Origin of the sequence: Candidatus Accumulibacter aalborgensis, from assembly GCF_900089955.1 — a bacterium.
Lineage (GTDB): Bacteria > Pseudomonadota > Gammaproteobacteria > Burkholderiales > Rhodocyclaceae > Accumulibacter > Accumulibacter aalborgensis.
Window position 1 is genome coordinate 1 of record NZ_FLQX01000101.1, and the last position, 57,671, is coordinate 57,671.

A 57,671-nucleotide genomic window follows, 5' to 3' on the forward strand; every position below is an offset into this window, starting at 1 on the left:
TATCGCGAGAATCGCCGCATCGCCCGCCTGTTGCGCGAGGCCAGGCTCAAGTCCTCGCAGGCGAGTAAAGCATCGCGGGGTCAGTTCTAAAAAGCATCGCGGGGTCAGTTCTAACATTCGAACAGTCAAGAAAGCATCGCGGGGTCAGTTCTAACATTCGAACAGTCAAGCAATTTCGCAGGCAGCTCGCACGCAATATCTTGATCGAGACCCTGAGCACGAGCAACGGCCTGGCGCGGTTTGCTGTGTACTTCAGCGGTTTGGTCAGAGCACACACACAAGCGACGCACGCAGCTTCGGGGTCAGGTCTTTCATTTTGCCCGCTCCGTAGCATCTCAACCCGCCATTTTCCAGCGCCTGACGGCTGGGTCAAGTCTTGAAATCACGCATTCGAAGAGACCAACCGCCGGGGACCTCCGTTGCGCTCGATTGATCAGCCCAGTAATCGGTTCAAGAGTTCGTCACGACTGACGCCTTGGTGAGCCGCAATCGCCGCACACTTGCGGGGTCAGGTCTTTCCTTTTGCCCGCTCCGTAGCATCTCAACCCGCCATTTTCCTGCGCCTGACGGCGGGGACAAGTCTTGAAATCACGCATTCGAAGAGACCAGAGGCCGGCGACTTCCGTTAGGCTCGATTGATCAACGCAGCAATCGGTTCAACAGTTCGTCACGACTGACGCCTTGGTGAGCCGCCATCGCCGCAAGTATGGTCGCCAGTGTGCCGATGCGCAACGGGCCGTGAGTGGGGATCGTGATGTGATGTTCGCCAGGTTCCAGCGTTGTCAGTCGAAGGTGGCTGCTGTCGCGTCACGGCATAGCCAAGCTTTGCCAACTGTCGGATCAGGACCGGCCCGGACAGGTCGCGCGGCAGCTTCATGCCGCCAGCGATTCTTCCCGCGTGATGTGCAGGCGGATCACGCTTGGCCTCTTGTCGTCGTCAAAATGGCAACGCACGGCATCGCGCACTTGCGTGTGCAAGCCGGGCAGGTCGTCAGCTTCGGTAAGTATATCCGCCCCAACCGCGCGGGCCATGAAGCCGCCTTCGGGGGCTTCTTCGACGATGAAGTGAATTTCGGTCATGGCTAATAGCCCCTTGATAATTGATGACTGTACGCCCGTCTGCGAGCAGATGGGGGCGGGTTCTTCCTCTTGCCGGTCGGGCAAGATCTCAACCAGCGATTTCCAGCCGTCTTTCAATCCGGTCGATTCGCGCCTTGATCTGGTCGATGCTCGATTGTTGCCGGATGATTTCTTCGTAGTTATGAGCGCCATCGCGTCGGCCGGCGGTGCAGGCTTCGAGGCTGGTGAGCCGGGCGCCGATCTCGCGCAACTCGCCTTCGATGCGGTCCTGTCCGCCCCGCAACGCGCGCAAGTGTTCGAGAACCAGATTGTCAACGTTGTCGCTCATGGTCAAACCTCCTTGACCCAAGTCTATCGCCAAGCGGCCGAATTTCCAATCTGAACCAGCCGCTAAAATCACGCACCACACAGCGCTCGCCCGCAACGCACTTGATGCCAGTGGGAGCAGGAGCGCGGCACGCGCTCCTGCTCCCACTGATCACCCACAACTCCCCACCGCCCCGCAAGCCGTACAGAAATCACAGCCATCCTTCCTGATCATCGTCAGGTTCCCGCACTCGCCACACAGTTTGCCGGCGGTCGGCTTCGGCGAAGTGCTGCTGCCCGGTGTCTGCAGAATTCCCATCTGCTGCAGCGGCAGGCCGCTCTCGTCGAGGATGCCGAGCATCGCATAGCGGTGAATGATCAACTGCGCGAGGTAGGCGACGGTCGACGGGTAGTTGGTCTGCCGGCGCGTGCCGGGGATGAAGGCCATGAAGTCGCCGAGCGGTTCCGGGTAGTCGAGAAGCTTCCTCAGCTTGACGCCGATCCACGCCGGGTCAAGGACGCGCATGTCGAGTGACAGGAGCTTGGTCAGTCCGTCAAGCGCGCGCGGGTAATTGCCGGAGAGCCACACCGAGTACGGCCGCGTGACCCCGTCGGGTAGCGTGATTTCCTTCAGCCCGAGGACGAAGTCTTCGCCGGTCGCCGGGTTCAGGACGTCGACGGTCCACGAGAGCGTGCCGTCGGTGCCGGTCTTCGGCTCCTTGAGGCTGAACATCGCGTCGAGAACCGGCGTCGGGCCTGCGTGTTTGAAAGCGCCGAGACGTTCGACGTGGAACTGGATCAGCCGGGCCATCGCCGAGACGACCGAGGGCATGCGCTGGCGCTCGCCGTGCGGCGGGAAAGGCATCTCGAAGCCTTCGTCGCCGGGCGTTTTGGCCAGCGATTCGAGCTTCAGCGCCAGCCAGCCGTGGTCGTTGGCGCGCATGTCCATCGACAGTGTCTTGGCCACCGCGCCGAGGCCGCGCGGCTGCTCGGGGCCGTTGACCCACACTTCGAACGGCCAACTGCGGTCGTCCTGGTCGACGTGGCCGACGAAGAGCGCAAACTTGCCGTGCGTGCTCTCGATCATGTAGGTCCACGCCATGTTGCCTTCCGGCAGGTTGGGGCGGTTCGGCCAGCGCAGGCTGGCGAGCACCGGCGCTGGCAGCGTCTTGATCGTCAGCCGGCGGTTGGCGTCGCCCAGCTCGAAGTCCTGCGGCTGCTTGCGGTCTTCGGCCTGCTTCTGCGCGATGGACTGTGACCCGACCGACAGCACCGATCCAAGAATGGTGTTCGGGCGGTAGGTGGCGAGGCCCTTGAGGCCGGCCTTCCAGGCACTCAGGTAGAGGTCCTGGAAGTCTTCGTAGGGGTAGTCGGCGGGAACGTTGACCGTCTTCGAGATCGAGGTGTCGATGTACGGCGCGACGGCGGCGACCATGTCCTTGTGCGCCTTGGCCGAGATTTCGAGCGCGGTGACGAAGTAGTCGGGCAGCCGTTCGACGTCGCCGCCGCGGTGCTTGTAGAGGCGCCAGGCGTAGTCCTCGACGGCGTATTCCTTCAGCGTGCCGTCGGCCATGCGTTTCTTGCGGTTGTAGGTCCATGAGAACGGCGGCTCGATGCCGTTCGAGGCGTTGTCGGCGAAGGCCAGCGAAATCGTCCCGGTTGGCGCGATCGACAGCAGGTGCGAGTTGCGCAGGCCGTGCTTGCGGATTTCGCTCTTGATGTCGGCCGGCAGGCGTGAAGCGAAGTTGCCGCCCGAGAGGTAGAGTTCGGCGTTGAACAACGGGAAGGCGCCGCGCTCCTTGGCCAGTTCGACCGAGGCGAGGTAAGCGGTGTCGCGCATGAATTCGGAGAGGCGCGCGCCCATCGCGGTCGCTTCCGGGCGGTCGTAGCGCAGGCAGAGCATGCACAGCGTGTCGCCGAGGCCGGTGAAACCGAGGCCGACGCGGCGCTTGTTGGCGGCTTCCGCGCGCTGTCGATCGAGCGGCCAGGCGGTGACGTCGAGGACGTTGTCGAGCATGCGGGTGGAGACCTTGATCACTTCGCCAAAGGCGTCGAAGTCGAACTCGGCACGCGCGCTGAAGGCGTCCCTGACGAACAGCGTCAGGTTGATCGACCCCAGGCAGCAGCAGCCGTACGGCGGCAGCGGTTGTTCGGCGCAGGGATTGGTGGCCTCGATGACTTCACAGTAGTAGAGGTTGTTGTCCTTGTTCATCCGGTCGAGGAAGAGGATTCCCGGCTCGGCGTGGTCGTAGGTGGACTTCATCACCTGGTCCCACAGGTCGCGGGCACGCACGCGGCGATAGACCCAGATGCCGTCTTCACGCTGGAAAGCGCTGCTGCGTTTCATGTCGGCGTTGGGTTCGGCGCGGTGCGTCAGTTCGACTTCGGCGTCGGCTTCGACGGCTTTCATGAAGGCGTCGGTGACGGCGATCGAGACGTTGAAGTTGGAGAGGTCGCCGTGGTCCTTGGCGTGGATGAAGACCTCGATGTCCGGGTGGTCGCAGCGCAGCACGCCCATCTGCGCGCCACGGCGGGCGCCGGCCGATTCGACGGTCTCGCACGAGCGGTCGAAGACGCGCATGTACGACACCGGGCCGGAAGCGCGCGACTGCGTTCCCTTGACGATCGCACCGATCGGCCGGATCGACGAGAAGTCGTAACCGACGCCGCCGCCACGACGCATCGTTTCGGCAGCCTCGGCGAGTGCGCTGTAGATGCCGGGCTTGCCATCGACGATTTCAACCACCGAATCGCCGATCGGCTGCACGAAGCAGTTGATCAAGGTCGCCGCGAGCGTCGTTCCGGCGGCCGAGTTGATGCGGCCGGCGGGGACGAAGCCGTTTTCCTGCGCCCACAGGAAGCGGGCTTCCCAGTGGCCGCGCTGCTTCTCGTCCTCGTGGGCGGCGAGCGCGCGGGCGACGCGGCGGCGCACGTCGTGCACCGAGGTTTCGTTGCCCTTGGCGTACTTTTCGACCAGCACCTCGCCCGCGATTTCCTGTTCAGCCAGCGGAGCGACCGCGGGGGCTTCGGCGACTGCCGACAGGGGTAACTGATGTACGAGCTGATTCATGGGCTGTCCCTCGGATGATTGATTTGATGGCAAAAAGGCCGCTGCAGCCGGGCGCGGGAGGCGTCCGTAGCGCCTTCCTGCCGACCGCGGTGAGTGGCCATGAACGCCTGTCCGGGGCGCGGCAGCGACGCTGACTTCATGGCCTGACAGACGCAAAGCTACTACATGTAGTGGGTCAAGGCAATAACTTGACTAAATGTAGTTTTTCAAGTGCTATCGGTCGAGTGACCGGAAAGACCGTCAAATCACTGCCTTGCGTCAGTTGCGCGGGATCAGGATGGCGAGAAAATTTTTGGCCGACAGGCATGCGGCGTCCCTACAGGTCATCAGGAATTCTCGTGGGGGGTGGCATGGCGGTGGTGTAAGATGTTCCCCTCCAATCTCGGGGGGGGGGCAAGATGCCATGAATGACATCGTCGATGACATTGTCGCCGGATTCTACAAGGCTGCCAGCGGCCAACTGGGTTGGGGCGAGGCGCTCAAGTCCTTCCAGCAACTCACCGACGCCTGGCTCGTGCAGGTTCAGGGGATCGATTATTCTCAGGTGGCCGTGACCTTCAGCTACGAGGCGGGTCCCTGCCCAGCCGAAGCGGTCTTCGACTACCTGCGCCATTGGCATAAGTACGACCCGCGGGCCAGGCTGGTCATGGCACTGGGCGAAGGGGAATGGGCCAACTGTCATGAGCATTTCGACGATGCCTTCGTTGCGCGCAGCGCTTTCTACCAGGATTTTCTGATTCCCTACGGCGGTCGCTATGTCAGCGGCACGCAACTCTTCTGCCAGGGCAACGAAGTGGTGATGCTCGGCGTACACCGAGGTCGGCATTCACTGCCGCTGAGCGGCGACGAGATCACCTGCTGTCGACGCCTCGCCAGGCATCTGGCCGAGGCCATGCGTCTATACCGTGCTCAGCGAGAAAAGAAGGCACCGCGGGTGAATCTGGGCGCCGAGCTGGTGAGCCGCGTGCGAGCGCCGATCGTACTCATCGATGAGCACCGCTATCTGCACCACGCCAACCCCGCCGCGCGCGCGATTCTGGCCACCGGCGACACGCTCGTCGAACGCGACGGCCTGCTCGGTTGCCGATCGTCCGGCGACGAGCTGAAGCTCACCATGGCATTGCGCGGACTCGCCCTGGCTAGCGATTCGTATATCACCGCCAGGCCGGACACGGACAACGCCTTCCTCCACATCGGTCGACCATTGGGCAGACCGATAGGCCTGTTCCTCTATGCCATCCGCCCCCAGGCCACCATGGGCAGCTTCGGGGGGCAGCCACTGGCCATGGGAATCATTCACGACCCTTCCTCTGCCCGACCCGAGCTGGACCCCTTCGTGGTGGCCGTCAGTTTCGACCTCACCCCTGCCGAGGCGCGCGTGGCCGTCGCTCTGGCGCGGGGCGCTTCGGTCGCCGACATCGCCGCCGAGCACGCGGTTTCCGCGCATACCGTACGCAGCCAGGTCAAGGCCGTGCTGGCTAAGACAGGCACCGGCCGGCAGGCCGAACTGGTCAGTCTGCTCGCCGCATTGCCGATGACCGCGCTTGGCTTGCAGTGATCGGCAACGCCCACGTGCCCGGACTTCGACCCTAGCGCCTCTCCAGGAAGAAGTCACCCCCTGGCTCATATCCCGACGAGAGCAAGGCAGAATACTGAGGCGTCTGGGGAAATTTCTCGGCATGGATGCGGGCCCTGACGGCAGTGAAGAGATCGTTGCCTTCGACCAGTTTGTCATGCTGAACCGACGCGTTGAGTTGCTCGATCAGGCTCCACGCAAAGATGGAGTGGTCCCCTTTGCCTGCGTCATCCACTTCCTCGAAATTGCCGGAGGACATCACCGTGACGGCCCGTTTCGCCAGCAACTGGGCGCGACGCGTCTCGACATCGCCCTTCTCGATCTTCCGCTCAACCGCCAGCCGGCCGGAGAAACAGCTATCCGAGACCAGCATGACCTGCTTGGCGGGAAGCAGTTGCATGAATTTGCCGATATCCGCGTTCGAAACCCAGGTCCGTGGATCACGCGCATTGGCGTCCACGGGGAGCCAGTAGCCCATCATGTCGCCCGACTGTCGTTCGCGCAGCTCGATCCCGTGCCCAGCATAGTAAAGGAATATGCTTTCATCACGGGCGTGCGCTTCCGCCGCCTTCTTGAGCGTCAGGATCAGGTCCCTGCGGGTCGCATCACGGACGATGTTGACCTCATAGCCATAGTCGTCCTGCAGGATCTTGCCGATCGCCTCGGTATCCGAATACGGCGTGCTCAGGGGATCGACGCCCTTTTTCGGGTCATAGGCCTGATTGGCAAAAAGGTAGGCGACCTTGCGCTGAATCTCGGCCGCCGGGTTCGCTCCGAACTGCGGTGTTCCCACCGCCGGGATGCACAGCGTCTCCGGGGCGTCTCCTGGTTTGCACTGCGCCAGGTCGGCGAGCGACGGGTTGGTCTCGAGCATGCTGATCGCGCTGGAAAAACGCTCCTGCCGGTCGGCATAACGCGCGCCGACATAGTTCACAAACGCCGCCCCATTGCCCGCCAAGCTCGAAACATTGACCGATTCCGGGCTCACGAAGCGGGCGTTGTTGGTTTTGTCCGCGACGAAAGTCGCGGCCACCTGGGCCGCTTCGGCTGAACTTGCGTCCCTCAATGCGGTGTCAGACTGGCTACGAACCGTGTAGGCGAGCGCCGCACCGGGGAACACATCCACCACCGCGTTGGACCGACCAATGACGTATTCGTAATTCGTCGCCGACAGGGTGCCGGCGTCGGTCATCAGCAGCGGTTGAGCGGCGCCCGCACGTAGCGACCCGCTATCCAGGCTGAAGGTCGGCGTACCGTTGACGACCTGTTCCGCTGTCTCGGCGTTCTTGAAACCCGTGAAGGAGTACTGGAAGGGATCCTTCTGGTCTTCGACTCGGCACTGCGTTTCGGCCAGATTGACCGTCAGCCTGGCCTTGTCGATGGTGCTGGTCGTGTTGGGGCGGTAGATGTCCTTATTGTTGAAACCTTGGTAGTTGTGACCGCCGTTGCCGTCGTCCACGGTCACGCGGCCAACGATCACCACCTCTTTGCCCATACCGGCATTCTTGTCCCCGTAGGCAAAGTTGCCTTCGACACGCAACTGGTCGGGGGAATACAGTTGGCCTTCCACCACGACTGCCTTCGCCCCCGGCGCCTCCACCGTGCCGTCGTAGGTCTTGACGACGTTGTCCGTGCTGATCTGCAATGGGGCCGGCGTGATGGTCACTGGCACTATTCCCTTGACATCGCCTGAGGTTCCCGTGTCCACGAGGTAACCGGTCGGAGCAGCGTGGACATCGCCACCGGAAGCGGAATAACTAATGTCATAGGGAATCACATTTCCATCTTTCATTAGAACATTTCGCAACTTTCCTTCAGTAAGCAACTTTCCCTCAAAAACGATCGCCGGCTTGTTCTTCTCTGCAATTTCCAGCACTTCATCCACGGTGGTTTCCTTGTATGCAGGCTGGCCCTTGAGCCATTGCTTCGTTAATTGATCTTCTATAGCAGTTCGGCTTGAGGAGAGTTGGCCTTCGCCTTTCAAGATGTTTTCCACAGGATGCCAAATACCGTCGTACGGTTGGGAAGCGCCACCGACCGTCGGAACATAGGCGACCCGCACAGTGGGCGTATCCTTGAACAGGTAACGATTACCTGTCTCGGTAACAACCGTAGGTGGAGGGCTGTAACTTCTGTTCCAGAGCGGCTGCTGGTCACTGATCAAGTTGCCGAAAGTGTTCTTCGCCGGGTCGGCGCTGGCGCTGTATACCAGCCAGCGGCCGGGGGTCGTCGTCACGCTCGCGCCCTTATTGACGAAGTAGCCACCACTGGCAGCAGCCAGCACCAGCGCATCGCCGCTGCCGCTGGCAGTCAATTTGGCGTTGTTCAGCAGGACGATGTTGCCACCCGAAGGCCCTTCGTTCACCGCCGTGATCCGGCCCGCCGTAATGGTGCCCAGGGTGATGTCACCGCTCGAGGCAGCATTGCCGGTACGCCCCTCGCCGCTGGCGATGGTCATGCTGACTGTGCCGGTTCCAGCGTCGATCGTGCCGTTCATGGTAACCACGGCCGGTCCGGGGCCACGATTGGCCGGAAAGACGCCATTATTGGCGTTGGTCTCATTGGCGTTGGCCTCGTTGGCCACGACTTTCAGATTGCCATTGTCGGTGGTAATGGAAGCGTTCACGAGCACGCTGCGGCCGGCCTGCAAGGTCAGGTCGCCGCCATTGCCGGATGGGTTATTGACCGTGACAGGGGCCTTGACCGTAAGGTCGTTGTTGGCCTGCAGGGTGAGTTGGGCGCCGGTCGCCAGAAGATTACGCACAGCGGTGGCCGAGATGGTATTCGTCTCGGATGGATTGTCTCTGAAACGCTGACTGGTCACTGATGGAGGGATTTCACCCGTGCCCGGATAAAGACGGAACAGCGATACTACATTCCCACCGTAGGCATCGCTGCGTGGATTGCTCCAACCAACAACGAAGAGTGGGCTATCCCCTTCACCCACGGCAACTCCGGTGATCTGGGAATAATCGGCAACGCCCTTCGGAATCAGATGCGGTACGTCTACCCAGTTTCCAAGGCCAAAATGGATTCCTCCCTTCAATGGAAGGCCTGAGGAGTCCATCTCGTCGAGAGATGCGAAGGAATCGAGGTTAATGCTGTTGCGATAACGGCTGCTGAATAAAAGGAATTTCCCGTCGGCAGAGATACCCACAGGTCCGCACAAATTATCAATATGGCAGCCTGTGACACTGGAGCGTGGGCCGTCGTAGGGCGGAGAAATTCGGGCGATCTCTTCACCCTGATTAAGGTACTCAAAATTGTAGAAGAGATTGCCGCTAGAATCGGCTGCGACATACGGGCCGATTCTGTCGTTGCCGATTGGCAACGCAGTAATAATTCTCTTTAGTGAGAGGGGGACTGCGCTATTGGGTTGTTCGTCAAATTGATAGATTTGACCTCTTCCTTCTGAACTGCTGACAAAAAGCCGGTGAGATTGCTCCTCGCCGGAAAGGGCGACGCCCAAGCCAAAGTTCCCAGCCGAGGCATTGCTGCCATTTGCGTAAAGTTGTTGGACTGGTTTGAAGTCTTTGCACACGACTCCAACCAATGCAATACAAGGATCACTCACGCTCTTGTACACGTAAGCCGTGCCCCGCACACCGTTCTTGCCAGCGGAACTAGGCGCACCTACTGCCACGTACTGTCCGGGTCTGTCGATGGCCACAGACTCACCAAAGCGTGAACCGCTCTCAATGACTCCGTCCGTGGTTGGAAAAAGACGTTTCAGCAGAGCAGCCCCCCCGGCGACACTCGGGTTATCCGGATCGATGTGGTAAATATATGCCGTATCCTCCTTCGGACTGCCGATCACCAGTGTTCCGGTCGGTTGGCTCAACGCGACACTGGGCTGGGCATCTGCCGTTCCGCCCCAGGCGAGGCCGTTGATATTGCGCACGACGGTTTGAGCGGGATTGTCTCCTTCGACGCGGAACGCCAGATCGTACTGGGTAGCCGTAGTCGTTGGCTGTGTGGCAATGTCGTCGATAATCAGATCCTTGGGATCGAGCAGAACCTGCCCCCCCGACCCGGCATTCAGCCTGGCCGTGGTGGTAAGCTCACCGGCCGACGAGACTTCGATTCGCCCCCCTTTTCCGACGGTGCCGCTCGCCTCCGCCTGACCGAGCATCGTCGTTCGCTGATCCGACCAGACCACGACCTCGCCGCCCGTTCCCGAATTCGCTTTGGCGGACAGCCGAGTGGTGTCGTTGATCGCGACGACCTGGGCATTGCGTACTTCATCGACTGCAGCACCCTTGCCGCCCTGCCATTCTCCGCCCACCCGCAGCTGTCCGCCGGCGGTTTCGCCGTTGGCTTGCACATTGGCCGACAGCAACTGCACGAAATCAGCCGTGACGCTGATAGCGCCGCCCGCGCCGGCGCTCCCGTCGGACTGGATACTGGCGGACGAAACCAGTTGTTGCCCGCCATCGATGGTCACCGTGCCACCCGAAACGCCGGAAGCATTGATCTGCGTCGACTGGGTCTGCCAGAGATCCTTTGCTGCCGCGACCAGCACCTGGCCACCGGAGCCGCTGGAGCCGACCGCCGAGAGAAGGCCGCCGGTGGTGATGTCGTTGCCGGTGACGCGAATGTCGCCCCCCTTGCTGCCGTCCGCCGAAATCCGGCCAGCCGTGTAGATCGAGTCACCGGCAATCTCGATGCGCCCACCTGGCCCGGCGCCATCGGCCCGGACTTCGCCGATGTTGCGGACGAGGTCCCCCCGCAGGACAATCCGCCCGCCCTCGGCAGTCAGGCTGCTGGCGCTGACGATGCCCTCGTTGTTCACCGTCGCACCGAGCAACTGGTTGGCCGCAGCGGTGCTGATGATCACCTGGCCACCGCCGACGTCAACGAGGTTCTTGTTGTCGATCAGCGCGGCCATGGTGGCCGGATCGACAGTCAGGCTGGTCAGCCGGCTACCCGAAAATTCAAGCGTCACCTTGTCCCCGGCGGCCATCGCCACGGTACCCATCCTGGCAATCAGCGCGCCCTCGTTGCGAACTTCGGGTGCCAGCAGCGCCAGATAGCCTCCGTCGGCCGCTGTCAGCGTGCCAAGATTCTCGACCTTGCCCTTGGCGCCGTTGCGCTCGAACAGATAGCGACCGGCGAGGAAATTCTCGTCGGTGATGTTGAGTGTCGAGGCGGTCAGACCGCCGACATTGACCGAGGCGCTGCGACCAAACAGGACGCCATTGGGGTTCACCAGAAAGACCTGCCCGTTGGCATTGAGCCGGCCGTAAATCTGGGTGGCATCCTGCCCGACGATGCGGTTGAGGGCGGTGGCGCTGGCCCCGGGCTGAACGAAATTGACCGTTCCCTGGCTGCCGATGTTGAAGCTTTGCCAGTTGGCGATCAGCTTCTGTGATTGCTGCCGAATGTCCATGGTATTGCCGGAGGCGCTGATGGCCCCTTTTCCCGCCGTGATCTGCCCGCCTTGGGGCAGTTCCGTGGGTCCGACGGGTCGCAGGTCGACCGCCGCCGTCGTCAGGCTGCCAAAGGCAGACAACACCGCCAGCGCTGTCTGGCTGAGCGGGAAGCCTTGCCGGCTTGATGGGGTCGTGTGACGGTGGTCTGAGAAAGTAGGCATGGCGAACTCCGTGGCGGACAAGGGATTGAAGACGCTGACCGGAAAATGACCGGCTAATCAGAAGAAATACGAGAGGTTGGCCCAGAAGCGCGGGTCGCGCTTGAGTCCGTCGGAATCGGTCCCGTTCACGTTGCGCAAGGGGTTCTCGCCGATCCGCCAGGCCACCGCCGCGGCAAGGTTGAAACGGCCCGGTTGCGTGTAATAAAGGCCAAAACCGGCGCCGTACAGACTGACATCGTTATGCGTGGAAGGAACGCCGGAAGGCACTTCGTGCAGTCTGTGGATGTGTCCCCCATCGACGAAAGCCGAGCCCACCACCCCTCCGAACATGCGGTAGCGCAGCTCGATATTGGCCAGGATGCCTTGATCACCGGCAGCCTCGCTGACGGGGTAGGCGCGCACGCCGAAGGGTCCTCCGAGGGTCATCTGCTGCGAGGTATCCAGGTTCGTGAAGGCGTACTGGCCGCTGCCCGACAACGACCAGGTCAGGTTTTCGGTGAGCCGCCGCTGATAGCTGGCGGCGGCGCTGATCTTGGTGAAATTGCCCTCGACCCCGGACGGATCGACCTGGACGAAACCCACCGAGTTTCCACAGCCGGGAAAGCTGAAAGTCTGTCCGGGACCAAAGCGGACGGAACCGCTGGTCAACTGCCCGCTACCGGTCAGGAAAGAATCCGAGACACCGTCGAGCCGGTCGAAAGCCAGGCCGATCTGCATGAGGTCGACGTCCTTGTCAGTCAGTGGAACACAATCGCTGGTCGCCGTTGCCTTTAGTTTCAGGTGCTCGTAGCGTGCCGAAGCGTACAGATTCTGGTTTCCCGAGCGCACGATCGGATAGCTCAGGCCGGCAAAATAGGTGGTCGACGTTCCTTTTACATTGAGCGAAGCGAACTGTTCACCCAATCGGTAGTCAAGTTCGGACGCTCCGAGCTGCAGACTCAGGCCATCGTAGCCGATGGGCGTCGCATAAATGAGGCTGCCATAGGTGTTGACGCGTGAGTCGACGAACATTCCCATCGCATTGAGCGTCGCCGAGCCGCCTCGGCCGTCGACGTTGTTTAGCCTGATGAGCGCACTCAATTGGTTCTGGCCCACAGAGCGGGTGCCAAAGTTGTCGGCATTGATGCTGCCCGCTACGAAAGGCAATGGCCGAACGTAGATGTTCTCATCAGTCAACCCGGGATCGGCGCCCGGCTGCAACGCAGAGCGAACGTCTATGCCGCCGAAGTCATTGAGCAGGAGCATGCTCCGCTCCAGTTCGGGAATCCGGATAGGCTCTCCCTCTTGTTGCCGAGCCAGGAGGGTGTTGCGGACCCTTTCGGGTGGAAAGCGTACGTCGTCGCCAAGTTGAATGTTGATCACACCAAGCCTTCCCTCCAGGACAACCAGCCGAACGACACCGTCCGTGATGTCCTGCTCGGGAATAAGGGTTCGCGCGACGTAGCCCTGGCGAGCGTAGCTGGCGGTAACGACCTGAACCTGGCGAATGAGTTCGGGCAGGGTCAAGGATCGCCCGATCATGGGCCTGAGCAACTCCTGGAGTTCCTCTTGCGGCAATAGCGTGACGCCATCCAAGCGAAAACCCTGCACGAGAATTGAAGCCTCCAGGTGCTCGGGGCCCAGTTTGTCTGGCGGTGGCTGGGTGGTCACCGGGGGTGGAGCTTTGGTGCTCTCGCGTTGCTGCTCACGCTGCTCGCGCTGTTCCGTCTCCTGGATATTCCTCAACACCGCCCCAGGGTCCGGGGCAATGACCCTGGGCAATTGTTGTGCTGACGCAGGCGGAACGACCGACAATGCCAAGCCAGCCAGCACAACAGTCCGAGCCGTCCGGGAAGTCCGGATTTCTTTCTTGATTTTCATGGGGATCCCTAGCTTGATCGCTGACAATCAAGTGTCGATCACCTTGAAAACCGGCGCATCACCCAAATGGGTGATGCCAGTCCGGGAGAGTGCTTGTGGATGCCGGCGGCAGCCGGCTTCATCAGGCGGTGCGCTTCAACCGGACTTCTGCTTCTCGCGATTGGCGTGGGCGATCAGGGCCGCGATCACGCATGAGGCGATGCGCGTTTCGGCGGTATCGGCGCGGCTGGTGAGGACGATTGGTACCCTGGCGCCGAGGACGATACCGGCGCTGAGCGCGTTGGCCAGATACTCGAGCTGCTTGGCGATCATGTTGCCGGACTCGAGGTCGGGAACGACGAGGATGTCGGCACGACCGGCCACCGCCGAGGTGATGCCCTTGGTCTTGGCAGCGACCAGCGACACGGCGTTGTCGAAGGCGAGCGGGCCGTCGAGCAGGCCACCCTTGATCTGGCCGCGATCGGCCATCTTGCACAGGGCGGCGGCGTCGAGCGTGGACTGAATCTTCGGGTTGACGGTTTCGACCGCCGAGAGAATGGCCACCTTGGGTTCGGGGGTGCCGATGATGTGCGCCAGGTCGATCGCGTTCTGGATGATGTCGACCTTCTCTTCGAGCGTCGGCAGGATGTTGATCGCCGCATCGGTGATCATGATCGGTCGCGGGTAGGTCGGCACGTCCATCAGGAAGACGTGGCTGATTCGGCGCTCGGTGCGCAGACCGGCGGCGCGCGAGATGACCTCGGCCATCAGTTCGTCGGTGTGCAGGCTACCTTTCATCAGGGCCTCGACGTCGCCGCTGCGGACCAGCGTGACGGCCATCGCCGCCGCATCGTGACTGTGTTTCACGTTGACGATGCGGTGTGAGCCGAGGTCGAAACCGTTTTCCTCGGCGACGGCCCGGATCTTCGCCTCCGGGCCGATCAGGAATGGGTCGATCAGATTGGCCTCGGCAGCCAGCAGAGCGCCCCTGAGCGACTCGCGGTCGCAGGGGTGAACGACGGCCATGTCGATCGGCGCCAGGCCGGCGGCACGTGCGACCAGAACCTGCAGGCGCGCGTACTTGTCGGAAATGGTGATTTCCGGCATCGCTGTGCGCTTGGTCTTGATCTTCTCGGTCGGCGCCAGGACTTCGGCGCTGCCCGATACGACGAGCAGGTTCTCCTGATTGACGCAGGCGCAGTCGAGGACGATGTGGTGGTTGTGGTCGAACTTCTGCCGGACCGTCACCGTCACGGTGATCGTGTCGCCTATCGTCACCGGCCGCGCAAAATGCAGCGTCGAGTCGATCAACACGGTTCCCGGCCCTGGGAATTGCGTGCCGAGGATGGTTGACATCAGCGAGGCGGTCCACATGCCGTGGGCGATGAAATCGCGGAATAGCCCGCTGTGCCTGAATTCGGCGTTGGCCAGGGCGGGATTCATGTCGCCGGACATCAGCGCGAAGAGCTTGACGTCCTCCGGGCGTAGCGTGCGGACCAGTGACGAGGTGTCGCCGACGTTGATTTCATCGAAGCGTCGACTTTCGAGAAAATCAGGAGAGGTCTCAAAGTGCATGATGGTACTCCCTGGGGTACTCAGTACTCAGAAGGTGGTAGCCGGAATGGTAACCCCATTGATCATTATGCTGCAATGCACCACGAAATGGTAGGGGAGCGGGTGGAGGAGCCGGGATGGGAGCGGAACGTCGGAGGAACGCCGCCGGGCGTTTCCACGGCATGGCTTTCCCACTTCCCGTTGACCTGGATCAGCACGCGCCCCGATCGTCGGACTAAGCTGCGGTACAGCGTATCGGAAACTGCCTTGAGCAGCGGGAGGTCATGGTGACGAACGAGTGCATTGAAACACGACGGCTTGAGGCCTTGCTGCTGCCGATCGTCGACGGTCATCGTCGTGACCCCGGCCTTCTGCTCCAGATCCTGCGCGCGGTGCAGGATGCCTTGGGCTATCTGCCGGCCGCCGCGCTGACGGTCATCGCGCGGGCGCTCAATCTGCCGCGCGCGCGCGTCGAAGGCGTTGCAGGCTTTTACTCTTTTCTTCATCTGGCCCCCGTTGGGCGCTACCGCGTGCTGTTCTCGGACAACATCACCGACCGCATGCTGGGCAGCGTCGAGCTGATGGATCGCCTGTGCAACAGGTTGTGGATCGAACGTGGCAAGGTCTCCGAAGACGGGCTGGTCAGCGTCGATACGACGTCCTGCACCGGCATGTGCGATCAGGGGCCGGCGCTGCTGGTCAATGGCCAGGCGCTGACCCGCATGTCGGCCGAACGGATCGACCGTATCAGCGAATTGATCAGGGCGGAGACCCCGCTGGCCGACTGGCCGAGCGAGTATTTTGTCGTCGAAGACAACATCAGGCGCCGCGACGCGGTGCTGACTGCCCAATCGCCAGCGGGAGAAGCACTGCAGGCGGCCATTGCACGCGGTGCCGATGCGATGCTGGCGGAAATGAAGATCTCCAACTTGCGCGGCCGCGGCGGCGCGGGGTTTACCACGTACATCAAATGGGAGTCGGCACGCCGGGCGACCTGCCGCCATGAACCCCCGGCGCGTTACGTGGTCTGCAACGCCGACGAGGGCGAACCGGGGACCTTCAAGGATCGCATCCTGCTCTCGAGCTATGCCGACCTGCTGTTCGATGGCATGAGCGTCGCCGGCGTAACGATCGGGGCGAGCAAGGGTCTGGTCTACCTGCGTGGCGAGTACGCCTATCTGCTGCCGGCACTGCACGAGAACCTGGAGCGCCGCCGCCGTAGTGGCCTGCTCGGACCGGCGCTGTGCGGCCACGCCGATCTCGCTTTTGACATCGACATCCATCTCGGCGCTGGCGCTTACGTCTGTGGCGAGGAAACGGCCCTGCTCGAGTCGCTAGAAGGCAAGCGCGGCGTGCCGCGGATTCGCCCGCCTTTCCCGGTCAGCGAAGGTTATCTTGGCCAACCGACGGTGGTGAACAACGTCGAGACGCTGTGCAAGGCGGCGCTGATCGCGGTCAACGGCGGCGCCTGGTTCGCTGCTCTGGGGACCAAGCAATCGACGGGGACCAAGCTCTTGTCGATCTCGGGCGACGTCGAGACTCCCGGGATTTACGAGTACCCCCTCGGAGTTTCGGTGGCACAGGTGCTCAACGACTGCGGCGCCGGCAACGCGCAGGCGGTGCAGATCAGCGGCCCCTCGGGAACCTGCCTGGCGATGCACGAGTTCTCTCGCCGCATCGCTTTTGAAGACGTGTCGACGGCGGGTGCGTTCATGGTTTTCGGAGCGCACCGCGACATGTTCGAGGTGGCGCGCAACTTCGCGCATTTCTTCGCGCACGAAAGCTGCGGTTTCTGTACGCCGTGCCGCGTCGGCACGGCGTTGGTTGCCAACTGCATGGACAAGATCTCCAACGGCCTGGGTTCGCAATACGACATCCGCGAGATTTTCAAGATCCACCGTCTGTTGCACGCGGCCAGCCATTGCGGGCTGGGACAGTCGGCCTGCAATCCGCTCTTCGACACGCTGAACAAGTTTCGCCCGGCGTATGAGCGACGCCTACGGTCGCTCGACTTCGAGCCGGCCTTCGACCTCGACCAGGCGCTGGCCAGCGCGCGCCAGATGACCGGGCGCGACGACCCCGCGGCGCACTTCGGTCTGGCCGCCAGAGTTCCGGGAGTTGAATCATGAATGGAGTCACGAATGGAGTCATCAAGCAGCAAAGCCTCCTGCTCGATGGCATGCCGGTGCCTTTCGACGACGGACAAACGATCATGGACGCCGCGATGGCCGCCGAGATCTTCATTCCGCACCTCTGCCACCACCCCGAGTTCAAGCCGCAGGGGAGTTGCAAGCTGTGCACGGTGAAGGCCAATGGCCGCTACGTTTCGTCGTGCACGATGCCGGCCAAGGACGGCATGGAGGTCGAGAACAACTCTCCCGACTTGAACGACAAGCGCCGGACGATGCTGCAGATGCTGTTCGTCGAGGGCAATCACTTCTGTCCCTCGTGCGAAAAGAGCGGCAACTGCATGCTCCAGGCGCTGGCCTACGAACTCGAGATGCTGTCGCCGCACTTCGAACAGTTCTATCCCGACCGGCCGGTCGATGCTTCGCACCCCGACGTCCTGCTCGACTTCAACCGCTGCATTCTGTGCGAACTGTGCGTACGCGCCAGTCGCGATGTCGACGGCAAGAACGTCTTCGCGCTGTCCGGGCGAGGCATCAGCAAGCATCTGATCGTCAACGCCGAGTCCGGCCGCCTGGCCGATACCGACTTTTCGCTCGCTGACCACGCGGCCCACGTCTGCCCGGTCGGCGTCATCCTCGAAAAGCGCCAGGGTTTCGCGGTGCCGATCGGTCGCCGTCGCTACGATGTCGACCCGATCGGCATGCAGGTCGAACGGCTGGCGGCGCGCAGCGCGACCGACGAGGAGAGTTGAGATGAATGCCGTTGTCCCGAGCAGGAAACTGCCGAAAGTGCGTCTGGCCACCACCTCGCTGGCTGGCTGCTTCGGCTGCCACATGTCGTTTCTCGATATCGACGAGCGCCTGTTCGCCCTCATCGAGCGCGTCGAATTCGACCGCTCGCCGCTGACCGACATCAAGCATTGCGGCCCGTGCGACATCGGCCTGATCGAAGGCGGCATCTGCAATGCCGAGAACATCCACGTCCTGCACGAGTTCCGCCGCAACTGCAAGGTCCTGATCGCCATCGGCGCCTGCGCGGTCAATGGCGGTCTGCCGGCGCAGCGCAACCACCTCGACCTCGGCCTGTGCCTGCAGGAGGTTTACCTGACCGGTCTGGGTGTCGTCGGCGGCCAGATCCCCAACGATCCCGAACTGCCGCTGCCGCTCGACAAGGTGTACCCGATCCATGAACTCGTTCGCATCGACTACTTCATCCCCGGTTGCCCGCCGTCGGGCGACGCGATCTGGAAGTTTCTGACCGACCTGCTCGACGGGCGGACGCCGCGCCTCGGGCACCCCTTGCTTCATTTCGATTGAGAGAGACCATGGCCAGCGAGACTTTCGAACTCGAGACCGCATCCGCCGACGCCGCGACGCTGCGCCGGGTCGCCATCGACCCGGTATCACGCGTCGAGGGCCACGGCAAGGTGACGCTGCTGCTCGACGAGAACGATCAGGTGCAGCAGGTGCGCCTGCACATCGTCGAATTCCGCGGCTTCGAGCGCTTCATCCAGGGGCGCCCGTACTGGGAGGTGCCGGTGATGGTGCAGCGCCTGTGCGGCATCTGCCCGGTGTCGCACCACCTGGCAGCCGCCAAGGCGCTCGATCACGTGGTCGGCGCCGACCGCCTGACGCCGAGCGCCGAAAAGCTGCGCCGCCTGATGCACTACGGCCAGATCCTGCAGTCACATGCGCTGCACTTCTTTCATCTCTCGTCGCCCGATCTGCTCTTCGGTTTCGACAGCGAGGCCGGCCGGCGCAACATCGTCGGCGTTGCCGCCGCGCATCCCGAGATCGCCAGACAAGGCGTGCTGCTGCGCAAGTTTGGTCAGGAAGTGATCCGCCTGACCGCCGGCAAACGCGTCCATGGCACCGGCGCGATTCCCGGCGGTGTCAATCGCGCGCTCTCGCGCGAAGAGCGCGACGGGTTGCTGGCCGATATCTATCAGATCGTCGGCTGGAGTCGGTCGGCGGTGCGACTCGTCAAACGCCTGTACACCGCCGATCCCGCGCTCTACGAAGTTTTCGGCACCTTCCGCTCGAACATCCTGTCGCTGGTCGGCGCCAACGGCGCGCTCGACTTCTACGACGGCCGCCTGCGCGCGCGCGACGCCGACGGCAGGATCATCGTCGATGGCGCCCACGTCAAGGACTACCACCAATTGATCCGCGAGGAAGTCAAGCCGTGGAGCTACATGAAATTCCCCTTCCTGTCCGCGCTCGGGCCCCAAAATGGCTGGTACAAGGTCGGCCCGCTGGCGCGCGTGCAGAACTGCGACTCGATCCCGACGCCGCTCGCCGAAGCCGAGCGGCGCGAGTTCATCGACCACGGTGAGGGCAAGCTGATCCACGCACCGCTGGCCTACCACTGGGCGCGGATGATCGAGATGCTGCACGCCGCCGAGACGATCAAGGATCTGCTGCACGACGACGATCTTTCCGGTAGCGAACTGACCACCAGCGGCGCCCGCAACCGCGAGGGCGTCGGCGTCATCGAAGCACCGCGCGGGACCTTGATCCACCACTATCGCGTCGGCGACGACGACCTGGTGACGATGTGCAACCTGATCGTGTCGACGACGCACAACAATCAACCGATGAACGAAGCGATCCGCCGCGTCGCCCAGCGCTACCTGAACCGACGCCAACTGACCGAGGGCCTCTTGAACCACATCGAAGTCGCCATCCGCTGCTTCGACCCCTGCCTGTCGTGCGCCACGCATGCGCTCGGCAAGATGCCGCTGCAACTCGAATTGCTCGATGCCGCCGGGCGCGTCATCGAGCAGATCAGTTCAGACCAGTTGAACTCCCGCAGTTGAACTTCCGGACTCCGAGATGCGCCCAGTCGTGGTTGTAGCTTGGGTTAGCCCGCAGGGCGTAACCCAACATCCTGCGGCCGAAGTGTCGGGTTATGCCAGTCCTGAGCAACGCCGAAGAGCGACGCCAACCCGACCTGCGAATCCGAGAAATTGAAAGCGCCGGAAACGTCCCTCGCGCCGGTCGTGGTTCTCGCCTGCGGCAACCCCAGCCGCGGAGACGACGCACTCGGACCGATCCTCCTCGATCGCCTGCAGGCCTGGCTCGAGTCCGCTGACTTCGCCGGTCTGGCCGACGACTTCGAGTTGATCGGCGACTTCCAGTTGCAGGTCGAGCATGCGCTGGACCTCGTCGGACGGCGCCTGGCGCTCTTCATCGACGCCGGACAGCAGACGCCGGCGCCATTTGTCTTTCGTCGGGCGCAGGTCATCGACTCCGCCAGCCCCAGCACACATTCGCTGCCTCCCGAATCGGTGCTCGCCGTCCTCGCGCGCATCAGTCAGGAAGCGCCGCCGCCAGCTTTCGTGCTCTGTGTGCGCGGTGAGCGCTTCGAGTTGGGTGAGGGTCTGAGCCCCGCCGCGACGAGCCACGCCGAGGCCGCGTTTGAACTACTGCAGGAGTTGTGTCGTGCCGCTGATGTGGGCGCCTGGCAGGCTCGCGTGATCGCGGGGGAGTAGGGTATTGGCCAGTCGGGGCGTGCTGCGAGTAGCCAGCAACAACCCCATCGTCATGACTTGAGCACGGTCTGTTGGCGTATAGGCATGACCTTGACACGTTAGCGCTGAGGGTGAAGACGAGAATACCAACTGCAGCGATGGTAGCCGCCTGTTGCATTGCTTTACAACGCCCATCACTGTTGTTAGCATTTACAACATGCCAGCCATGCTGATCCTCGATGACCGCTACCCTCAAGGGGGACCATGCTTTTGTCGCTGTGCGTGTATTCCGGGTGCCGGCCGAGGTGCCCGGCAGCATGCACGACCTGAAGTACAGTCTGGCTTACGTGGTGGATGGGGTGTGTGTGCTCCGCTTTGATAACGAGGCTGGCAAGGGCGACCACTTCCACCGCGGCGAAGCGGAGGCACCTACCTCTTCACCTCGCTGGAACAGCTTTTGGTGGACTTCTGGACCGCCGTCGATGATTGGAGAAAATGAGATGACAAACACCGTAACCATCGGCGTCGCGTCGCGCGAAGAGATCAACGCTCGCTTCATACGCGCAATGACCACCGGCAAGCGCATGGCGCCCTTCATCGGCTTTGTCGATGAGCGCGCGCTATGGCGCACGCTGACGCCGCTACGCTGGGACATCCTCAAGGTGATGACGGGTGCGGGGCCGCTCGCACTGCGGGAAATTGCGCGTCGCGTGGCGCGCGACGTGCGCGGCGTGCATGCCGACGTGCATTCGTTGCTGGCCATTGGGCTGATCGAGCGCGACCAGGCGGGGTTTCGTTTTCCTTACGATGCAGTGCATGTGGATTTCATTCTGACGGCGGCGTGATTTTCGAGAACGCTGACGCTTCAGGCAAAAGATGGAAAACCTGCTCTCTGTCCCCTCTCGGCCAATACCTGCCGATCGATGTTGGCATTCCATTGGCCTGGTGGCACGATGCAATCATGCATAGACTTCTTCTACAGTGTCGTTATCCTCGCTTCTCTTGCTTGGAGCCCTGGGGGGGCAGTTCCGCAAATGTGGCCGGCTTTCCTACAAAGAGCCTTCTATGGAAGCACGTTGCGTTCAAGCGCACAGCATAGCTGTGCTCGACGAAAGCATAGGATATGCTATACAAGTAGCAGTTTTGGACGAAACAGCGCGTGGGTCACCCTTTAGCAAGATGTCTGAAATACTGCCCCTTGCCCAATACAATGCCCGTTCTATCAAGTGAGGCACCCCATGAAGCCGGCAGCATTCGAGGAAGCTCCTGCGTCAAATAGACCCCTTAGGCTACTTGTCCGAAACTTCGCGCACATGAAGCAGGTGGACCTCACTTTCGGCGACCTAACCGTGCTGGTCGGACCACAGGGAGCAGGTAAGAGCCTAGCGCTGCAGTGGCTCAAGGTGGCGATGGACGGCCGACAACTCGTCGATGCTCTGAAGGCTGCCGGACATCCCACTGATCGGCCTGACGTGCTTATCGACTTGATCTTCGGCAGCGGCATGGCTCCAGCCTGGAGAGATGGTGAGACTCAAGTTAGGCTCGATAAGAAAGAAATCTCCCCCAAGAACCTTGCCAGGATCGGAAACGGAAGCGAACGCCTCTTCTTCGTCCCGGCGCACCGTTCAATGCTGATCAGCGATGGCTGGGCCTCACCATTCCAGAAGCTCACATCAGACACTCCCGCTGTGGCACGCATGTTCAGCCAGAACCTCTTTGATCGATTCAGCGGCAAGGATGCGGGCACGCTTTTTCCCGTCGAAAAGAGGCTGAAGCGAGAGATCCGTAAGAAGATCGATGAGGCAGTATTTCACGGCGGCACGATCGGCATCGAAGAGGACAGCCAGCACGCGCAGCGCCTTCGCTTGGTGCACGGCGCGATGCACTTGCCCTTCATGACATGGACCGCTGGGCAGCGCGAATTCACGCCTCTTATGCTCGGTCTCTACCACTTACTCCCGTCAGTGCAACTGCGCAAGCGGATGGGAACAGAATGGGTTGTTATTGAAGAGCCCGAGATGGGTCTTCACCCTCAAGCGGTGACCGCTGTGATGCTCCTCGTTCTTGATCTCTTATGGCGCGGGTACCGGGTAGTGCTCTCGACGCACTCACCACATGTATTGACGATGCTATGGATGATGCGCCAATTGAAGGAGCAAAACGCGCGCTGGCAACTAGTCTGCGACGCATTCGACGTGGCGCGGGCTCCTATGAGGCGCGTAGCTGAAGAGGCGATTGGCAAGGATTTCCGTGCGTATCTAATGCAGTTCGACGACGGTGGAAAAGTCACGTCAGTGGACATCTCTGAACTCGATCCAAGCGCAGAGGAAGAGCGTATCGCAGGGTGGGGCGGTCTGACGGAGTTCTCTTCCCGCTTTGGTGATGCTGTGCGCAAGGCTGTGAACGAGGCAGAGTTGTGAACAAAGGTGCTAAGAAGACGCCAGTTAGGAGTGCTCTGCGGGGGGATTCGATGCTTCTGCCCTTGGTAGCCAATGGATTGGGCGCGTTGAAGAACGCGCACCGAGGCTACTTCGACGCTGCGATTCGACAGACGTTTGCTGATAGCCTTGACTTGGACGAGGCCATGCAACCTGACCATGAACAGGCGAACCGATGGGACTACTTGCTGGGCCATGCTCCGAGCGGTAACGTTGTGGCCGTTGAGCCTCACTCGGCCAAGCAGGACGAGATCACCACGTTGATCAATAAGCGCGTCGCCGCGCGCGAACAGATGAGGGGCCACCTGCGCGACGGTGCGCGCGTGGCGAAATGGCTCTGGGTTGCATCGGGAAAGGTCCACTTCGCGAACACCGAGAAGACTAGACTGCGTCTCGACCAGAACGGCATCGAGTTCGTGGGCACGAAGGTCACTGCCAAGCATCTGCCTTAGCCGCCTATGCGCAACCCGTCAATGCACTAGACCTGCGCGGCAGGCCGCTGATTTCGAGCTTTGGACGGCCGGTTCGGAGACACCTGACTGGCTCCTGAGGGTCGGAAGCGGACGAGAGCCAAAAGGGCGAAGCTCAGATCATATTCCTTGAAAATAAATGGTGTGGGCCCGGATTGAATTTCGAGAGTCGTAGCCAATTAGCGAGGGCGTAGTTGAATGTTTTACCTTGACCTGTTTCGTGCCCTTGACGGTGAGAATGTCCGCTATGTCTTGATTGGCGGGTTGGCGCTGAATATTCATGGTGTCGAGCGGGCAACGATGGATATCGACTTGATGCTCGCCATGGATGCAGAGAATCTTGCTGCCTTTCGTCGTGCCGCCGAAGGTCTGGGGATGACGCCGGTGCTGCCCGTGTCGATGAAGGATTTTTCTGATCCAGAAACCCTTCAACAGTGGATCAGCGAGAAACATATGCTGGCGTTTGCCTTACGCTCACAGGAATTGAGTGCGCCGACGGTCGATATCCTTGTGCAGCCGAAAGTGGCTTTTGATATCGCTTGGGCGCGGCATGTGGAAAAGAATTTGGGGGACATCCGTGTTCGCCTTGTCCATATCGACGACCTGATAGCACTGAAGACGGGAACCGGCAGGCAGCGCGATGTGGCAGATGTCAACGCACTGGAACGTTTGAAGGACCTGGGGCGGGGATGAACGTGGAACGTATGGATTTCAGCTATGAAATATCGGACGAGCGGCTGCTGGCCTACAGCCAGTTGCCCCTTCTGGATCGCCTGCGCTGGCTGGACGAGGTGCGCCAGTTCACGCTGATGGTACGGCAGGCGCCGATTGTAGATAGGGAACAGACGATCGCCAAGTCCTGACGACAGATCCACGGAGAGTTGACAAGCAAACGGCGCCGCGCCTTGGATGTATGCTATCGTATTCCACTCGTATCACATGACGGCTCCTGGTAGCCGTGGCCCATGTAACCGGTCTCGTCCCAACCCGAAAGGTGCCGCAAGCCATGAACCATCGAATCGCTCCAGTGACACTGGCATTCTTTTCCGCGATCGCCGTTGCTCAGGACAGGCCGCGCTCGGCAGATGAACAATTGATACGCATGGTCAACGCGTACCGAGTCGAACAGGGTCTCAACCCAGTCGCAAGCTCACCTTCGCTGACCCAAGTGGCTGTGGACCATGTCAAGGATCTGGAGCGCATGCCACCAAACGGGCAATGCAACAACCACAGTTGGTCGTCGGCAGGGGACTGGACTTCCTGCTGTTACACCGCCGATCACGCTCAGGCCAGGTGCATGTGGGACAAACCTCGCGAAATCACTGGCGGGGTGTACCGCGGCAATGGCTACGAAATCGCCCATCACGGCTCGGGCGTTACCCCTGAAACGGCTCTCCGAGGCTGGCAAAGCAGCTCAGGGCATAACAGTGTGATAGTCAACAACGGTAAGTGGGCAGATGTTCACTGGAAGGCAATTGGAGCTGCGGTATCAGAACACTATGCCGTCGTATGGTTTGGCAAGGAGGCCGACCCGGCGATCGGCCGATAAGTATTCGCGCTGGCCGTTGAACGGCGTCCAGCGCGGTGAGCAGCGAGTTCAGCGCATCTGGGTTTCCAGCGCGCTGGCTGCCGGCAGAATCTGCGCTGCTAGCCGCGGATCGGCTTTGAGCAGGCCGATCTCGTCGCTCAGAATATGGGCACTCTCGGTCAAGAGCACATCCTTGGCCTTCTTCTGCTCTTGTTCTTCAGCCAGATCGGCGCTCAGGGCGCGTTCGTTGGCCAGCAGGCCGTCGTCCTGGTGGGCCGCTTTCTGTGCGGTGGACTCGTTTTTGCCGGCACGCGATTTCTGTTTTGCCTCCTGCTTGTCGCGGTCGGCACGACGTTCCGTTTCGTTGAGCGAAATCTGGTTCTTCTTGCGCAGAGCCTTGAACTCGGCGATATCTTCGAGCAGGTATTGAAAGTCCTTGTCTTTTGCCACGCGCGCATCGTGGCGGGAGCGCAGGACCGGAAGCACCGTCGTCACGCGGCCGGAGGGGGCAAAGTCAACGGCCTTGATCTGTGTCCAGGGCAGCGCGTTTTCGGAGCTTGCCTCGCGAAATTCGTCGGCTTCGCTCGTGCTCGGGAAAACGATGTCGGGGCTGACTCCGCGCAGTTGGGTGCTGCCCCCATTGACGCGAAAGAACTGGGCGATGGTCATCTTCAGCTCGCCCAGTGGCGATTTTTCCTCCTTGGCGACTTCGTTGAGGTGGATCACCGTCTGCACGGTGCCCTTGCCATAACTCTTTTCGCCGATGACCAGGCCGCGACCGTAGTCCTGGATCGCCGCAGCGACGATTTCCGATGCCGACGCCGAGCCACGATTGATCAGCACGGCGAGCGGACCGGCCCAGACGAAACCGCTGTGCTTGTCGTTTTCGATCCGCACTTGTCCTTGCGCATTGCGTTGCTGGACCACGGGCCCCTTGTCGATGAACAGGCCAGTCAAGTCGACCGCTTCGCTCAGCGAGCCGCCGCCGTTGTTGCGCAGATCGATCAGGACGCCGTCGACTTTCTCCTTTTTCAACTCGCCCAGCAGGCGCTCGACGTCACGGGTGGCGCTCTTGTAGTTCGGGTCGCCTTTTCGGCGCGCGTCGAAATCTTCATAGAAAGTGGGCAGGGAAATGACGCCGATCCGGCGGGTGATCATTCCGTCTCTGGTCTCGATGATCGACTTCTTCGCCGCTTGAGCTTCGATGCTGATCTTTGCGCGGCCCAGGGGAATCAGCGTCGGCTTGCCGTCGGGGCTGGCATCGGCCGGCAGGACCGAGAGCATCACGGTGGTGTCCTTTTCGCCGCGAATCAGTGCGACGACGTCGTCGATACGCCAGCCGAGTACATCCGTGACCGGTGCCTGTGTTCCTTGCCCGACGCCGACGATCCTGTCGCCGACCTTGAGCTTTCCCGACAGAGCCGCCGGGCCGCCCGGAACGAGTTCACGAATCGTGGTGTACTCGTCGCGTTCCTGCAGCACAGCGCCGATGCCGACCAGCGACAGGCGCATCGAGATGTCAAAATCGTTTGCCGCGCGCGGCCCGAGGTAGTTGGTGTGCGGGTCCATGGCTGTCGCGTAGGCGTTCAGGAAGATCTGGAAAGCGTCCTCGCTCTTGATTCTGGCGTTGCGCGTCAGGTAGTTCTCATAGCGCTTGTCCAGGGTGGTGCGGATCGCCGCGTCGTCTTTCCCGGCCAGCTTCAGCCGCAGCCAATCGTTCTTGACGCGTTTGCGCCACAACTCCCGGATCTCGTCTTCGTTCTTCGCCCAGGGCACTTTATCGCGCACGTAGGGGTAGCTCTCTTTCAACGTGAAGTCAGGTTGTTGCTTGAGGAGCTGGCGTGCATAGGAGACCCTCTCGGCAAGACGCTGCCGCTGAAGGTTGAACATCGCAAACGGGATGCTCAGGTCCTGCTTGAGGATCGCGTCATCCAGTTGCGTCCGTGCGCTGGCAAAACGGTCGATATCGGACTGCAGAAAGAAGTTCTTTTCCTTATCCAGCGATTCCACATAGTGGGCGAAGATCTTTTCCGACATGGCGTCGTCAAGCGGCGCGGCCTTGTAGTGGTAGCGCGTGAGGATCTGCGCGGACCACAGGGCGGCTTGCGCTTGCTGCGGCTGCGGAAGGAGCAGCGCCAGCTCGGAACCTTGGGGATCGAGTGCCCACGCCGGGGCTGTGAGCAGCCAGGCGAGCAGAATCCATAACATCTTCTTCGTCATTCACTCTCTCCGGAATTTTTCAGCGCGACGCGCCAACGCGAGTTTCCCACATCTGGCGAACACCGTCGTATAGAATTCCCGGGTCACCTGGAGTTAGCGCATGCATGTCCTGCCCATCGATAAACTCGCCGACGCGCTGCTCAAGCGCTGGTTGATCGGGCTTGGCCTGAGCTGTGTACTGTGGGTACTTGCCTACAGTCAATTGACCGCGTTTGCCGATGCGCTGGTCAGCGTGCTGGGTCTTTCGCGGCAAACGCACTTCGGCGAAGCGGTGCATTTTTTCTTCTATGATACCCCCAAGGTGCTCCTGCTACTGACGGGGATCGTCTTCGTCATGGGAATCATCCAGACCTTCTTTTCGCCTGAGCGCACCCGGGCGCTGCTGTCCGGCAAACGCGAAGGCGTCGGCAATGTGCTGGCCGCAACGCTGGGCATCGTGACGCCGTTCTGCTCGTGCTCGGCGGTTCCTCTGTTCATCGGTTTCCTCTCCGCCGGCGTGCCGCTCGGGGTCACTTTCTCGTTCCTGATCGCGGCGCCGATGGTCAATGAAATAGCCCTGGCGCTCCTTTTCGGCATGTTCGGCTGGAAAGTGGCTGGCCTCTACCTCGGCCTGGGGCTGGTGGTGGCCATCGTCGCCGGTCTGGTGATCGGCAAGCTGAAGATGGAACGTCACCTCGAGGATTGGGTCCAGAAAATCCTTGCCGCTCCGCCTGCTCAGGTGCCCGGCGAGCGGATTTCCTGGCTGGAACGCTTCGCAGCGGGCGGTGCGCACGTGCGGGAAATCGTCGGCAAGGTCTGGCCGTACATTCTGGCGGGAATTGCTCTGGGTGCTGGCATTCACGGTTACGTGCCGGAGGATTTCATGGCCTCGTTCATGGGCCGGGATGTCTGGTGGGCGGTGCCGGCAGCGGTTCTGCTCGGGGTACCGATGTATACCAATGCCGCGGGGATCATTCCCATTGTCGAAGCGCTGATCGGCAAAGGCGCTGCGCTGGGTACGGTCCTGGCTTTCATGATGGCGGTGATCGCTCTTTCTGCGCCGGAGATGATCATTCTGAGGAAAGCACTGAAGCCGACCTTGATCGCCACCTTTGCCGGTGTCGTGGCGAGTGGCATTCTTGCTGTCGGCTACATTTTCAACTGGCTGTTATGATTCGTGCTGAAAAAGGATAATCCATGAAAAACATCAAGGTTCTCGGCACCGGCTGTGCCAACTGTCGCTCGACGGTTGCCCTGGTCGAGGCGGTGGCCAGGGAAAAGGGTGCCGAGGTGACGATCGAGAAGGTCGAGAGCCTGCCCGATATAATGCGTTATGGCGTTATATCCACCCCCGGCGTGGTGCTCGACGGGAAGGTCGTGCATGCCGGAGGCGTGCCCACGCGCAGCAAGGTCGAAGGTTGGTTCTGAACAGGGTAAACGGCGAGAGCCGCGGTTCTTGCCGTTCTGCCATGGGCCAGCCGGGTCCAATTCACACCTTCCCGTGAGCCAGTCCGGACTTATCCTTCCCTGACGTGCGCTTCGGCCTCGGCCGCCGTTTCATAGCTGCGCGCGGCGATCTTCCGCTTCTCCAGCGCCTCGCCCAGCTTGGCGCGCAGGAAGGTATTGGAGGTAAACCGCGTCACGTTATGGTAGTGGGTTTCGACTACCTCCTTGACCATCTCGATGTAGTCGTCGACGAGTTCGGGAAGGATGGAAAAGCGGTCATAATTGACGATCGCATAGACCTTGTGGCCGACCGGCGCGAGCTTGTCCCGGACCGCATGCTGAACGCGTTGGATGTCACTCTGGTTGCGAATGCTCAGACCCTCGAAGTTGAGGAAGAAGAGGTTCTTGGCGGCATCGTACGAGAGGCGATCGGCCATCGGAATGGCGAGCATTTCCGACCGGAGTTTCATCGGCTCTTCGCAGAAAATCCGGCCGTCCATCAGCGCGGGTTCGCAGTGCATTACCGGAACGAAATCCATGCGGTCGAGGATGTCCTTCTGTAGATCGACACCGGGGGCGATCTCGATCAGTTCCAGCCCTTCGGAGCAGAGCCGGAAGACACAGCGCTCGGTCACGTAGAGGACGGTCATGCCACTCTTCAGCGCCTGCGGGCCGCTGAAAGTCCGGTGCTCGACCTGGTCGACAAACTTTACGGCCTTGCCGTCCTCGAGGATGCGCAGTTTGCCGTCCTCGAGCGCAACTTCGAGGCTGCCGGCAGTGAATGTACCGACAAAGACCACTTTCTTGGCGTTCTGGGAAATGTTGATGAAGCCGCCGGCACCGGCCAGGCGCGGGCCGAATTTGGAGACATTGAGGTTGCCCTCCTTGTCCGCCTGCGCGAGGCCAAGAAACGCAATGTCCAGGCCGCCACCGTCGTAGAAGTCGAACTGGCTCGGCTGATCGATGATCGCTGCGGCATTGGTCGATGCCCCGAAGTTGAGGCCGCCGGCCGGGATGCCGCCGATCACGCCGGGTTCGGCGGTCATCGTCATCAGGTCGGAGATTTGCTCCTCGGCGGCGATATTGGCCACTCCTTCCGGCATGCCGATGCCGAGATTGACGACGGCATTGGCCTTGAGCTCAAACGCCGCCCGACGACAGATGATCTTGCGCTCGCTCATCGGCATCGCGGCAATGGCCGACAGCGGCACCCTGATCTCGCCGGCAAAAGCCGCACTATACTGTTCGGCGAAGGTCTGCATGTGGTATTCGGGTTTTTCGGCGACCACCACGCAATCGACCAGAATGCCCGGTATCTTGACCTGCCGCGGATTGAGAGTGCCACGTTCGGCAATGCGCTCGACCTGGACGATGACGATACCGCCCGAGTTCCTGGCGGCCATCGCAATGGCTTGCGCTTCCAGGGTCAACGCTTCCTTTTCCATGGTTACGTTGCCATCAGGGTCGGCCGTCGTGCCGCGGATGATGCCGACATTGATCGGGAACGCCTTGTAGAAGAGGTATTCCTCGCCGTCGATCTCCATCACGCGAACGATATCTGCGGTCGTCTTGTCGTTCAGCTTGCCGCCCCCGAAACGCGGGTCGACAAAGGTTCCCAGGCCGACGCGAGTGATCGTTCCCGGCTTGCCGGCGGCGATATCACGATAGAGGTGGGTGATCACGCCTTGCGGCAGGTTGTAGGCCTCGATTCGATTCGCCACCGCCAGTTGCTGCAGCGTGGGCACCAGCCCCCAGTGTCCGCCGATGACGCGGCTGACCAGGCCGTCGTGGCCGAAGTGGTTGAGTCCGCGAGTCTTGCCGTCACCCTGTCCGGCCGCGTACACCAGGGTCAGGTTGCAGGGCCGGCCGAGGCCGTGGACGTCCTCACTCTCACCTTCGAGAAAAAGCTCTTCCAGGGCAATGGCGATATTCTCGGCGAAGCCGATACCGACGAAACCGCCGGTCGCGACGGTATCGCCATCGCGAATCAAACGCACCGCGTCGCGCGGGGAGACCACCTTGCCGGTATCGGAAGCGCGTAACGACGAGGCCATGGGATGATTGGCAAGAGGCATGACTTGTCTCCAGTGGAGTGATGGCTTGCGGATGGAATCAGACAATCCCGGTCGCGTAGTACACGGCGATGATCACGAAAACGGCCATGGTCTTGATGATGGTGATCGCGAAAATGTCCTTGTACGACTGTTTGTGCGTCAGGCCGGTGACCGCCAGCAGGGTAATGACCGCGCCGTTGTGCGGCAGCGTGTCCATGCCGCCGGAGGCCATCGCCGCGACGCGGTGGAAGACTTCCAGCGGGATGCCTGCGGCGTGCGCGTTGGCGATGAAGGTCTCCGACATGGCGGCCAGCGCAATACTCATGCCTCCAGACGCCGAGCCGGTGATGCCGGCGAGCGAAGTGACGGTGATCGCTTCGTTGATCAACGGGTTCGGAATCGCCCCGAGCGCGTTGGCGATGACCAGGAAGCCTGGCAGGGCGGCAATGACGGCGCCGAAACCGTACTCCGATGCCGTGTTGATCGACGCCAGCAGGGCGCCGGCGACCGCCGATTTGGAGCCTTCGGCGAACTTGCTGAGCACGGTCTTGCCGGCGAAAATGAAGACCGTCAGGATGCCGACCAGCAACGCTCCTTCGACGGCCCAGATGGCGGCGATGCTGGAGATGCTCTGCACCACCGGCTTGACCGTGCCGATGACCGCCGGAAGGAAGGAGACTTCCTTGCCGTAGAGGTCCGGAATGATGTTGGTGAACACCTTGTTCACCACGCCGACCATGACCAGCGGCAGGATGGCGATCCACGGGTTGGCCAGGTTCTCGTGCTCGAAAGCGACTGGTTCGTTCAGCAGGTCAGTACCGTAGCCTTCATTCGCCGCCAGTGCGCGGCGGCGCATCCATTCGAGATAGGCCATGCCGCAGGTCATGATGAACACCGCGCCGATCACTCCTAGCCAGGGTGCCGCCCAGGTCGTCGTTTTGAAGAAGGTCGTCGGGATGATGTTCTGGATCTGCGGCGTGCCAGGCAGGGCGTCCATGGTGATCGTAAACGCCCCGAGGGCGATCGTTCCCGGGATCAACCGTTTGGGAATTCGGCTCGCCTTGAACATTTCGGCGGCGAACGGATAAACGGCAAAAACCACGACGAACAGCGAGACGCCACCGTAAGTCAGAATCGCGCAGACCAGGACAATCGACAGCATCGCCCGTTGCGGACCGAGCAGATTGATCACCGAAGCGACGATCGACTTCGAGAAACCGGACAGTTCGATCACCTTGCCGAACACCGCGCCGAGCAGGAATACGGGGAAGTAGTTCTTCACAAAGCCGACCATCTTGTCCATGAACAGGCCGGTAAACATCGGCGCGACCATGCCGGGGTCGGTGAGCAGCACTGCGCCGAGTGCCGCCACTGGCGCAAAAAGGATGACACTGTAGCCGCGGTAAGCGACAAACATGAGGAAGCACAAGGCTGCCAGAACGATCACAAAATCCATTGCTGTTTTTCCTCTCCACCTAATGAATCAAAGGTAGCGGGCTGTCGGAAAACCGTGTTGCCCGCTCGCTGCTTGCTACTGTTTACTGGTGACCGTTGGTCATTCTGACCCGAGCGTTTTGTGGGCAGCGGCAGTCTGCACCCAGACTGACTGTAAACGCAACCCTGATGTTATTGTCGTTTCGGAAAGGCGCAGGAACTGCTAGACTCGAACGAGCCTACGGACACCCGTGGAGCGTGGCTATTTTTTCGGCGCAGGCCGGCGCCAACCGACCAGGAGGAGACAGCATGGGTTTTTTTGATTTTGTCAAGGAAGCAGGCGAGAAGCTCTTTCATGCCAAGGACGCCGAGGCCGCTTCCGACGCAGTGGCCAGCGCGCCCGGTGACGATGACGCCAAGGCACGACTCGATGAGATGAACCGCACGGCGGGGGACGCCATCGAGGCCTACATCAATACCCAGGATCTGACGGTGACGGGGCTGACCGTGACCTTCGACGGCGCCACCTCGACGGCAACGGTCTTCGGTGTCGCCGGCGACCAGGCGAGCAAGGAGAAAATCCTGCTCTGCTGTGGCAACGTGACCGGCGTTTCCCAGGTCAACGACATGATGTCGGTTGATCAGAGCGAGCCGGAAGCCACCTTCTACACCGTCGTTTCGGGTGACAACCTGTCGAAGATCGCCAAGCAGCACTACGACAATGCGAACAAGTACATGGTGATTTTCGAGGCCAACCAGCCGATGCTCAGCCACCCGGACAAGATCTATCCCGGGCAGGTGCTGCGGATTCCGCCGCTGGAGTAAGGTAAGGCTGGCTTTCCAGGCGACGAAGCGGCCCGAAGTGCAAGGGCGGGTCTTCGTGGGTGCTGGCAGGCAGCGTGCTCGCTGCGCCAGACTGGCAGGTCGCCACCGCGCGACCTGCTTTCGCCTTCCGCCATATTGGTAAGGAGTGGGCAATGGGAATCGTGTGGACGATTGTTCTTGGTTTTGTCATTGGCGTGATTGCCAAACTGATTCATCCCGGCAAGGAGAACATGGGCTTCATTGTCACTGTGCTGCTCGGCATCGGCGGGTCCTTCCTTGCCGGTGCGGTCGGTCAGTTCTTCGGCTGGTACCGGGCCGGGGAGGGGGCTGGATTCATCGCCTCGGTGATCATGGCGATCCTGCTGCTGGTCATTTACGGCAAGGTACGCGGCGGCTCGTCATAGTCCTGCCGGACATCGCGGGGGCAGCGGGCTGTCTGATCTCGGGCTACTGACCAGAGGCCTGACGAGGCGTCGCCAGACGGCCGATCATCGCCCGCACGGCGGCGATCTGCCGGCCATCGCGAGTGGCGTAGCCGTCGCCGGAATAGCCCCACCAGTCCCAACAGGCAAACGGGTTGTTCAGCCACTTCCACGACCCCATCGCCAGGCCGACGCGCGGGACGGTCTGCGGGTAGAGGACGATGATCCGGTTGCTATCCGCCCAGGCGTTGTAGCCGGCGCCATCGACGAAACGCCGCCCGATCTGCGCGGCGCTCTGACGACAACCGTGGAATGCGACGTGTATCCGGCAAGGCGAGCTACGGCACGACCGTGGCACATGAACATAGCCTTCGACGGCCAGCCCGGCGTCGATAGCCTTGCCGTCGACGAAGGGGCGCTGGTCGAAGCTCAGCATCTCGCCAGCCGCCGTCGGTGGCTGCAGCGGGCCAAGCAGATGGGCGAGGATTTCACCCGCCGCATCGAGGTCGCCGCAACGGTTGATGAAAGGCGTTTGCGCGCCGTCGCAGGCGTTGGCTTGCGGATCGGCGACCGAGATCATCGCGTGTCCGGCGGCGGGCAGCTTGACGTAGCGAATCGCTGCCGGACTGAGCCAATGGCCGTAGAACTCGGCCAGCCGATCCATCACCGGCGTCGTCACCTGGTCATCCTTGCCACCCGAGAAGAGCCACACCCGGTCATCGCGCAGGTTGTCGAGGGGATCGATGCGCCCGGCGCGCGCCAGGTTTTCGGCGCGCTGCCGCAACTCCGCCAGCGATGGCAGCGGCGCCCAGGACGAAGGCGACATGCAACTGGTCAGCGCGCGCCACGTCGATCCTTCGGCGCAATCGTACGGTCCGCCGGCAATGACACCGGCGCCGCGCACCAGCTTCGAGTGCGCTACCTGAAACTGGACCGCCATGTAGGCCCCCGACGAGACGCCGGAGACGGTCAGGCCGCTGAGGTCGGCGCCAAGCCCGGGCAGTGCCGGTGCAGCGACGGCCGTTCCGACCGCCAGGCCGAGGGCGGAAAGGGGTGGCAAAAGGCTTCGCCAGGCGGGTGCAGTCATCGTGGTACTCCGGGCTGATAAACAAACGCTGCGCAGCGAATGCTGGCAGACGGTAGGGATCCTGAGTCGCTGGCGCGATTTTCACCTTAAACTGCCGGCTCGACCACTCTTCACCGCGGCCAGCGCGGATCATTATGCAGAAGTCCTCCGTCGCCATCGACTCGAAGCTGCCCTGGGTCGGAACCACCATCTTCACCGTGATGTCGAAGCTCGCCGCCGATTGCGGGGCGACCAATCTGTCGCAAGGTTTTCCCGATTTTCAGGCCGACCCCGCCTTGTTCGACGCCACCTTGCGCGCCATGCGCGCGGGACACAACCAATATCCGCCGATGGCCGGCGTTGCCGAGCTGCGGGAGGCGATCGCCGACAAGGTGGCGAGTCTCTACGGCGCCCGCTACGACGCCGAGCACGAGATCACGGTCACCGCCGGCGCCACGCAGGCGATTTTCACTGCGATTGCCGCCTTTGTGCGTAGCGGCGACGAGGTGATCGTCTTCGCTCCGGTCTATGACAGCTACCTGCCGGCGATCGAAACCGTGGGTGGCAAGGCGGTGTTCGCGACGCTCGCCTTCCCGGACTACCGCCCGGATTGGCAGCAGGTTCGCTCGTTGCTTAGCGCGCGAACGCGAATGATGATCATCAACTCGCCGCACAACCCGACCGGCAGCCTGTTCGACGCGGACGACCTGGCCAGCCTGGCAGAACTGACGCGCGACACCAACATCGTGATCCTGTCCGATGAAGTCTACGAGCATATCGTTTTCGACGGTGCGCAGCACCACAGCGTCGCCAGTCGTCCTGAACTCGCGGCGCGCAGTATCGTCGTCTCCTCTTTCGGCAAGACGTATCACATCACCGGCTGGAAGATTGGTTACGTGCTTGGCCCCGGCGAGCTGATGGCCGAGTTCCGCAAGGTCCATCAGTTCAACGTGTTTACGGTCAACACGCCTGGCCAGCTAGGGATCGCCGAGTATATGCGCGATGCCTCGCGCCATCTAGGACTGGCGGCGTTCTACGAAGGCAAGCGAGAGTATTTTCGCAATCAGTTGCGCGCTTCGCGCTTCGAATTGCTGCCTTGCCGCGGCACCTATTTTCAACTCGCACGCTACGATGCCATTGCCAATCTGCCCGACCGCGAATTTGCCTGCTGGCTGACGCGTGAGGCGGGCGTGGCGGTGATTCCGGTATCGGCTTTCTACCCGGATGGTCGTGATGACCGCGTAGTCCGTTTCTGTTTCGCCAAGCAGGAAGCGACGCTGGCCGCTGCCGGCGAAAAACTGCGCCGCGTTTGACGTGCTTCACCCAAAGCGCGCTTTGCTCCTATAATCGCGCCGATTCGAAGACCGACCATTTGCCAATTGAATTGAAGGAAGCCACATGAGCATGATGAAGGAGTTCAGGGAATTCGCCATGAAAGGCAACGTCATGGATCTCGCCGTCGGCGTGATCATTGGCGGTGCTTTCGGCAAGATCGTCGATTCGGTGGTCGGTGATCTGATCATGCCCTTCATAGCGTGGATCATGGGCGGCAAGCTCGACTTCTCGGGAATGTTCGTGGTTCTGGGTACGATTCCGGACGGTACGGCCAGGACGGTCGATGCGCTCAAGAAGGCGCAGGTGCCGATCTTCGCCTATGGCAGCTTCCTGACCATTCTGGTGAATTTCATCATCCTGGCCTTGATCATTTTCGTCATGGTCAAACAGGTCAATCGGCTGAAGAGGGCCGAGCCGCCAGCCGAAGCACCGGCATCACCGCCCGAGCTGGCCGAGGAAGTGCTGTTGCTGCGCGAGATTCGTGACAGCCTGAAGAAGTAGGCCGAGCCGTCTACGAATCGTGTCGTGACGAATCGCTTGATCTCGCCGCCAGAAGGGTCTATGGTTGCAACGCAATGCCGGATCGGGAATGGAAAAGTGGCGCCCCGGCTTGCGAATCTGCTACGACACGATGTGTGACCCGTCGCCCGGCGATAGCGAGCGCTCGATTCTGATGAGGAGGGAGCTCCTTTCGGATTATCGGCTGGATGGTGGTCGCTGCCATGTCCACGCTCCTGTGGGCGGCGACCACCGCGCGTGCGGGGACCGAGCGCTTCGACTACGACGCTCTCGGCCGACTGGTTCGTCACCTCGACTCGTCCGGAACAGTCACCGAGTACGCCTACGACGGCGTCGGTAACATCCTGGAGGTGCGCGGGTCGAGCAATGCCGGTCCACCTACCGTCGGCAGCGTCGTGCCGACCGCTGTGCGGCGTGGTCAATCGGTGCGGCTCGAAGTCAACGGCAACTGGCTGTCCGGTGCCCGCGTCACCACTTCCGACCCCGAACTGAACATCAGCAACGCCCTCACCTCGGCAGTGACCGGTGCCAGCTTCACGCTCACGGCGTCTGCCGCCGCTGCACTCGGCGCCAGGGTGTTCACGCTATCGACCTCGCGCGGGAGCGCGATCTTTTCGCTGATGATCGATCCGCAAATGCCAACGGTGAGCTTTGCACCCTTTCCCGACGCGCTGGCTGCGGGTCAGTCGCAGCAGGTGACGATCATCTTGTCGAATCCCGACCAGGTGGCGCATACGCTCACGCTCGCCATCGCGAACCCCGCCGTCGCATCGGTTTCACCTGCGAGCGTCACCTTCCCACCCGGCCAGACGCAGGCCAGTGTCAGCGTCTCGGCAATTGCTTCGGGCACTACTCTCTTGAACGCCCGTTCAGCAACGCTCGCGCCGGCCGAACTCGCTATTTATGTCTCGGCGCCGGTCGCGGGTGCGAGCAGCGCCTACGCGCCGATGGTGGGAGTCTTGCGACCCGAGGCCCCGGGTGGTGGAGCGAGTTCGATCGGGCCGTTTACGGCGCCGAATGTGGGTCTCTTCCGACCCGAGGCTCCGGGCGGCGTGGGCAGCCTGATCGGCCCGATCGTCGCGCCAGACGTCGGCGTGAACCGCGAGTGACAGGGTTCGGCATATTCGAGAGGAGAATTTGAAATGAAGCGGACCGTCATTGTTCTTGCCGCCATGACAATTGCCTTTGCTCTGCTGCCTTCGACTGCCGCGGCATTCGATAGCGGCAGCACCGGCGCAGATGGCGACTTCAACCCGCAGCAGAATACGGAGGTCGTTCTGCCGCCGAACGGCATTCTGAACTATCGGAGCGTCAATATTCCGCTTGGCGTGACCGTGACATTCAAGCGCAATGCGACGAACACACCGGTGACGCTCCTTGTAGGGGGGGACGCAGTGATTACTGGGACCATTAATCTCAATGGCCAGAGTGCCCCAGCGACTGGTGACGACAATCCGCTGGACGACGGGCTACCAGGAAAAGGGGGGCCGGGTGGGTTCGACGGAGGGTTCGGGGGTCTCACGGCCGGTACCGGTCACGGTAGCAACGGCTTGGGTCCTGGCGGCGGTGGCGGCGCGGAACCGACATCAAACCTGGACGGACCCTTGTATGGAAGCGGGGGCGGTGCTGGCCACGCGACAACAGGCCACAACGGGCTGACTAGGACTGGCGCTGCCGGTTGGGGTGCAGGTGGCCCTGCCTATGGATCCGACTTGCTGTTGCCCTTGATTGGGGGTTCCGGTGGTGGAGGTGGGTCAGGGGGAGGCTGGCAATGTGGAGGGGGAGGCGGCGGCGGTGGTGCATTGTTGATTGCTGCGACGGGGACGGTGACGGTTAGCGGTTCGATAACCGCTGGGGGTGGTAATCCGGGACCCGCTAAGACCCCAGGTGGGGCTGGCAGTGGAGGAGCGATTCGAGTTGTTGCCACGACCATCACGGACAGGGGAATCATCAGTGCCGACGGCGGAACAATACCCCATAGCGGCCCGGGGATGGGCAGTCAAGGTCGCATTCGCCTCGAAGCAGAGAATTTGGTGGGTATCGGAACGACAAGTCCGACGTTCACTTTCGGCCTTCCGGGATCTCTGTTCGTCACCGGGCAGCCCGCACTACGCTTTGCCACCGTGGCCGGCATTCCGGTTCCGGCAAGTCCCACCGGCTTCGGCGACGTGACGATTCCGACAACGACGGCCAACCCTGTCACCCTCACGCTCGCCACATCGGGCATCCCGATCGGCAGCACCGTCAAGGTCAGCGTGATTCCCCGATATGGCGCGCCGGTTACGGTAGATAGTCCGCCAACGGCCGGATCGCCCGACAACGCCACGACGAGCGTCTCGGTCGACATCCCATTCGGCAACAACGTGCTCTCGGCGCAGACTACATACACCGTCGTCGCTGCGACCGGCGACGCGCTCTCGCGTTTTGCCCAGGGCGAGCGCGTCGAGAAGGTAACGCTGACCAGCACCTTCGGCCAAGGCAACAAGACGACCTTGCACACGGTTACCGGCAAGCGGTTCGACGTCGACCCGGCGCTGCTCGCGCTGGCCGCCATATCGCAATAATCGAATCAGAACAGGATCCCCATACCATGAAAACTTCCCTCCCCCTCGGCGCAGCAGCCTTCCTCTGCGCCGCCGCACTCACCAGCGCCAGCGCTTCGGCGACAACGATCGGCTTCGAATCGCTGGCCGACCTCGACCCGGTGACGACGCAGTTCTCGCCGTCAGGAGTCACTTTCGCAAACACCATCGCCCTCAAGGCCGGCTTGTCGCTCAACGACGGCGAGTTTCCGCCGCATTCGGGCAGCGTCGTCATCTCCGACGATGGCGGCCCGATGACGATGCTCTTTTCAACTCCGGTGACGCAGGTCGGCGTTTTCTTCACTTACGCGCTGCCGCTGACCTTGACCGCGTGGGACGTGCTTGATCACGTTGTCGGCAGCCTCCCATCGGCGTTCGCGAACAACACAGCCGCTTCCGGAGATCCCGGCTCGTTGCCCAACGAATGGCTGCAACTCGCGTTCGCTTCGGGGATCGCGAAGCTCACGGTCGAGGGTGACGCCCTCGGCAGTTCATTCGTCCTCGACGACCTGTCATTCACTCCGACGGGGCTGCCGGCCCCCGAGCCGGGGACGTCCGTTCTGATGGCGATCGGCCTCACGAGTCTGCTGGCCGGCAGACGGTTCAAGCGGCTGTGAGCAACAGGTAAACGCGAAAGCGGGAGGCGAGGAATGAGCAGCCACGAGTACGAGTGCGATCGTCTTGCCGCGAGGCGATCATCGGCGTTCGCGCGCGCCCTGCTCGCCACGCTGCTGGCCGCCTGGTGGTCACTTGCCGGCCTGCTGCTGGCGGCCTGTCCGGCCTGGGCCGCGCCGAGCATCGGCAGCGTGCAGCTCACGCCGACGACGATTGCCGCTGGCACGCCGACGACCGTTCGCGTCACCGCCGTGATCACCGATCCGACCGTCATTGCCTCGACGGTCAACCTGCAGCGCCTGAACGACGCCGGCGCAGCGGTCGCGGTGCTCGGCGCGCTGCACGATGACGGAGCGAACGGCGACGCCGTCGCCGGTGACCACGTCTACACCCTTGATGTCCAGCTCACCGAGAGCGCGCCAGTGCGGCTGCGCGTATCGGCAGGCTTCAAGGGAATGTTGAAGCGCCTCTTCTCGGCCGAAATGCTGCTCAACATCAATCGCCCGCCGGTCGCCGACGCCGGGCGCGACCGCGACGTCGCCACCGGCACCGACGTCGAAGTCGATGGACGCCTGTCCAGCGATCCGGACGGCGACCACCTGGCGTATCTGTGGACGCTCGATGAACGCCCGGCCGGCAGCAGCGCCGAACTCAACGGCGCCGACCGCGCGCGGCCGGTGTTTTTCGCCGACCAGCCCGGCGACTACCTCCTGAAACTCGTTGTCAACGACGGCAAGGTCGACAGCGCGCCGGCCTTCGTTCGCGTCCACGCCAGCGCGACCAATGCGCCGCCGACCGCCGATGCCGGACCCGACCAGAACGTTCCCACCGGCGCGTCGATCCGCCTCGACGGCCGTGCCAGCCGCGACCCGGAGAATGCTCCTCTTGGCTATGCCTGGGAACTCGTCGACAAACCGGCATCGAGCGCTGCCGTGCTCGACGACCCCACCTCCGCCACGCCGGGCATCCGCGCCGACCTCGCCGGTCGCTACGTGCTACGCCTGACCGTCAGCGACGGCAACACGACCAGTACGCCCGACGAGATCGTCGTCACCGCCTACGCCGCCAACACGCCGCCGACCGCCGTGCCGGGGCCCGATCAGAGCGTCGCGCCGGGAACTCGCGTCGACCTCGACGGCTCGGCGAGTTTCGACCCGGACCCCGGCGACGGAATCGCCCAGTACGCCTGGGGCTTCGTCGCGCTGCCGCGCGGCAGTACGGCCGCCTTGCTGCCGCAGATCCAGGTCTTCCCCAATCCACCGCTGACTTCCTTCGTCGCGGATCTCGCCGGTGATTATCTGATTGAGCTCGTCGTCACCGACCAGCGGGGCGCGAAGAGCGCGCCCCGCCGACTGCTGGTCCAGGCCGGGGCGCCAGACGCGCTCAAACCAGCGTTGACGCGTCTCGTTCCCGACCGGGCGGTCGCCGGATCGGCTGCTCTCGTCCTCGGCGTCGAGGGCTTGCGCTTCGACCCGGCGGCGCAAGTGCTCTTCGGCACGACGCTGCTCAATACCCGCTTCATCAGCGCCACACGCCTCTCGGCCGACATCCCGGTGCCACTGCTCGCGGCGCCGGGTTCACTCGCCGTTCTGGTTCGTAACCCGGCGTCCGCCGGCGGTGATTCCAACAGCCGCAGCTTCAGCATCACGCCGGCGACGCCGATTCTGAACGTCGTCACCCCCGCCGTGCTCGAAGTCGGCCAGGCAGAGACGCTGGCGCTGGGCGGCGCCAACTTCACCCCGGCGTCGAAAGTGCGCTTCGGCGCCACCCTGCTCGCCACGAGCTTCGGCAGTGCAACGAACCTGAGCGCGCTGGTCCCCGCGGCGCTGTTGAGCGCGCCGGGCACCGTGTCCGTCTCTGTCGTCGATCCGGTGACCGGAACGTCGAACGCGATCGACGTGACCGTTGGCACCCAGCTCAAGATCACCACCATCTCACCCGCCGAGGGTCCGCCGGGAACGCTGCTGACCATCGACGGATCGGGTTTCGTCCCGACCGCCGGCGGCAATCAGATCAGAATCGGCGCCACGCCGGCAGGCGTCGTCAGCGCGGCGACGACGCGCCTGACAGCAACGGTTTCGCTCGCTGCCCAGACCGGAGCGGTGACGGTGACGACCGCGCGCGGCACGGTCAGCGGACCGACTTTCACCGTCAGGCACGAACAGGATTTCGAGATCGTCGCCAGTCCCGCGGAACTGATCACCCTCTCTGGCGGTGTCGCGTCACTGATGGTCCAGTTGGCCAGCAGCGGGGTGAAGCCATTTGCCGGTGTGGCGCAACTCTCGGTCGCCGGTCTTCCTGCGGGCGTCGTCCCGACTTTCTCGACCCCGGCGCTCGCCGCCGGCCACACAGGGAGCCTCGCGCTGGCCGTCCCCGCGGCGCTCGCCGCCGGCACCTATACCGCGCGCATCGATGGCGCCGCGATGATCGATGGTGCGGCGCAGAGCAAGAGCGCCACTTTCAGGCTCAAGGTCATCGGTGCCGCCAGCGCCGGCAGCAGTGGCGTGGCGGGGCGCTTCGTCGACCTGCAGGGCCGCGGCATCGCCGGAATCATCGTCCGCGCCGAGGACCCGAATGCTGCCGGGACGAATCTGGCGCTCACCACCAGCGACGCCGGCGGTAACTTCGTTCTCGCCGGTCTGCCGGCCGGCAAGATCACGCTGCGCATCGACGCGACGCCAGCCAATCCGGGTTTTCCGATCTGGCCGTTCACCCTCGTCCTTGAAGCCGGCGCGGTGACGCCGCTTTCCGACTGGGTGGTGCAGCCGCCGCCGCGCGACGACCTGTTCAGGCCGCTGGTCGCCAACGCCAGCGAAGATCAAGTGTTCACCAACCCGGACGTACCGGGGTTGTCGGTACGCGTGCCGGCCGGCGTCGCGATTCAGGGCTGGGATGGGGTGGTGAAGTCGCGAATGGCGATCGAGCGCGTCGCTCCCGACAAGCTGCCGACCGAAGCCGTGCCGAACGGCGCGAAGAACTACTACCGCATCTCTTTCGGAACTCCTATGGGCGGCGTGCCGATCAATTCCGGCAACGGACCTTCGGCGGTCTTCGTCACCGCGCCCAACGACATGGGCCTGCAGCCCGGCGAGAAGGCCGAGCACTGGTATTACTACGGCACACCGCTGGCCGGCGAGGGTGGCTGGCGCAAGGCCGGCACCGGTACCGTCTCGGCCGACGGCAAGACGATCAGCGCCGATACGGACTCCGGAATCGACCGCTTCTGCGGCGTCTGCGGCTTGTCGTGCTTCACGGTTCCCTGGACCAACCCGAGTCCGCCGTGCCCCGATTGCAACGGCAACGGTCCGCCTGCCACGGCCGGCAAGCCGGTGACGCTGGCGATGGGAATGGAACTTTCGAGCGCGGTGGACATGGTCATCGACGGTGTGATGCCGATCACCATCGGCCGCAGCTATTACCCGTGGAACGCCTTCATCAGGAACGCGGCGCTGTCGTCGAGCCTCGGCAATGGCTGGATTTTCAGCTACGACTGGATCGTCTATGTCGATCCGAGCACGGGTGAACTGCGGCTGGTCCTTCCCGGCAACGCCCGCGGTGTCGTGTTCACGCCGAGCGGAGCCAACACTTACGAAGCGCCGAATGACCTGCGCTTCGGTGGCGCGAAACTCGTTTCCGGCGACGGCTGGCAACTCAAGTTCAAGGACGGCCGCGTCTGGCGCTTTCGGCAGATCGGCTTCGTGAGCTGGCTCGTCGAACAGCGCGACGCCAACGGCAACGTGTTGCGCATCGAGCGCAATGACTCGGGGCGGCCGACGACGATCACCGCACCGGGCAAGACGGTGGCGATCGGCGTCGACGCGAGCAGCGGACCCATCGAGGTGGTGCGCGATGCTGCCGGGCGCGAGGTGCGCTACGGCTATGCTGGCGGCCGGCTCGCGTTGGTGACCGCGCCGGATGGCGGCGTGACGAGCTACGGCTACGTCATCCCGTCGCCACCGCAGGTCACCAGCGTTGGCACGGTGGGCTTCTCGTCGTCGTATCCCAACCGCGCGGACGGGCCGATCTACATTGGCTCGATCTCCCGGCCCGGGACGACGCAGCCTCTGGCACTCGACTACGGCGAGAGTTTCCGCGTGCTGCGCCAGCACGCGAGCAACTGGGATATCCGCTTCGCCTACGAGCTGAGCGGCACCTGTGCCGTCCAGGGGCCGCTGGCCGTGGGACACTGCGCCGGGGGCAATGGTCCCACAGTGGACTCCCTCGAAAACCGCGCGGCCGGCTGGCACTTCCTCGGCGGGGAAGTGATCGCCACCCGTGTCTATGACGCCAACGGCAACGGCTACACGGTCCGCTTCAACGCCGGCGGGCTGGGCACCGAACTGATCGACGCCGATGGCCAGAGCACGAAATTCGAGCGCGACGGGCGCAACCGCATCACCAGGATCACCGACCCCCTCGGCCGTGTCACGCAGTACGCCTACGACGGCAACAGCAACCGCACCCAGATCGTCGATGCCGCCGGTCGCAGCACCGATCTCGCTTACCATCCGATGTGGAACAAGGTGACCGGCATCACCCGCAAGCTGGCCGACGGAACTCCGGTCAGCTATCGCTTCGAGTACGAGGACTCGGAGGCGAGCGGCGGCAAGCTGCTGCGCGCCATCGACCCGCTCGGCAATGTCAGCCAATACAGCTACACCGACGCTGGCGGCGCCAGGGGGCTGCTGCAGAAAGTGACCGACCCGCTGGGCAACGTCACGACGCTGGCCTATAACCCGGCGGCCGACCTCGCGGCAGTGACCGACGCGCTCGGCAACTCGGTCGAGTTCCAGCGCGACGTCGTCGGACGCCTGCAGCGCGTGACCGACGCGGTAGGGGCGAGCACCTTCAGCGAATACAACCGGCTCGACCAGGTGACGACGATCACCGACGCCAACGCCGGCGTCACGCGCTTCAACTACGACGCCAAGCGCGACCCGACCGCGGTAATCGACCCGCTCGGCCGCGCCGTCGAGTCCTACATTAGCGACGACATGCACCACCTGACGCGCCGCACCGATGCCAAGGGCGGCGTCGAGACCTACGACTACGATAGCGCGAGCCGGCTGCTCGCCGCCACCGATCGCAGAGCACAGCGGGTAAGCCTCGAATACGACCGCCAGAACCGCGTCGCGAGCATCACCTACGCCGCCGGCGGCAACGAGCGGCGTGACTACGACGCGGCCGGTCGGCTCGTCCGCATCCGCGATCAAGTAGGCACGATCGCCTTCGACTACGACGACGTCGATCGACTCAAACGCGAGGCCACCGACGTGGACGGGCTGGTCAACACCATCGACTACGAGTATGACGCCCTCGACCGGCGAATCAAACGGACGGTGAACGGCATCGACCCGACGACCTACGCCTACGACCTCGCCTCGCGGCTGACGACGATAGTCTACCGCGGCAGAACGGTGAGCTACGAGTGGGACAAGGCCTCGCGCCTGACCGCCAAGGTCCTGCCCAACGGCATCCGCCAGGAGTACGCCTACGACAAGGCCAGCCGACTCGTCGAAATCCGCTTCCGCAAGTCCGACGGCACGCTGATCGATTCGATCGCCTACGCCTACGATCCGAACGGGCGCCGCGTCGCACGAACGATGAACCTGCCGACCAACGTCGAGACGCCTATGCAGGGCACGTACGACGAAGCGAACCGGATGACCAGCATCACCTTCCCGGCCACCGGGCAGACCTGCGCGCTCGCCTACGACGCCAACGGCAACCTGGCGAGCAAGGCCTGCCCCGGCGGGACGACGACCTACACCTGGGACGCGCGCGACCGCCTGGTCGCCATCGCTGGTCCGGGCCTGACCGCGAGCTTCAAGTACGACGCGTTGGGCCGGCGGGTGCAACGCGTGGTCAATGGGCTGAGCACCGGCTATCTCTACGACGGCGTGCAGGCGCTCGCCGAGTTTGGCGCCAACGAGGCCGCGCTGCTCACCGGGCTGGCGATCGACGAAGCGATCGGGCGGTTTGCGGCGAGTGGGGACAGGACGATGCTGACTGATGCGCTGGGCAGCGTGGTGGCCGAGACGCGGGCGGATCAGAGCATTGCGACGGCGTATGGGTATAGCCCGTATGGGGAGACGGTGCGGAGCGGCGAGGATAGCGGGAACTCGACGCAGTACACCGGGAGGGAGAATGATGGGACGGGGATGTATTACTATCGGGCGAGGTATTATGAGCCGGGCTTGAAGCGCTTTGCTTCTGGTGATCCCATTGGAATCGTTGGCGGAGTCAATCACTATCAGTATGTCGGTTCCTCTCCTACGAACTTTCGCGACACCCTTGGCTTGACAGCGGATGACAGTTATGAGGTTCATACTCGTAACCCAAGTGCAAAGCCAAGCGATTCTGCCTATCAAAGCTTTTTCTCATACCTCTTGGAGATGTGGGTCCACGAATCCAATCACTTTGGCGACGGCTCCTACAACCCGGAGCTTCGAGCCTATTTGAACCAATCTCCCTACATCTGTGATCCAACATCCGATTGGTATGTGGAATTGCATGGGATGCAAAAGATGAACGCGTATTACGTGCTTCGACTGGGTGCCATTTATTATGCCCAGACGAGACTGTTGTCCGATTTGTTCGGCTATGTGAGGAACAAAACAGGCTCGCAGACAGAGGGACCGTTTGAGCAAGACCTCGTGGATGATTCTCCACTAGATCTAACATGGTGGCGGCCACCCCGTAAAGATGATCCAGAGTCTCGGGACAAGGCTGGTGGCCAATGCGCTGTAGTCCAGCCATGTTCGCGTCGCCGGTAGCTCGTAGGTTGGCGCCAATCGGGGACGTGGCGCCAATCGGGGACGGACCACGATTTCTTGCGCGAACACGCATTGATAGCGCCGACTCTCGGCGCAATACGCTTCGCTTATCGCACTCTACGCCGCTGTTCGGCACGCTGGCTGTCGTTCATTAGGATAGGGGGGAGAGATCATGCCAAGCCACTGCCAAAGCCTGCTCCGCCTCGCTGTCTTCCGGCTGCTCGCTCTGATCGGTATCGTCCAGGCCACAGCGGCGGTGAGTCTCACCGTGCCTGCGTCATCGGCGTTCGGGCGGGCGTTGCTCGCCAGGGTGCTGGCGCTTGCCGGCGTGTTGCTGCCGGTGTTCCCAGCCTGGGCTGCCCCGAGCATCGGGTCGGTGCAGATCACACCGAACTCGATCACTGCCGGCGCGCCGACGACCGTCCGCGTGACCGCCGTGATTGCCGATCCGACACTCATCCCCGCCACCGTCAACCTGCAGCGCGTCAATGACGCCGGGGCAGCCGTCGCGGTGCTCGGCAGCCTGCACGATGACGGACTGAACGGTGACGCCGTTGCGGGCGACCAGGTCTACACCCTCGACGTGGTATTGACCGAGACCGCACCGCTGCGGCTGCGGGTGTCGGCGGGTTTCAAGGGCATGTTGAAGCGAGTGTTCTCGGCAGAAGTCCTGCTCCCGATCAATCGCCCGCCGCTGGCCGACGCCGGTTCCGACCAGAGCGTCGGCGTCGGCAAGCTGGTCAGCCTCGACGGCAGTGCTTCGCGGGATCCCGAAGGAGCGACGCTCAGTCACGCCTGGTTGTTAATCGGCCGACCTGCGGGAAGCGCTGCCGCCCTCACCGCAGCCAACAGCGTGCGTCCGACCTTTACCGCCGACGTTCCTGGTCAGTACGTCGCGCAGTTGATCGTCAGTGACGGCCAACTCGCCAGCGGACCGGACACGGTGAGGATCACGGCCACCGACACCCGGCTGACGATCCTCTATCTGCACGCGGATCATCTCGGCACGCCGAGAGTGGCGACCAACGAAGCCAACGTCGTCGTCTGGCGCAACCCGCCGACGACCGAGCCTTTCGGGATGGCACTGCCCGAGGAAGATCCGGACGGCGATGGGAAGCCGACGACCATCAACCTGCGCTTTCCCGGGCAGTACTTCGATCGGGAGACGCAACTGCACTACAACTACTACCGGGATTACGATCCAGGGGTGGGGAGGTATGTGCAGCCAGATCCGATCGGGTTGGCCGGAGGCTTGAACCTGTACACCTATGTTCGTGGGAATCCACTGACCTACGTCGACCCGGATGGTCTTACCCCTTTGCTTGGCCTCGGGCTGCGCTTGCTTGCCATGGGGATTACAGCTCAGGGCGTAGCAGAAAATCCCGAGTTGGGTCTTGCCGGTGGTCTCGGCAGCGCGGCAAAGGTTGGCGGGCAATGCCTGGCGGCAAAGGGAATAGTGGCCGAAGGCAGGACCGTTCTCGGTCACCACCCCGAGTACGTGCAGCTTGCCGAAACTCTCGCGGCTCGTCGCTTCAACATTCCGGGGGAGGTGTGGAACAGGATGTCCGAGGCCGAACGGTGGACGGCGAATCAGAAGTTTCTTGATCGCATGATCTCCCGAGGGGATGAAATCACGCTCGCCACGCCGCTGGACAAGGTGCGACCCGGAAGCTACTTTGCCCGTGAGTTAGAGTACTTGGGAAGCAGGGGCTACGTCCCGGGTGCCGATGGAACCCTACTCATCAAGCGGTGACGCGGTGATTGATTTGGTTGATATCGCCCCTGCTTTCGCCTTCGTGGTGAGCGAGGGTCTTGTGCCTGGCGCGAGCAACTATCAGCCGCAGGCGTTTGGCAACGCCGTCGTTGTAATGGTCGGTGCGCCGTTATCACTCCGATTCGAGCGTGATCGCGGACAGGTCTTCGTGGATGCTGGAAGCAATGCCGTTGGGTGGCACAAGCTTGAATACGCACTTGAGTTCGTGGACGACTCCATCACGCCGCAACAGCTTGGCGAGCCGCCAGACGCCACAGCCATGGCGAACCTGCTTCGCGTGCATTGGGACCAGGTGGTTAACCTGTTTCGCGACGAGCAGAGAACATCGGAGTTCCAAGCGTTCGCCAGGCAGAAATCAGCGGCCTTACTCAGCAAGATATTCAGCAAACCCTGATGCAGCGGAAGCGGAATCAGAATTGGCGTACGCCGGATCGACCATCTGCAATTATCAAAGCGCCTGGCACGGCACGCGATCAATCGCCCGCCGCTGGCCGATGCCGGTTCCGACCAGAGCGTTGCCGTCGGCAAGCTGGTCAGCCTCGACGGCAGTGCTTCACGAAATCCCGAAGGAGCGACGCTCAGCCACTTCTGGGCGTTGATCGGCAGACCTGCGGGCAGTCCTGTCGAAAACCTGGAGGTTGCTCCACCTCTCGGGTATTTTACAGGGGGATCGGCTGGACGCTTACGCCGCCTTCCCGCTCATCAGTTCCTCGCGGATGGCTTTCCTGATCATCGTTTCAATGTCGGATTGTTGCAGTGACATTTTCAGGGTTTCGTTGATCAGCGTCTGATAGCCGCGCTCGCCAGCCAGTCCCTTGAAATGCTCAATCAGAGAGGCATCGAGATACAGCGTGATGCGCTTCTTTGCGGGCGTCACTCGACCCTCGACACGCTTGCGCAAGACCAGTCGGCCAGCATCGATGTCACCCTGCGTGATTGGGGCGTCGTCGTCAGAGGTTGCCAAAGTAGATTTCCTGTTCATTTCGCTCCGCCTTGCGCGTCGCTGGAGATAAACACCGCTTGTTCCAGCTTTCGCTTGGTGTTCATAAGCCATCGTTGTAGACTTTTTTCAGGATCCGAACGCAAGTCAGTCATTCCGAAAAAAGTCTACAACGTTGGTCCTTACGTTGGAGTTCCTTGCTTACCTCGACCCATGCCCTACCGCCGGAACCTGAGTCACGCTCTTCCGCGCTTTCTTGGCGCGCTGCTGTTCTGCGCTGCTGGCCTGGCAGCGGAGGTGCCGCATGCGCCGGCATCGGACCCGAGCCACTGGGTGAAGTGGTTGCCGCAAGGCGATCCTCGCGACGAGGCCACGATGCCGGAGAATTTCGCATCACCGCCGCTGACGATGGCGGCTGGCGAGTCGACTCGACAGCGCTTCGCGACCGAGGTGCTCGCCCGGAAGTGGGCGACCGGGCCGGCATCGCTGCCATGGAACGGTCTCGCCCTGGAACTGATCGTCAAGTATCAGCAGAACCCGCTGCGCGCGGTGCGCGTGCTGGCGCACGTGCACGCGGCAGCTCATGACGCGGTCGTTCGCTTGGCGACGACGACGAGCAGCGAGGCGGCGCAGGCGGTGGCGGTGCAGGCTGCGTCGGCCGCGGTCCTGGCGCATTTCTACCCGCGCGAGTCGCCGGGAAGAATCGAGGCCATCGGCGTTGGCGCGATGCTCGCGGTCGCTGCCAGGGCGGGCGTGTCGCCGGAAGATCTCACTTTTGCCCGCGCAGCGGGCCGTCGCGCCGCGGCCGATGCGATCCGTCGCGTGCTCGACGATGGAGCCGGCGCGAGCTGGAACCCGGCCGATCGTCCGGCAGCCGGTCCCTCCGTGTGGCGCGCCGCGCCGCCGCTCAATCTCTACAATCCGACCGAGCCGCTGGCCGGGAAATGGCGCACCTGGGCGCTTGCCGACGGCAGCGAGATCCAGCCACCACCGCCGCCGGAGTTTGCCAGCGAGCGCTACCGCGACGAAGTGCGCGAGGTGCTGCAGGTGTCGCGCGCCCTGACGGCCGAGCAGAAGCGAATCGCCGACGACTGGAACCTCGACAAGGGGTCGGTGACGCCGCCGGGAGTCTGGAACCGCAAGGCGATGGCCCTGGTCGCTCAGCATGGCCTGGATACGGCGCAGGCGGCGCGCGTGTTGGCGGCGCTGAATGTGGCGATGTCGGATGCGCTGGTCGCCTGCTGGCAGGCGAAGTTCGCCCACTGGACGGTGCGACCGGTGACCGTGATCCGCGAGCAACTCGATGCGGACTTTCTGCCGTACCTGTTCACGCCGCCATTCCCGAGCTATGTCTCGGGGCATGCGGCGGCTTCTGGCGCGGCTGCGGAAGTGCTCGCGGCGTTCTTTCCGGAGGATGCCGGCGAACTGCGAGCGTCGGCCGACGAAGCGGCGTTGTCGCGCCTGTACGGCGGGATCCACTTGCGCAGCGACAACGAAGAGGGGCTGAGACTCGGCCGCGCGGTCGGGCGACGCGTGCTCGAGCGCAGCCGGCGTACCGACGGTGCGCCGGCCAGCGGCACGCCCTCAGGCGCTCAATAGACTGCGTAGCCGATCTGTCCGAACATGTCGCCGCAGTGGGCGCGAACGGCGAGGATGACGGAGTTGGCGGTGGGGGAGGGCGGCACGGCAGCGGGCTCCCTCGTTTCGAGCTTGAACAGCAAGCGGCCGTCCGTCGCCTCGTAGCCAAAGACTTCGTAGCCATCAGCACCCGTCGTCGCTTGCCAGTGGATACGCCTTTCGCTGGTGTCAACACTCAGTCCGTTGACCGGACAGGCAGACCGGGAGTCAATCAGGAAGCGATGCTCGCTGCCTGGCGCCGGCAGCGATGGGTCCGCCGTCGGGCACTGGCTCGTGACGCTGACCTCGACGAGCGCGAAGCCGTCGCTCAACGCCTGCGGCGCAACGAAGTGTGTTTCCTTGACCATGGTGTCGATCGTGGCGAATGTTCGCCCTTCCGGTTCGCGGCTGACGAGTCTGATCCGATAACTCGACGCGGCGGCAACCGGGCGCCACGAAATCGTCGGGCGCAGTGAGGATTTGGTCGATTGCGGCGCCGGCGAGACGATCGTCGGATTCAGGCACGGTTGCGCGGCAAGCGCAGGCAGCGCCGAACCGACGCTGGCGAGACCAGTCGCCACCTGTGCCAGCGACCAGGCGCGCGGGGACCTGGACGTCATCCTGAGTGACGACGACTCGTCATTTGCCCGCTTCCTTCTTGCTGTCAGCGGCGATGACCAGACTCAGTTGGTCGGGGTTGATGTACTTGCGGAAAGCGGCATCGACCTGCTCGGGGGTAAGAGCCGCCACCCTGGCCTCGAAGTCCTCCGAGAATCGCCAGTCGCGGCCGAGATCGAGATACGTCATCCAGCGCGAAGCAACCGAGTTGTCCTGCGAGCGACTGAGGGCGCGTGATTCCAGGATTCCCTTCTTCGCTTCTGCGACTTCGCGCGCGGTGAAACCGTCGCGCAGCGCTCGCCGCAGCTCCTCCAGGATGGCTTGCTCGGCACGAGTGGCGTTCTGCGGAGCGACCATCGCCGTCACTGACCACGTCGATAGGCGCTGACGGCTACCCATCGACAAGGTCGAACCGACGCTGTAGCTGAGGCCGTCCTTCTGGCGCAGGCGGTCCGTCAGTCGGCTCGACAGTCCACTGTGCCCACCGAAAATGTCATTCGCCACGTAGAGAGCGGCGGCGTCGGCATCATCGTCACGCAGCATGAGGTCCACGCGCGCGCGCAGGAAGGCATTTTCCTTCTCCGGGGTATCGATCACGATTCGCTGCGGCACGACGCTGCGGAACTCACGGTCGACGCGGCCGTAAGACGATTTCGAGACATAGCCGGGAAACAGTTGCCGGAGTTCCTCCTCGATGGCTTGCGCATCGAAGTCGCCGACGATGGCAATCTCGCCACGCGCTGTCCCGATCAGTTCGCGGTGATAGCGCACGACGTCAGCGAGCGTCGTCCGGCGCAACTGGTCGATGCGCTCGGTCAGCGAAGCGTGGTAACGAGGGTCGCCGGGCGGATAGGTGTTGAAATGCGAGAGCAGGGCGTCGCCCGAAAGCACTTCCGGATTGTCGAGTTGCGACTGCAGTGCGGTCAACTGCTCGCGCTTGAGTTCTTCGAATTCGGCCACCGGGAAAGTGGCGTCCTTGAGCAACTGGGCGAGCAGCCTGAGTGCCTCGGGCAGCTTGTCCCGGTTCGTTTCAAAGTGGGTCAGGCTGCCGCGGATCTTCAAACGAATCATCTCGTCGGCGATCTGCTGGCGGGTCAACTGGCTGGTGCCGCGTGCGAGCATGGCAATCGCCAGAGGACCGGCGAGGTCGCGGTGGGCCAGCGAGCTCTCATCACCCCAGCGAAAGCTGATCGCCACATTGACAGTCCGCCCGCGGTTCGCTTTTGGCAGCAGGGCGATCTTCAGATCGCCAAAGGTTGCCAGCCGGGTGCGCTTGCTGATGTTCTCGTGTGAGGCCTCGAAGGCTTCACCGGCATCGCCCTTCTCCTGCGGCCTGAAATTGGCCAACAACTGAGCGGCGCTTGGTGCCTGCGGAACGACGGCGCGCTGCGGGGAGTCCTCGGGGATGAAGGTTCCGAGGACGCGGTTGTCGCGCACGAAGTACTTGCCGGCAGCGGCATCGATCTGCGCCGTCGTGATCCTTTCGAGCTGATCGCGGGAGTAGAAGAAAAGCCGCCAGTCACCGAGTGCGATGTACTCGGAGAGCATCACCGCGAATGCTTCCGGATCGGCCAGTGCCCGTTCGTGGGCGGTACGCTCCTGCTCGATCGAGCGACCGAGTTCAGTGGCGGTTGCGGCCTGGCGCGCAAAGCCGCCCTCGATCACGGCAATCATCCGGTCGCGAACCGGCTCAATCGATTGACCCTTGTTGACCGTCGCGCCAAAGACCACGAAGCCGGGTTCGCGCGTGTCGACGGTGTAGGAAAAGACCTGTGCAGCCAGTCCGGTCTGAACGAGTTCCTTGTACAGGCGCCCATTTGGCGTGTCGCCGAGGATATCGACGGCCATGCTGATGGCGTCGGAGTCGGCGTGCAGGCCCGACGGGGTGCGATACGCCAGCGTAACGATCTGCACCTCCCCTTTCCGCCTGACCGCAAACTGGCGTTCGCCATCCGCCGTTGGCTCAACTGTCCAGTACGCGGGCAGCGCACGCGTCGGCTTCGGCAGTTTGCCAAAGGTGGCGGCAATCCAGGCCATCGTCTTTTGCTCGTCGAACTTGCCTGCGACCGTCAGCACGGCGTTGTCCGGCTGATAATACATGCGGTAAAACGCACGCAGGTTCTCGATTCTGACGTTCTCGATGTCACTGCGGGCGCCGATCGTATTCTTGCCGTAGTTGTGCCAGTCGAAGAGCATCGACTGCATCCGCTTGAGCATGACGCTCGCCGGGTCGCTTTCGCCCATCTCGAATTCGTTGCGAACCACGGTCATCTCACTGTCAAGGTCTTTCCTGGCGACGAATGAATTGACCATGGCATCGGCGCTCCATGCCAGAGCCCACTGCATGTTGTCGCCACTGGCGGCAAAGGTGAGATAGTAATTCGTCCGATCGAGCCAGGTCGTGCCGTTGATCTGGAAGCCGCGCGCCTTGAATTCACGGGTCGGATCCGGGAAGTTCGTCGATCCCTTGAACATCAGATGTTCGAGCAGGTGGGCCATGCCGGTCTCGCCGTAATTCTCGTTCCGTGAACCGACCAGATAGGTGACATTGACCGTGGCCGTCGCTTTCGCCGCGTCGGGAAACAGGATGAAGTGCAGGCCGTTGGCCAGTTGGTACTCACTGATCCCCTCAACGGTGCTCAGCTTCTTGACGCCGGCGGGCAGTTTCATGGGCGCTGGCTGTCCGCCATAGGCCGTTGGTGGCACGAAACTGAGCAGCAGCCACGAGAGCAGGCAGATGACGGCATTCATCCATCGGTTCATCACGATGACTCCAGGAGAAAAGCAGTATTTTTTCAAACAGGCAGGCTCCCGTTCGGCGCTACAGCTGCCGGCGGCGGGAGGGCGAATTATAGGCTGCCAGGAAAAGAAACGGCCCGCACAGAGGGAGGGCTGGGCGGGCCGGGTGAAACAATCGCTGTCACGCGGGGGGAGGGGGAGGGGGAGGGGTGCGTGGCAGCGACAGGACGAAGAGTACCGAATCGGCAGCGGGTGATCTGTTGTCCCTCTGTTCCTGATGTGTAACGGAGTGTGATCTGTGCGCCGGAGAACACCGGGCATTGCTGCTTTCATCGGGCTCGGTCACCGCTGCGGATGTCTATTGCCTTTAGTCCGGGAGAACTGGCATTATCCTCGACTCAAGTCGCCGCATGGGTTCCTGCAGAGCGTTGCTGGCAATTTGCGCGGTGGGTTCCCGTTGAAGCAATGACAGAATCAAGGAGCGAACAATGAGCCGAGAATCGGATGACCTGGGTGTGGCGACCGTCGTGCTGGAGCGCCTCCAAAAAGAGCGCTTGCCCCGAGCGCTCGATCTGAAGGCGAAGGTCGATGGCGGCGAGCGGCTCGATGACATGGATATTTCCTTGCTGGAACGGGTATTTGCCGACATCGAGGACGCCAAGTCCTTTCTCGCTCGTCACCCGGAATACAACGAGTTGGCGGCCAAGATGGCCACACTGTACGAAGAGATCACGGCCAGGGCGCTGGAGAACGAGAAGGCAGCGCCTCAGGCCTGAGATCGGATCAGACCCTACGCGGGGAAGGAAAGATCATGGATTTCAACTATGAAGAATGTACCGCAAGGTCGCACCGCGGGGGGCAATTCTACCAACTGCGGGTGGCGGACCTGCATCCGACGCAGAGTGGTGTCGGGCTCGACGAGGTGAACGCCAAGGCCGAAGCCATGCGCACGAAGAGCAAGGATGACCTCGCCGCCTATCTGATTACCCATCCCGTTCCTATCGTCATCGGCAATGGCGACAAGTTCTATCTCACCGATCACCATCATCTGGCGCGTGCCGTGTGGGATGTTGCGCAGGGAAAAAATCAGGCGGGAATCGATCAAGGCAATGCCCGCGTGGTCGTCGAGGTGATGTACAACTGGAGCATCCTGAAGGACTACAACTTCTGGAAAGCGATGCATGACAATCGCTGGGTCTATCTGTTCGATCCCATGGGCGGTGGCCCCGTGCAACCGGACGCACTGCCCAAGCACATCAAGGATCTCCGCAACGACCCCTATCGTGGTCTCGCCTGGTACGTGCGTACGCACTTCGGCTATGACAAGATGGCGGCCGACTTCGCCGAGTTTCAGTGGGCGCAGTTCTTTCGCATGCGCATGATTCTCGACAACCGCCTGCTACGGAACGCCATCGAGGACGTGGACATTCTGATTTCGAAGATGAAGGCAGAGGATCAGCAGGCAATCATCGAGCAGGCCATCCATCTGGCAAGTTCCGGTGAAGCCGCCGGTCTGCCGGGTTATGTCGGGCATGGTGGCTGAGATCATCTGTCGGAATTTTTTACACTGGCGCCACGATAAGGTAGGTCTATATTTGTAGGTATCTTGTTTAATGTAATAATTCTTTTTCGGCATGAATGTTGCTTCTTTGTCTTGGCTGAGGTGAGCGTCGGGGCGAGCCCCGGGCCAGCGCTTGGCACCCGTGCCAAGGCACATTTTTCCTCTCACTTTTCGGGAGCAGCCTCATGAAGATAAGCAAAACGATTGCACCACTCGCTCTTGCGGTCGCGCTACTCTCTGGCTCTGCAGGTGTATTCGCGTATGAAGATCTGACGACGTGGAACACGAGTCTGGGCACGAATGGCTCGGCATCGGTCGCCAGTAACTTTGCAACGCTTACAGGAACAGCGTTGCTTGACAAGAGCTTCAATCTTGCCGCCGGCTATAAGTTCGAGTTCGACTGGTTGTTCGTGGCTGGCGACGAACTTCCGTACAACGACTGGGCGACGGTCTTTGTCGGCAACAATTTGTCCACCACCCTGTCCGACGTAGCTACCGTGGGGGATTTTGGCGTCAGCGGCTGGAAGCATTTCGTGACCACTCTGGCCAACTCCGTCAATGGTCAGATCGCGTTTTCAGTCAACAATCTCCTCGATGATGACCCGCTCTATGCCTCCAGCTTGAGCGTCACGAATGTGCTCCTTTCAAGCCCCAATGTGCCGGTGCCTGTTCCAGAGCCCGGTATGCTGCTGGTGACCGCAACAGGCCTCGGTCTGCTGGCGTTCATTCGCCGGCGCAAGCAGATTTCGGCTGTCTGAAGCGAGCGCTGGCAGTACAAAGGAACCCGCGTCGGCGGGTTCCTTTGTACAATGAGAAGACCGGGCCGCGCGCCAACGTCGTGCTGAAGGCATCGCAGCGAGGCACACCGCTCGTCGCTTGAGCCTTTTTCGAGGATGCGCCATGAAGATGGAAGGCCCGCTGGAAGGCGCGATTGTCGAGCGCAGTTTCGCCGTTGACCGGCCGACCCTGATTCGGCGCCTGCGCGCGGTGTTGCCGGCGCAGGGCCTGCTCGCCGAGGAAGAAGACATGCGGCCGTATGACTGCGACGGGCTGACCGCCTATCGCCAGTTGCCGCTCCTGGTCGCCCTGCCGGAGAATGAGTCGCAGGTACAGGCGATCCTCAGGATCTGCCATCAACTGAGGGTGCCGGTGGTGCCGCGCGGGGCCGCCACCGGTCTGTCGGGCGGCGCCACACCGCATGCCGATGGCGTTCTGGTGTCGCTCGCCAAGCTCAAACGGATCATCACCGTCGACCCCTTGTCGCGCACGGCGGTGGTTCAGCCGGGGGTGCGCAATCTGGCGGTTTCCGAGGCGGCGGCGCCTTATGGCCTCTATTACGCGCCCGATCCATCGTCACAGATTGCGTGCACCATCGGCGGCAATGTCGCCGAGAACTCGGGTGGCGTGCACTGCCTCAAATATGGGCTGACGGTACACAATGTGCTGTGCGTGCGCGGGCTGACGATCGAGGGCGAGGTCGTCGAGTTCGGCAACGCGGCGCTCGACGCGCCGGGTTACGACCTGCTGGCACTGCTCAACGGCTCGGAAGGCTTGCTGGCGATGATCACCGAGGTGACTGTCAGGCTGACGCCGAAGCCGGAGTTGGCGCAGGTGGTGATTGCCTCTTTCGACGATATCAGAAAGGCCGGCGATGCGGTCGCCAGCATCATAGCGGCCGGCATCATTCCGGCCGGTCTCGAAATGATGGACCAGAAGGCGATCCACGCCGTCGAGCCCTATGTCAACGCCGGTTACGATATGAGTGCTCAGGCGATTCTGCTCTGCGAGTCGGACGGGACGCCGGAAGAGGTCGCCGAGGAGATCGCGCGCATGACCGAGGTACTGGCGGATAGCGGTGCAGCCGGGATTCGTGTCTCGCAGAACGAAGCCGAGCGCCTCAAGTTCTGGGCCGGGCGCAAAGCGGCTTTTCCGGCCGTCGGTCGGGTGACCCCGGACTACCTGTGCATGGACGGTACGATTCCCCGAAAGCGGCTGGCCGAGATGCTCACCGCGATTGCCGAACTGTCTCTGAAGTACGGCCTGCGCTGCGCCAATGTTTTCCATGCCGGTGACGGCAATCTGCACCCGCTGAT

Annotated in this window: 42 protein-coding genes (1 of these 42 running past the window's edge); 29 read left to right on the forward strand and 13 right to left on the reverse strand. The window is 62.4% G+C overall.

Annotation, left to right across the window (positions count from 1 at the left end; genetic code table 11):
• Positions 1 to 873: 873 nt before the first annotated feature.
• The 3 genes from ACCAA_RS22570 to ACCAA_RS07775 form a co-directional block, all read right to left on the reverse strand.
• Positions 874 to 1,197, reverse strand: a complete 324-nt coding sequence (locus ACCAA_RS22570; protein ID WP_342674036.1) for a hypothetical protein — start codon at positions 1,195 to 1,197, stop codon at positions 874 to 876.
• A complete protein-coding gene (locus ACCAA_RS07770; protein ID WP_186406671.1) occupies positions 1,169 to 1,408 on the reverse strand; it encodes a hypothetical protein in 240 nt (79 codons plus the stop codon). Before ACCAA_RS07770 ends, ACCAA_RS22570 begins: the two co-directional genes overlap by 29 nt.
• A gap of 150 nt (positions 1,409 to 1,558) precedes the next feature.
• Positions 1,559 to 4,456, reverse strand: coding sequence for an adenosylcobalamin-dependent ribonucleoside-diphosphate reductase (locus ACCAA_RS07775; RefSeq protein ID WP_186406672.1), 2,898 nt, complete (start codon positions 4,454 to 4,456; stop codon positions 1,559 to 1,561).
• 403 nt (positions 4,457 to 4,859) lie between these two features.
• On the opposite strand from ACCAA_RS07775, the gene ACCAA_RS07780 reads away from it, so the two are divergent.
• On the forward strand, positions 4,860 to 6,014 hold the full coding sequence (locus ACCAA_RS07780; protein ID WP_186406673.1) for a helix-turn-helix transcriptional regulator: 1,155 nt from the start codon (positions 4,860 to 4,862) through the stop codon (positions 6,012 to 6,014).
• Positions 6,015 to 6,045: 31 nt separating this feature from the next.
• On the opposite strand, the gene ACCAA_RS07785 is transcribed toward ACCAA_RS07780, so the two are convergent.
• The 3 genes from ACCAA_RS07785 to ACCAA_RS07795 form a co-directional block, all read right to left on the reverse strand.
• Positions 6,046 to 11,625, reverse strand: a complete 5,580-nt coding sequence (locus tag ACCAA_RS07785; protein ID WP_186406674.1) for a two-partner secretion domain-containing protein — start codon at positions 11,623 to 11,625, stop codon at positions 6,046 to 6,048.
• A gap of 57 nt (positions 11,626 to 11,682) precedes the next feature.
• Positions 11,683 to 13,485 (reverse strand): ShlB/FhaC/HecB family hemolysin secretion/activation protein, encoded by a 1,803-nt coding sequence (locus ACCAA_RS07790; RefSeq protein WP_186406675.1) that lies wholly within the window; start codon positions 13,483 to 13,485, stop codon positions 11,683 to 11,685.
• 135 nt (positions 13,486 to 13,620) lie between these two features.
• Positions 13,621 to 15,039: a bifunctional enoyl-CoA hydratase/phosphate acetyltransferase gene (locus ACCAA_RS07795; protein WP_186406676.1), complete on the reverse strand. Its 1,419-nt coding sequence runs from the start codon at positions 15,037 to 15,039 to the stop codon at positions 13,621 to 13,623.
• Between the two features lie 263 nt (positions 15,040 to 15,302).
• Here ACCAA_RS07795 and ACCAA_RS07800 point away from each other — a divergent pair, with 263 nt between their 5' ends.
• The 11 genes from ACCAA_RS07800 (at position 15,303) to ACCAA_RS07855 (ending at position 25,077) form a co-directional block, all read left to right on the forward strand.
• Positions 15,303 to 17,147 carry an NAD(P)H-dependent oxidoreductase subunit E gene (locus tag ACCAA_RS07800; protein ID WP_186406677.1) on the forward strand — a complete coding sequence of 615 codons (1,845 nt, stop codon included), beginning with the start codon at positions 15,303 to 15,305 and terminating at the stop codon, positions 17,145 to 17,147.
• Positions 17,144 to 17,899 carry a 2Fe-2S iron-sulfur cluster-binding protein gene (locus ACCAA_RS07805; RefSeq protein WP_186406678.1) on the forward strand — a complete coding sequence of 252 codons (756 nt, stop codon included), beginning with the start codon at positions 17,144 to 17,146 and terminating at the stop codon, positions 17,897 to 17,899. Before ACCAA_RS07800 ends, ACCAA_RS07805 begins: the two co-directional genes overlap by 4 nt.
• 1 nt (position 17,900) lies before the next feature.
• Positions 17,901 to 18,464 (forward strand): NADH-quinone oxidoreductase subunit B family protein, encoded by a 564-nt coding sequence (locus tag ACCAA_RS07810; RefSeq protein WP_186406679.1) that lies wholly within the window; start codon positions 17,901 to 17,903, stop codon positions 18,462 to 18,464.
• 8 nt (positions 18,465 to 18,472) lie between these two features.
• Entirely contained in the window at positions 18,473 to 19,966 is a 1,494-nt protein-coding gene (locus tag ACCAA_RS07815) for a Ni/Fe hydrogenase subunit alpha (RefSeq protein ID WP_186406680.1), read from the forward strand.
• A 150-nt stretch (positions 19,967 to 20,116) separates the two neighbouring features.
• On the forward strand, positions 20,117 to 20,641 hold the full coding sequence (locus ACCAA_RS07820) for a hydrogenase maturation protease (RefSeq protein ID WP_186406681.1): 525 nt from the start codon (positions 20,117 to 20,119) through the stop codon (positions 20,639 to 20,641).
• Between the two features lie 218 nt (positions 20,642 to 20,859).
• Positions 20,860 to 21,465 carry a toxin-antitoxin system TumE family protein gene (locus ACCAA_RS22575; RefSeq protein WP_342674037.1) on the forward strand — a complete coding sequence of 202 codons (606 nt, stop codon included), beginning with the start codon at positions 20,860 to 20,862 and terminating at the stop codon, positions 21,463 to 21,465.
• A 468-nt stretch (positions 21,466 to 21,933) separates the two neighbouring features.
• A complete protein-coding gene (locus ACCAA_RS07835) occupies positions 21,934 to 23,040 on the forward strand; it encodes an AAA family ATPase (protein WP_245754490.1) in 1,107 nt (368 codons plus the stop codon).
• A 50-nt stretch (positions 23,041 to 23,090) separates the two neighbouring features.
• Positions 23,091 to 23,510 carry a hypothetical protein gene (locus ACCAA_RS07840; protein WP_186406684.1) on the forward strand — a complete coding sequence of 140 codons (420 nt, stop codon included), beginning with the start codon at positions 23,091 to 23,093 and terminating at the stop codon, positions 23,508 to 23,510.
• A 216-nt stretch (positions 23,511 to 23,726) separates the two neighbouring features.
• Entirely contained in the window at positions 23,727 to 24,221 is a 495-nt protein-coding gene (locus ACCAA_RS07845; protein ID WP_186406685.1) for a nucleotidyl transferase AbiEii/AbiGii toxin family protein, read from the forward strand.
• Positions 24,218 to 24,391, forward strand: a complete 174-nt coding sequence (locus ACCAA_RS07850; protein WP_186406686.1) for a hypothetical protein — start codon at positions 24,218 to 24,220, stop codon at positions 24,389 to 24,391. Before ACCAA_RS07845 ends, ACCAA_RS07850 begins: the two co-directional genes overlap by 4 nt.
• Positions 24,392 to 24,534: 143 nt before the next feature.
• Positions 24,535 to 25,077: a CAP domain-containing protein gene (locus ACCAA_RS07855; RefSeq protein WP_186406687.1), complete on the forward strand. Its 543-nt coding sequence runs from the start codon at positions 24,535 to 24,537 to the stop codon at positions 25,075 to 25,077.
• Between the two features lie 48 nt (positions 25,078 to 25,125).
• Here ACCAA_RS07855 and ACCAA_RS07860 read toward each other — a convergent pair whose 3' ends face one another.
• The gene (locus tag ACCAA_RS07860) at positions 25,126 to 27,276 is read right to left on the reverse strand and encodes a carboxy terminal-processing peptidase (protein ID WP_186406688.1); all 2,151 of its coding nucleotides are present in this window, start codon (positions 27,274 to 27,276) and stop codon (positions 25,126 to 25,128) included.
• A 100-nt stretch (positions 27,277 to 27,376) separates the two neighbouring features.
• On the opposite strand from ACCAA_RS07860, the gene ACCAA_RS07865 reads away from it, so the two are divergent.
• Complete coding sequence (locus ACCAA_RS07865; RefSeq protein ID WP_186406689.1) at positions 27,377 to 28,429, forward strand: permease; 1,053 nt, start codon at positions 27,377 to 27,379, stop codon at positions 28,427 to 28,429.
• Positions 28,430 to 28,452: 23 nt separating this feature from the next.
• Positions 28,453 to 28,683, forward strand: a complete 231-nt coding sequence (locus ACCAA_RS07870) for a thioredoxin family protein (RefSeq protein WP_186406690.1) — start codon at positions 28,453 to 28,455, stop codon at positions 28,681 to 28,683.
• A gap of 89 nt (positions 28,684 to 28,772) precedes the next feature.
• On the opposite strand, the gene ACCAA_RS07875 is transcribed toward ACCAA_RS07870, so the two are convergent.
• Positions 28,773 to 30,776 carry an acyl CoA:acetate/3-ketoacid CoA transferase gene (locus tag ACCAA_RS07875; RefSeq protein ID WP_186406691.1) on the reverse strand — a complete coding sequence of 668 codons (2,004 nt, stop codon included), beginning with the start codon at positions 30,774 to 30,776 and terminating at the stop codon, positions 28,773 to 28,775.
• A 37-nt stretch (positions 30,777 to 30,813) separates the two neighbouring features.
• The gene (locus tag ACCAA_RS07880; RefSeq protein WP_186406692.1) at positions 30,814 to 32,211 is read right to left on the reverse strand and encodes a GntP family permease; all 1,398 of its coding nucleotides are present in this window, start codon (positions 32,209 to 32,211) and stop codon (positions 30,814 to 30,816) included.
• Positions 32,212 to 32,498: 287 nt separating this feature from the next.
• On the opposite strand from ACCAA_RS07880, the gene lysM reads away from it, so the two are divergent.
• A complete protein-coding gene (lysM, locus tag ACCAA_RS07885) occupies positions 32,499 to 33,014 on the forward strand; it encodes a peptidoglycan-binding protein LysM (protein ID WP_186406693.1) in 516 nt (171 codons plus the stop codon).
• A gap of 152 nt (positions 33,015 to 33,166) precedes the next feature.
• Positions 33,167 to 33,418, forward strand: coding sequence for a GlsB/YeaQ/YmgE family stress response membrane protein (locus ACCAA_RS07890; protein WP_186406694.1), 252 nt, complete (start codon positions 33,167 to 33,169; stop codon positions 33,416 to 33,418).
• A gap of 43 nt (positions 33,419 to 33,461) precedes the next feature.
• Here the strand turns inward: ACCAA_RS07890 and ACCAA_RS07895 are convergent, their stop codons facing one another.
• Entirely contained in the window at positions 33,462 to 34,523 is a 1,062-nt protein-coding gene (locus ACCAA_RS07895) for an extracellular catalytic domain type 2 short-chain-length polyhydroxyalkanoate depolymerase (RefSeq protein WP_186406695.1), read from the reverse strand.
• A gap of 134 nt (positions 34,524 to 34,657) precedes the next feature.
• Between ACCAA_RS07895 and ACCAA_RS07900 the strand changes: the two genes are divergently transcribed.
• The 8 genes from ACCAA_RS07900 (at position 34,658) to ACCAA_RS07935 (ending at position 48,497) form a co-directional block, all read left to right on the forward strand.
• The gene (locus ACCAA_RS07900; RefSeq protein WP_186406696.1) at positions 34,658 to 35,815 is read left to right on the forward strand and encodes a pyridoxal phosphate-dependent aminotransferase; all 1,158 of its coding nucleotides are present in this window, start codon (positions 34,658 to 34,660) and stop codon (positions 35,813 to 35,815) included.
• 85 nt (positions 35,816 to 35,900) lie between these two features.
• Positions 35,901 to 36,338: a large conductance mechanosensitive channel protein MscL gene (gene mscL, locus ACCAA_RS07905; protein WP_186406697.1), complete on the forward strand. Its 438-nt coding sequence runs from the start codon at positions 35,901 to 35,903 to the stop codon at positions 36,336 to 36,338.
• 221 nt (positions 36,339 to 36,559) lie between these two features.
• The gene (locus ACCAA_RS07910; protein ID WP_186406698.1) at positions 36,560 to 37,465 is read left to right on the forward strand and encodes an RHS repeat domain-containing protein; all 906 of its coding nucleotides are present in this window, start codon (positions 36,560 to 36,562) and stop codon (positions 37,463 to 37,465) included.
• Positions 37,466 to 38,389: 924 nt separating this feature from the next.
• Positions 38,390 to 38,920 carry a hypothetical protein gene (locus ACCAA_RS07915; RefSeq protein ID WP_186406699.1) on the forward strand — a complete coding sequence of 177 codons (531 nt, stop codon included), beginning with the start codon at positions 38,390 to 38,392 and terminating at the stop codon, positions 38,918 to 38,920.
• 26 nt (positions 38,921 to 38,946) lie between these two features.
• Positions 38,947 to 39,555: a PEP-CTERM sorting domain-containing protein gene (locus ACCAA_RS07920; RefSeq protein WP_186406700.1), complete on the forward strand. Its 609-nt coding sequence runs from the start codon at positions 38,947 to 38,949 to the stop codon at positions 39,553 to 39,555.
• Between the two features lie 33 nt (positions 39,556 to 39,588).
• Positions 39,589 to 46,329, forward strand: coding sequence for a PKD domain-containing protein (locus ACCAA_RS07925; RefSeq protein ID WP_186406701.1), 6,741 nt, complete (start codon positions 39,589 to 39,591; stop codon positions 46,327 to 46,329).
• A 172-nt stretch (positions 46,330 to 46,501) separates the two neighbouring features.
• Positions 46,502 to 48,082 carry an RHS repeat-associated core domain-containing protein gene (locus ACCAA_RS21990; protein WP_186406702.1) on the forward strand — a complete coding sequence of 527 codons (1,581 nt, stop codon included), beginning with the start codon at positions 46,502 to 46,504 and terminating at the stop codon, positions 48,080 to 48,082.
• The gene (locus tag ACCAA_RS07935) at positions 48,057 to 48,497 is read left to right on the forward strand and encodes a hypothetical protein (RefSeq protein ID WP_186406703.1); all 441 of its coding nucleotides are present in this window, start codon (positions 48,057 to 48,059) and stop codon (positions 48,495 to 48,497) included. The genes ACCAA_RS21990 and ACCAA_RS07935 overlap by 26 nt, the downstream gene beginning before the upstream one ends.
• Before the next feature lie 288 nt (positions 48,498 to 48,785).
• On the opposite strand, the gene ACCAA_RS07940 is transcribed toward ACCAA_RS07935, so the two are convergent.
• Positions 48,786 to 49,067 (reverse strand): BrnA antitoxin family protein, encoded by a 282-nt coding sequence (locus ACCAA_RS07940; protein ID WP_245754491.1) that lies wholly within the window; start codon positions 49,065 to 49,067, stop codon positions 48,786 to 48,788.
• A gap of 351 nt (positions 49,068 to 49,418) precedes the next feature.
• Here ACCAA_RS07940 and ACCAA_RS07945 point away from each other — a divergent pair, with 351 nt between their 5' ends.
• Positions 49,419 to 50,642: a vanadium-dependent haloperoxidase gene (locus tag ACCAA_RS07945; RefSeq protein ID WP_186406705.1), complete on the forward strand. Its 1,224-nt coding sequence runs from the start codon at positions 49,419 to 49,421 to the stop codon at positions 50,640 to 50,642.
• On the opposite strand, the gene ACCAA_RS07950 is transcribed toward ACCAA_RS07945, so the two are convergent.
• Both ACCAA_RS07950 and ACCAA_RS07955 read right to left on the reverse strand, forming a co-directional pair.
• Positions 50,636 to 51,280 (reverse strand): hypothetical protein, encoded by a 645-nt coding sequence (locus ACCAA_RS07950; protein WP_186406706.1) that lies wholly within the window; start codon positions 51,278 to 51,280, stop codon positions 50,636 to 50,638. The two genes, ACCAA_RS07945 and ACCAA_RS07950, sit on opposite strands and share 7 nt — an antisense overlap.
• Before the next feature lie 19 nt (positions 51,281 to 51,299).
• Positions 51,300 to 54,041, reverse strand: a complete 2,742-nt coding sequence (locus ACCAA_RS07955) for a M16 family metallopeptidase (protein WP_186406707.1) — start codon at positions 54,039 to 54,041, stop codon at positions 51,300 to 51,302.
• Between the two features lie 464 nt (positions 54,042 to 54,505).
• Between ACCAA_RS07955 and ACCAA_RS07960 the strand changes: the two genes are divergently transcribed.
• From ACCAA_RS07960 to ACCAA_RS07975, 4 genes are all read left to right on the forward strand, one after another.
• Positions 54,506 to 54,793: a hypothetical protein gene (locus tag ACCAA_RS07960; protein ID WP_186406708.1), complete on the forward strand. Its 288-nt coding sequence runs from the start codon at positions 54,506 to 54,508 to the stop codon at positions 54,791 to 54,793.
• Positions 54,794 to 54,828: 35 nt separating this feature from the next.
• Positions 54,829 to 55,560 (forward strand): ParB-like protein, encoded by a 732-nt coding sequence (locus ACCAA_RS07965; protein ID WP_186406709.1) that lies wholly within the window; start codon positions 54,829 to 54,831, stop codon positions 55,558 to 55,560.
• 203 nt (positions 55,561 to 55,763) lie between these two features.
• Positions 55,764 to 56,336, forward strand: a complete 573-nt coding sequence (locus ACCAA_RS07970) for a PEP-CTERM sorting domain-containing protein (protein WP_186406710.1) — start codon at positions 55,764 to 55,766, stop codon at positions 56,334 to 56,336.
• Between the two features lie 142 nt (positions 56,337 to 56,478).
• On the forward strand, positions 56,479 to 57,671 hold the 5' portion of the coding sequence (locus ACCAA_RS07975) for an FAD-linked oxidase C-terminal domain-containing protein (protein WP_186406711.1). The gene runs 313 nt beyond the window's last position; only the first 1,193 of its 1,506 coding nucleotides appear in the window; it begins with the start codon at positions 56,479 to 56,481; its stop codon lies beyond the right edge, outside the window.

What these genes read in the sequence shown, in the direction of transcription:
- ACCAA_RS07770 (WP_186406671.1), bottom strand. Translation starts at nt 1,408, where the DNA reads ATGAGCGACAACGTTGACAATCTGGTTCTCGAACACTTGCGCGCGTTG.
- ACCAA_RS07775 (WP_186406672.1), bottom strand. Translation starts at nt 4,456, where the DNA reads ATGAATCAGCTCGTACATCAGTTACCCCTGTCGGCAGTCGCCGAAGCC.
- ACCAA_RS07780 (WP_186406673.1), top strand. Translation starts at nt 4,860, where the DNA reads ATGAATGACATCGTCGATGACATTGTCGCCGGATTCTACAAGGCTGCC.
- ACCAA_RS07785 (WP_186406674.1), bottom strand. Translation starts at nt 11,625, where the DNA reads ATGCCTACTTTCTCAGACCACCGTCACACGACCCCATCAAGCCGGCAA.
- ACCAA_RS07790 (WP_186406675.1), bottom strand. Translation starts at nt 13,485, where the DNA reads ATGAAAATCAAGAAAGAAATCCGGACTTCCCGGACGGCTCGGACTGTT.
- ACCAA_RS07795 (WP_186406676.1), bottom strand. Translation starts at nt 15,039, where the DNA reads ATGCACTTTGAGACCTCTCCTGATTTTCTCGAAAGTCGACGCTTCGAT.
- ACCAA_RS07800 (WP_186406677.1), top strand. Translation starts at nt 15,303, where the DNA reads ATGGTGACGAACGAGTGCATTGAAACACGACGGCTTGAGGCCTTGCTG.
- ACCAA_RS07805 (WP_186406678.1), top strand. Translation starts at nt 17,144, where the DNA reads ATGAATGGAGTCACGAATGGAGTCATCAAGCAGCAAAGCCTCCTGCTC.
- ACCAA_RS07810 (WP_186406679.1), top strand. Translation starts at nt 17,901, where the DNA reads ATGAATGCCGTTGTCCCGAGCAGGAAACTGCCGAAAGTGCGTCTGGCC.
- ACCAA_RS07815 (WP_186406680.1), top strand. Translation starts at nt 18,473, where the DNA reads ATGGCCAGCGAGACTTTCGAACTCGAGACCGCATCCGCCGACGCCGCG.
- ACCAA_RS22575 (WP_342674037.1), top strand. Translation starts at nt 20,860, where the DNA reads ATGACCGCTACCCTCAAGGGGGACCATGCTTTTGTCGCTGTGCGTGTA.
- ACCAA_RS07835 (WP_245754490.1), top strand. Translation starts at nt 21,934, where the DNA reads ATGAAGCAGGTGGACCTCACTTTCGGCGACCTAACCGTGCTGGTCGGA.
- ACCAA_RS07840 (WP_186406684.1), top strand. Translation starts at nt 23,091, where the DNA reads ATGCTTCTGCCCTTGGTAGCCAATGGATTGGGCGCGTTGAAGAACGCG.
- ACCAA_RS07845 (WP_186406685.1), top strand. Translation starts at nt 23,727, where the DNA reads ATGTTTTACCTTGACCTGTTTCGTGCCCTTGACGGTGAGAATGTCCGC.
- ACCAA_RS07850 (WP_186406686.1), top strand. Translation starts at nt 24,218, where the DNA reads ATGAACGTGGAACGTATGGATTTCAGCTATGAAATATCGGACGAGCGG.
- ACCAA_RS07855 (WP_186406687.1), top strand. Translation starts at nt 24,535, where the DNA reads ATGAACCATCGAATCGCTCCAGTGACACTGGCATTCTTTTCCGCGATC.
- ACCAA_RS07860 (WP_186406688.1), bottom strand. Translation starts at nt 27,276, where the DNA reads ATGACGAAGAAGATGTTATGGATTCTGCTCGCCTGGCTGCTCACAGCC.
- ACCAA_RS07865 (WP_186406689.1), top strand. Translation starts at nt 27,377, where the DNA reads ATGCATGTCCTGCCCATCGATAAACTCGCCGACGCGCTGCTCAAGCGC.
- ACCAA_RS07870 (WP_186406690.1), top strand. Translation starts at nt 28,453, where the DNA reads ATGAAAAACATCAAGGTTCTCGGCACCGGCTGTGCCAACTGTCGCTCG.
- ACCAA_RS07875 (WP_186406691.1), bottom strand. Translation starts at nt 30,776, where the DNA reads ATGCCTCTTGCCAATCATCCCATGGCCTCGTCGTTACGCGCTTCCGAT.
- ACCAA_RS07880 (WP_186406692.1), bottom strand. Translation starts at nt 32,211, where the DNA reads ATGGATTTTGTGATCGTTCTGGCAGCCTTGTGCTTCCTCATGTTTGTC.
- lysM (WP_186406693.1), top strand. Translation starts at nt 32,499, where the DNA reads ATGGGTTTTTTTGATTTTGTCAAGGAAGCAGGCGAGAAGCTCTTTCAT.
- ACCAA_RS07890 (WP_186406694.1), top strand. Translation starts at nt 33,167, where the DNA reads ATGGGAATCGTGTGGACGATTGTTCTTGGTTTTGTCATTGGCGTGATT.
- ACCAA_RS07895 (WP_186406695.1), bottom strand. Translation starts at nt 34,523, where the DNA reads ATGACTGCACCCGCCTGGCGAAGCCTTTTGCCACCCCTTTCCGCCCTC.
- ACCAA_RS07900 (WP_186406696.1), top strand. Translation starts at nt 34,658, where the DNA reads ATGCAGAAGTCCTCCGTCGCCATCGACTCGAAGCTGCCCTGGGTCGGA.
- mscL (WP_186406697.1), top strand. Translation starts at nt 35,901, where the DNA reads ATGAGCATGATGAAGGAGTTCAGGGAATTCGCCATGAAAGGCAACGTC.
- ACCAA_RS07910 (WP_186406698.1), top strand. Translation starts at nt 36,560, where the DNA reads ATGTCCACGCTCCTGTGGGCGGCGACCACCGCGCGTGCGGGGACCGAG.
- ACCAA_RS07920 (WP_186406700.1), top strand. Translation starts at nt 38,947, where the DNA reads ATGAAAACTTCCCTCCCCCTCGGCGCAGCAGCCTTCCTCTGCGCCGCC.
- ACCAA_RS07925 (WP_186406701.1), top strand. Translation starts at nt 39,589, where the DNA reads ATGAGCAGCCACGAGTACGAGTGCGATCGTCTTGCCGCGAGGCGATCA.
- ACCAA_RS21990 (WP_186406702.1), top strand. Translation starts at nt 46,502, where the DNA reads ATGCCAAGCCACTGCCAAAGCCTGCTCCGCCTCGCTGTCTTCCGGCTG.
- ACCAA_RS07935 (WP_186406703.1), top strand. Translation starts at nt 48,057, where the DNA reads ATGGAACCCTACTCATCAAGCGGTGACGCGGTGATTGATTTGGTTGAT.
- ACCAA_RS07945 (WP_186406705.1), top strand. Translation starts at nt 49,419, where the DNA reads ATGCCGGAGAATTTCGCATCACCGCCGCTGACGATGGCGGCTGGCGAG.
- ACCAA_RS07950 (WP_186406706.1), bottom strand. Translation starts at nt 51,280, where the DNA reads ATGACGTCCAGGTCCCCGCGCGCCTGGTCGCTGGCACAGGTGGCGACT.
- ACCAA_RS07955 (WP_186406707.1), bottom strand. Translation starts at nt 54,041, where the DNA reads ATGAACCGATGGATGAATGCCGTCATCTGCCTGCTCTCGTGGCTGCTG.
- ACCAA_RS07960 (WP_186406708.1), top strand. Translation starts at nt 54,506, where the DNA reads ATGAGCCGAGAATCGGATGACCTGGGTGTGGCGACCGTCGTGCTGGAG.
- ACCAA_RS07965 (WP_186406709.1), top strand. Translation starts at nt 54,829, where the DNA reads ATGGATTTCAACTATGAAGAATGTACCGCAAGGTCGCACCGCGGGGGG.
- ACCAA_RS07970 (WP_186406710.1), top strand. Translation starts at nt 55,764, where the DNA reads ATGAAGATAAGCAAAACGATTGCACCACTCGCTCTTGCGGTCGCGCTA.